This window comes from Pseudomonas sp. zfem002 (genome assembly GCF_032621685.1).
Lineage (GTDB): Bacteria > Pseudomonadota > Gammaproteobacteria > Pseudomonadales > Pseudomonadaceae > Aquipseudomonas > Aquipseudomonas japonica.
Genome location: NZ_JAVYJH010000008.1, coordinates 1 through 55630, shown reverse-complemented (window position 1 = coordinate 55630; position 55630 = coordinate 1). Strand labels below are relative to the sequence as shown.

The 55630-nt window shown below is 65.7% G+C and carries 57 protein-coding genes (1 of these 57 cut by a window edge); 28 read left to right on the top strand and 29 right to left on the bottom strand.

The window, feature by feature from the left end; genetic code table 11:
- The 3 genes in view from RTI28_RS11510 to RTI28_RS11500 are tightly spaced (at most 9 nt apart) and all read right to left on the bottom strand, a layout consistent with a single transcriptional unit that may run on beyond the window.
- Positions 1-23, bottom strand: the beginning of a protein-coding gene (locus tag RTI28_RS11510) for an LON peptidase substrate-binding domain-containing protein (RefSeq protein WP_316920565.1). 568 nt of this gene lie to the left of the window's left edge; only the first 23 of its 591 coding nucleotides appear in the window; it begins with the start codon at positions 21-23; its stop codon lies off the left edge, out of view.
- Positions 24-32: 9 nt separating this feature from the next.
- Entirely contained in the window at positions 33-749 is a 717-nt protein-coding gene (locus RTI28_RS11505) for an LrgB family protein (RefSeq protein WP_316920564.1), read from the bottom strand.
- Positions 746-1108 (bottom strand): CidA/LrgA family protein, encoded by a 363-nt coding sequence (locus RTI28_RS11500; protein ID WP_042123700.1) that lies wholly within the window; start codon positions 1106-1108, stop codon positions 746-748. Before RTI28_RS11500 ends, RTI28_RS11505 begins: the two co-directional genes overlap by 4 nt.
- A 171-nt stretch (positions 1109-1279) precedes the next feature.
- On the opposite strand from RTI28_RS11500, the gene RTI28_RS11495 reads away from it, so the two are divergent.
- From RTI28_RS11495 to RTI28_RS11485, 3 genes are all read left to right on the top strand, one after another.
- On the top strand, positions 1280-1735 hold the full coding sequence (locus RTI28_RS11495; protein WP_316920563.1) for a MaoC family dehydratase: 456 nt from the start codon (positions 1280-1282) through the stop codon (positions 1733-1735).
- 88 nt (positions 1736-1823) lie between these two features.
- Positions 1824-3545 (top strand): C13 family peptidase, encoded by a 1722-nt coding sequence (locus RTI28_RS11490; protein WP_316920562.1) that lies wholly within the window; start codon positions 1824-1826, stop codon positions 3543-3545.
- A gap of 27 nt (positions 3546-3572) precedes the next feature.
- Positions 3573-4214 (top strand): oxidoreductase, encoded by a 642-nt coding sequence (locus tag RTI28_RS11485; protein WP_316920561.1) that lies wholly within the window; start codon positions 3573-3575, stop codon positions 4212-4214.
- A 29-nt stretch (positions 4215-4243) separates the two neighbouring features.
- On the opposite strand, the gene RTI28_RS11480 is transcribed toward RTI28_RS11485, so the two are convergent.
- The 4 genes from RTI28_RS11480 to RTI28_RS11465 form a co-directional block, all read right to left on the bottom strand.
- Positions 4244-4507 (bottom strand): YceK/YidQ family lipoprotein, encoded by a 264-nt coding sequence (locus tag RTI28_RS11480; protein ID WP_401253039.1) that lies wholly within the window; start codon positions 4505-4507, stop codon positions 4244-4246.
- A 23-nt stretch (positions 4508-4530) separates the two neighbouring features.
- Entirely contained in the window at positions 4531-5160 is a 630-nt protein-coding gene (ubiX, locus tag RTI28_RS11475) for a flavin prenyltransferase UbiX (RefSeq protein WP_042123689.1), read from the bottom strand.
- Positions 5157-6509, bottom strand: a complete 1353-nt coding sequence (gene mpl / locus RTI28_RS11470) for a UDP-N-acetylmuramate:L-alanyl-gamma-D-glutamyl-meso-diaminopimelate ligase (protein ID WP_316920560.1) — start codon at positions 6507-6509, stop codon at positions 5157-5159. The genes ubiX and mpl overlap by 4 nt, the downstream gene beginning before the upstream one ends.
- Before the next feature lie 66 nt (positions 6510-6575).
- Positions 6576-8501, bottom strand: a complete 1926-nt coding sequence (locus tag RTI28_RS11465; protein WP_316920559.1) for a sigma-54-dependent Fis family transcriptional regulator — start codon at positions 8499-8501, stop codon at positions 6576-6578.
- 267 nt (positions 8502-8768) lie between these two features.
- Between RTI28_RS11465 and RTI28_RS11460 the strand changes: the two genes are divergently transcribed.
- The 11 genes from RTI28_RS11460 (at position 8769) to RTI28_RS11410 (ending at position 20794) form a co-directional block, all read left to right on the top strand.
- Positions 8769-10289 (top strand): aldehyde dehydrogenase family protein, encoded by a 1521-nt coding sequence (locus RTI28_RS11460; RefSeq protein WP_316920558.1) that lies wholly within the window; start codon positions 8769-8771, stop codon positions 10287-10289.
- Between the two features lie 184 nt (positions 10290-10473).
- Entirely contained in the window at positions 10474-11922 is a 1449-nt protein-coding gene (gene eat, locus RTI28_RS11455) for an ethanolamine permease (protein ID WP_316920557.1), read from the top strand.
- A gap of 49 nt (positions 11923-11971) precedes the next feature.
- On the top strand, positions 11972-13366 hold the full coding sequence (locus RTI28_RS11450; protein WP_316920556.1) for an ethanolamine ammonia-lyase subunit EutB: 1395 nt from the start codon (positions 11972-11974) through the stop codon (positions 13364-13366).
- Positions 13367-13378: 12 nt separating this feature from the next.
- Entirely contained in the window at positions 13379-14197 is an 819-nt protein-coding gene (gene eutC / locus RTI28_RS11445) for an ethanolamine ammonia-lyase subunit EutC (protein ID WP_316920555.1), read from the top strand.
- A gap of 109 nt (positions 14198-14306) precedes the next feature.
- Positions 14307-14759: a GNAT family N-acetyltransferase gene (locus tag RTI28_RS11440; RefSeq protein ID WP_316920554.1), complete on the top strand. Its 453-nt coding sequence runs from the start codon at positions 14307-14309 to the stop codon at positions 14757-14759.
- Between the two features lie 264 nt (positions 14760-15023).
- On the top strand, positions 15024-15674 hold the full coding sequence (locus RTI28_RS11435) for a DedA family protein (protein ID WP_316920553.1): 651 nt from the start codon (positions 15024-15026) through the stop codon (positions 15672-15674).
- A 9-nt stretch (positions 15675-15683) separates the two neighbouring features.
- Positions 15684-16499 carry a zinc-dependent peptidase gene (locus RTI28_RS11430; RefSeq protein ID WP_316920552.1) on the top strand — a complete coding sequence of 272 codons (816 nt, stop codon included), beginning with the start codon at positions 15684-15686 and terminating at the stop codon, positions 16497-16499.
- A gap of 91 nt (positions 16500-16590) precedes the next feature.
- The gene (gene ppa, locus RTI28_RS11425; protein WP_009397414.1) at positions 16591-17118 is read left to right on the top strand and encodes an inorganic diphosphatase; all 528 of its coding nucleotides are present in this window, start codon (positions 16591-16593) and stop codon (positions 17116-17118) included.
- A gap of 209 nt (positions 17119-17327) precedes the next feature.
- A complete protein-coding gene (locus tag RTI28_RS11420) occupies positions 17328-18041 on the top strand; it encodes a helix-turn-helix transcriptional regulator (RefSeq protein WP_316920551.1) in 714 nt (237 codons plus the stop codon).
- A 559-nt stretch (positions 18042-18600) separates the two neighbouring features.
- Positions 18601-19431 (top strand): hypothetical protein, encoded by an 831-nt coding sequence (locus RTI28_RS11415; protein WP_316920550.1) that lies wholly within the window; start codon positions 18601-18603, stop codon positions 19429-19431.
- A 211-nt stretch (positions 19432-19642) separates the two neighbouring features.
- Positions 19643-20794 (top strand): helix-turn-helix transcriptional regulator, encoded by a 1152-nt coding sequence (locus RTI28_RS11410; RefSeq protein WP_316920549.1) that lies wholly within the window; start codon positions 19643-19645, stop codon positions 20792-20794.
- A gap of 56 nt (positions 20795-20850) precedes the next feature.
- Here RTI28_RS11410 and RTI28_RS11405 read toward each other — a convergent pair whose 3' ends face one another.
- The 5 genes from RTI28_RS11405 to RTI28_RS11385 all read right to left on the bottom strand — a co-directional run bounded on the left by RTI28_RS11405 (position 20851) and on the right by RTI28_RS11385 (position 25693).
- Positions 20851-22365: an amidase gene (locus RTI28_RS11405; RefSeq protein ID WP_316920548.1), complete on the bottom strand. Its 1515-nt coding sequence runs from the start codon at positions 22363-22365 to the stop codon at positions 20851-20853.
- A gap of 66 nt (positions 22366-22431) precedes the next feature.
- Positions 22432-23139: a nitrile hydratase subunit beta gene (nthB, locus tag RTI28_RS11400; RefSeq protein ID WP_316920547.1), complete on the bottom strand. Its 708-nt coding sequence runs from the start codon at positions 23137-23139 to the stop codon at positions 22432-22434.
- A 1-nt stretch (position 23140) separates the two neighbouring features.
- Complete coding sequence (nthA, locus tag RTI28_RS11395; protein ID WP_316920546.1) at positions 23141-23767, bottom strand: nitrile hydratase subunit alpha; 627 nt, start codon at positions 23765-23767, stop codon at positions 23141-23143.
- Positions 23768-23791: 24 nt separating this feature from the next.
- Positions 23792-24832: a phenylacetaldoxime dehydratase family protein gene (locus RTI28_RS11390; RefSeq protein ID WP_316920545.1), complete on the bottom strand. Its 1041-nt coding sequence runs from the start codon at positions 24830-24832 to the stop codon at positions 23792-23794.
- A gap of 48 nt (positions 24833-24880) precedes the next feature.
- On the bottom strand, positions 24881-25693 hold the full coding sequence (locus RTI28_RS11385) for a transporter (protein ID WP_316920660.1): 813 nt from the start codon (positions 25691-25693) through the stop codon (positions 24881-24883).
- Positions 25694-26148: 455 nt separating this feature from the next.
- Between RTI28_RS11385 and RTI28_RS11380 the strand changes: the two genes are divergently transcribed.
- Positions 26149-27153: a helix-turn-helix domain-containing protein gene (locus RTI28_RS11380; RefSeq protein ID WP_316920544.1), complete on the top strand. Its 1005-nt coding sequence runs from the start codon at positions 26149-26151 to the stop codon at positions 27151-27153.
- Between the two features lie 104 nt (positions 27154-27257).
- On the opposite strand, the gene RTI28_RS11375 is transcribed toward RTI28_RS11380, so the two are convergent.
- Together RTI28_RS11375 and RTI28_RS11370 are read right to left on the bottom strand one after the other, a co-directional pair.
- On the bottom strand, positions 27258-28157 hold the full coding sequence (locus RTI28_RS11375) for a proline iminopeptidase-family hydrolase (protein WP_316920543.1): 900 nt from the start codon (positions 28155-28157) through the stop codon (positions 27258-27260).
- Between the two features lie 97 nt (positions 28158-28254).
- Complete coding sequence (locus RTI28_RS11370) at positions 28255-29016, bottom strand: LuxR family transcriptional regulator (RefSeq protein WP_316920542.1); 762 nt, start codon at positions 29014-29016, stop codon at positions 28255-28257.
- Positions 29017-29195: 179 nt separating this feature from the next.
- Between RTI28_RS11370 and RTI28_RS11365 the strand changes: the two genes are divergently transcribed.
- From RTI28_RS11365 to RTI28_RS11340, 6 genes are read left to right on the top strand one after another with little or no spacing between them, the layout of a single operon-like run.
- Positions 29196-30083 (top strand): proline iminopeptidase-family hydrolase, encoded by an 888-nt coding sequence (locus RTI28_RS11365; protein WP_316920541.1) that lies wholly within the window; start codon positions 29196-29198, stop codon positions 30081-30083.
- 3 nt (positions 30084-30086) lie between these two features.
- Entirely contained in the window at positions 30087-31034 is a 948-nt protein-coding gene (locus tag RTI28_RS11360; RefSeq protein ID WP_316920540.1) for an ABC transporter permease, read from the top strand.
- Positions 31031-31888, top strand: coding sequence for an ABC transporter permease (locus RTI28_RS11355; RefSeq protein WP_316920539.1), 858 nt, complete (start codon positions 31031-31033; stop codon positions 31886-31888). The genes RTI28_RS11360 and RTI28_RS11355 overlap by 4 nt, the downstream gene beginning before the upstream one ends.
- Positions 31885-32871 carry an ABC transporter ATP-binding protein gene (locus RTI28_RS11350; RefSeq protein ID WP_316920538.1) on the top strand — a complete coding sequence of 329 codons (987 nt, stop codon included), beginning with the start codon at positions 31885-31887 and terminating at the stop codon, positions 32869-32871. The genes RTI28_RS11355 and RTI28_RS11350 overlap by 4 nt, the downstream gene beginning before the upstream one ends.
- Positions 32868-33842: an ABC transporter ATP-binding protein gene (locus RTI28_RS11345; protein ID WP_316920537.1), complete on the top strand. Its 975-nt coding sequence runs from the start codon at positions 32868-32870 to the stop codon at positions 33840-33842. The genes RTI28_RS11350 and RTI28_RS11345 overlap by 4 nt, the downstream gene beginning before the upstream one ends.
- A 30-nt stretch (positions 33843-33872) precedes the next feature.
- The gene (locus RTI28_RS11340; protein WP_316920536.1) at positions 33873-35414 is read left to right on the top strand and encodes an ABC transporter substrate-binding protein; all 1542 of its coding nucleotides are present in this window, start codon (positions 33873-33875) and stop codon (positions 35412-35414) included.
- A gap of 110 nt (positions 35415-35524) precedes the next feature.
- On the opposite strand, the gene RTI28_RS11335 is transcribed toward RTI28_RS11340, so the two are convergent.
- From RTI28_RS11335 to RTI28_RS11325, 3 genes are read right to left on the bottom strand one after another with little or no spacing between them, the layout of a single operon-like run.
- Positions 35525-36673, bottom strand: coding sequence for an SGNH/GDSL hydrolase family protein (locus tag RTI28_RS11335; RefSeq protein WP_316920535.1), 1149 nt, complete (start codon positions 36671-36673; stop codon positions 35525-35527).
- Position 36674: 1 nt separating this feature from the next.
- On the bottom strand, positions 36675-37814 hold the full coding sequence (locus tag RTI28_RS11330) for an SGNH family hydrolase (RefSeq protein ID WP_316920534.1): 1140 nt from the start codon (positions 37812-37814) through the stop codon (positions 36675-36677).
- Complete coding sequence (locus tag RTI28_RS11325) at positions 37801-39186, bottom strand: MBOAT family O-acyltransferase (RefSeq protein WP_316920533.1); 1386 nt, start codon at positions 39184-39186, stop codon at positions 37801-37803. Before RTI28_RS11325 ends, RTI28_RS11330 begins: the two co-directional genes overlap by 14 nt.
- Before the next feature lie 185 nt (positions 39187-39371).
- On the opposite strand from RTI28_RS11325, the gene RTI28_RS11320 reads away from it, so the two are divergent.
- The 4 genes from RTI28_RS11320 to RTI28_RS11305 all read left to right on the top strand — a co-directional run bounded on the left by RTI28_RS11320 (position 39372) and on the right by RTI28_RS11305 (position 44678).
- Positions 39372-39614 carry an exodeoxyribonuclease VII small subunit gene (locus RTI28_RS11320; protein ID WP_316920532.1) on the top strand — a complete coding sequence of 81 codons (243 nt, stop codon included), beginning with the start codon at positions 39372-39374 and terminating at the stop codon, positions 39612-39614.
- Positions 39611-40498, top strand: a complete 888-nt coding sequence (ispA, locus tag RTI28_RS11315; protein ID WP_316920531.1) for a (2E,6E)-farnesyl diphosphate synthase — start codon at positions 39611-39613, stop codon at positions 40496-40498. Before RTI28_RS11320 ends, ispA begins: the two co-directional genes overlap by 4 nt.
- 210 nt (positions 40499-40708) lie before the next feature.
- The gene (gene dxs, locus RTI28_RS11310) at positions 40709-42607 is read left to right on the top strand and encodes a 1-deoxy-D-xylulose-5-phosphate synthase (protein WP_316920530.1); all 1899 of its coding nucleotides are present in this window, start codon (positions 40709-40711) and stop codon (positions 42605-42607) included.
- Positions 42608-42800: 193 nt separating this feature from the next.
- Positions 42801-44678: a TonB-dependent receptor domain-containing protein gene (locus tag RTI28_RS11305; protein WP_316920529.1), complete on the top strand. Its 1878-nt coding sequence runs from the start codon at positions 42801-42803 to the stop codon at positions 44676-44678.
- On the opposite strand, the gene RTI28_RS11300 is transcribed toward RTI28_RS11305, so the two are convergent.
- From RTI28_RS11300 to nrdR, 12 genes are all read right to left on the bottom strand, one after another.
- The gene (locus RTI28_RS11300) at positions 44656-45462 is read right to left on the bottom strand and encodes a cobalamin-binding protein (protein WP_316920528.1); all 807 of its coding nucleotides are present in this window, start codon (positions 45460-45462) and stop codon (positions 44656-44658) included. The genes RTI28_RS11305 and RTI28_RS11300 overlap by 23 nt on opposite strands.
- The gene (locus tag RTI28_RS11295) at positions 45462-45881 is read right to left on the bottom strand and encodes an MFS transporter (RefSeq protein ID WP_316920527.1); all 420 of its coding nucleotides are present in this window, start codon (positions 45879-45881) and stop codon (positions 45462-45464) included. Before RTI28_RS11295 ends, RTI28_RS11300 begins: the two co-directional genes overlap by 1 nt.
- Positions 45878-46495 (bottom strand): GTP cyclohydrolase II, encoded by a 618-nt coding sequence (ribA, locus tag RTI28_RS11290; RefSeq protein ID WP_042123618.1) that lies wholly within the window; start codon positions 46493-46495, stop codon positions 45878-45880. The genes RTI28_RS11295 and ribA overlap by 4 nt, the downstream gene beginning before the upstream one ends.
- Before the next feature lie 115 nt (positions 46496-46610).
- On the bottom strand, positions 46611-47318 hold the full coding sequence (locus RTI28_RS11285) for a substrate-binding periplasmic protein (RefSeq protein ID WP_401253185.1): 708 nt from the start codon (positions 47316-47318) through the stop codon (positions 46611-46613).
- A 49-nt stretch (positions 47319-47367) separates the two neighbouring features.
- A complete protein-coding gene (locus tag RTI28_RS11280) occupies positions 47368-47871 on the bottom strand; it encodes a phosphatidylglycerophosphatase A (protein WP_042123613.1) in 504 nt (167 codons plus the stop codon).
- Positions 47868-48833 carry a thiamine-phosphate kinase gene (thiL, locus tag RTI28_RS11275; protein WP_316920525.1) on the bottom strand — a complete coding sequence of 322 codons (966 nt, stop codon included), beginning with the start codon at positions 48831-48833 and terminating at the stop codon, positions 47868-47870. The genes RTI28_RS11280 and thiL overlap by 4 nt, the downstream gene beginning before the upstream one ends.
- Positions 48834-48851: 18 nt before the next feature.
- Complete coding sequence (gene nusB, locus RTI28_RS11270; RefSeq protein ID WP_316920524.1) at positions 48852-49352, bottom strand: transcription antitermination factor NusB; 501 nt, start codon at positions 49350-49352, stop codon at positions 48852-48854.
- Positions 49349-49825, bottom strand: a complete 477-nt coding sequence (gene ribE / locus RTI28_RS11265; protein WP_316920523.1) for a 6,7-dimethyl-8-ribityllumazine synthase — start codon at positions 49823-49825, stop codon at positions 49349-49351. Before ribE ends, nusB begins: the two co-directional genes overlap by 4 nt.
- A 90-nt stretch (positions 49826-49915) precedes the next feature.
- On the bottom strand, positions 49916-51007 hold the full coding sequence (gene ribBA / locus RTI28_RS11260; RefSeq protein ID WP_316920522.1) for a bifunctional 3,4-dihydroxy-2-butanone-4-phosphate synthase/GTP cyclohydrolase II: 1092 nt from the start codon (positions 51005-51007) through the stop codon (positions 49916-49918).
- 19 nt (positions 51008-51026) lie between these two features.
- Positions 51027-51692, bottom strand: coding sequence for a riboflavin synthase (locus RTI28_RS11255; RefSeq protein WP_042123606.1), 666 nt, complete (start codon positions 51690-51692; stop codon positions 51027-51029).
- A 44-nt stretch (positions 51693-51736) separates the two neighbouring features.
- Positions 51737-52867: a bifunctional diaminohydroxyphosphoribosylaminopyrimidine deaminase/5-amino-6-(5-phosphoribosylamino)uracil reductase RibD gene (gene ribD, locus RTI28_RS11250; RefSeq protein ID WP_316920521.1), complete on the bottom strand. Its 1131-nt coding sequence runs from the start codon at positions 52865-52867 to the stop codon at positions 51737-51739.
- 2 nt (positions 52868-52869) lie between these two features.
- Entirely contained in the window at positions 52870-53334 is a 465-nt protein-coding gene (gene nrdR, locus RTI28_RS11245; protein ID WP_316920520.1) for a transcriptional regulator NrdR, read from the bottom strand.
- Positions 53335-53443: 109 nt separating this feature from the next.
- On the opposite strand from nrdR, the gene RTI28_RS11240 reads away from it, so the two are divergent.
- From RTI28_RS11240 to trxA, 3 genes are read left to right on the top strand one after another with little or no spacing between them, the layout of a single operon-like run.
- Positions 53444-53893, top strand: a complete 450-nt coding sequence (locus RTI28_RS11240; protein WP_316920519.1) for a YbaY family lipoprotein — start codon at positions 53444-53446, stop codon at positions 53891-53893.
- On the top strand, positions 53893-54552 hold the full coding sequence (locus RTI28_RS11235; protein ID WP_316920518.1) for a class I SAM-dependent methyltransferase: 660 nt from the start codon (positions 53893-53895) through the stop codon (positions 54550-54552). The genes RTI28_RS11240 and RTI28_RS11235 overlap by 1 nt, the downstream gene beginning before the upstream one ends.
- 31 nt (positions 54553-54583) lie before the next feature.
- Positions 54584-55456: a thioredoxin gene (trxA, locus tag RTI28_RS11230; protein WP_316920517.1), complete on the top strand. Its 873-nt coding sequence runs from the start codon at positions 54584-54586 to the stop codon at positions 55454-55456.
- Positions 55457-55630 lie beyond the last annotated feature (174 nt).

Genomic DNA, 55630 nt, shown 5'->3' with positions numbered 1-55630 from the left:
AGGGCAAACAGGGGCAAACTCATTGAGGCTCCTCAAGCAACCAGACTGACCGCCAGCGGCAGGAATACCGCGGTAGCCACACCCATAAGGCTCATCGCCAGGGCCGCGAAAGCCCCGCACTCTTCACTTTCCTGCAAGGCCACCGATGTCCCCACCGCGTGGGCGGTCAGGCCCAGCGCCATGCCCCGGGCCTCGGGACTGCGCACGCCGAGACGGGTCAGCAGCGCCGGACCGAAGATCGCCCCGATCACCCCGGTGATCAGCACGAACACCGCGGCCAGGGCGGCCACACCACCGATCTGCTCGGCCACCAGCATGGCGATCGGCGAGGTCACCGACTTCGGTGCCAGGGTCATCAGGATCATGTGCTCGGCGCCGAACCACCAGCCCAGCAGCAGGCAGATACCCGTGGCGAACACGCCTCCGACTACCAGCGTAGTAAATGTCGGCCAGAACAGTTGGCGGATGCGCCGCAGATTGAGGTAGAGCGGTACGGCCAGGGCGACGGTGGCCGGGCCGAGGAGGATGTTCATGATTTCCGTGCTCTTGCGGTACTCGGCGTAGGTCAGGCCGCAGCCGAGCAGCACGCCGACCACCACCAGCATCGAGACGAGCACGGGCTGGAGGAAGATCCAGCGGGTCTTTTCGTAGGCGGCGATGACGATCTGGTAGGCCGCCAGGGTAACGCCGATGCCGAACAGCGGATGGTGGATCACCGCCTGCGTCGCGCCATGCCAGTCGAGCATCATGGGCGCTCCTCGCGGTGCTTGCCGCGGTTGATCAGCTTCTGCATCAGCACGCCGCAGAAGGCCATGGCCAGCACCAGCGAGAGCACCAGGGCGCCGGCGATGGCCCAGAAGTCGGCGACGATATCGGCGGCATAGACCATCACCCCCACCGCCGGCGGCACCAGCAGCAACGGCAGATAGCGCAGCAGGCTGGAAGACGCCTCGCTCAGCGGCGCCCCGACCTCGCCACGCAGCATGAGGAAGATCAGCAACAGCACCAGGCCGATGATCGGCCCGGGCAGGATCGGCACCAGCAGGTGATTGATCGCCGTTCCGAGCAACTGGAACAGCACGAGCCAGGTCAAACCGCGCAACAACATCGCATACCTCCCGTCGAAACCGGCGACCATTATAAGCATGCTATCGACCGCTCTATACCCCGACATTCGCCCCAGCCATGGGCACTTGACCGAGCCATCTGCGCGTGCTGATCTTAGGCACTCGTATCTTTGTTGGTCACAAATAATTCAAAGAAACTCAGGAGAGTCGCGATGCCCTATGTACCCGTTGCAGAGCTGTCGCAGTACGTTGGTAAGGAACTTGGACGTTCCGAATGGCTGAAGATCGACCAAGAGCGTATCAACCTGTTCGCCGAGGCCACCGGCGACTTCCAGTTCATTCATGTGGACCCGGCGAAGGCGGCAAAAACGCCATTTGGCAGCACCATCGCCCACGGTTTTCTCAGCCTTTCGCTGATTCCCAAACTGATGGAAGACATCCTGGTCCTGCCCGAAGGACTGAAGATGGTGGTCAACTATGGCCTGGACAGCGTGCGCTTCATCCAGCCGGTGAAGGTCGACTCGCGGGTGCGCCTGGCGGTCAGCCTCAGTGAAGTCACCGAGAAGAAACCCGGCCAGTGGCTGCTCAAGGCCACCGCCACCCTGGAAATCGAAGGTGAAGAAAAGCCCGCCTATATCGCCGAACCGCTCTCCCTCGCTTTCGTCTGACCCCGCCTTACCGAAGCGGCCTACGGGCCGTTTCGCCATATCCCACGTTGTGCGGCATACTCGGGGCTTCAACCGCCCGGACCCTGTCATGCGCTCACTCGTTCCATTCGCCCTGATTCTGCTGCTCGCCGCCTGTGGCGACGGTGAGTCGCTGTCGCCACCCGATGCCCGCCTGCCCGATGGTGGACGCTACCGGGGCGAGGTGGTCGACGGCCTGCTGCAGGGCGAGGGACGCATCGACTACCCCAACGGCAGCTGGTACGCCGGCCATTTCAAGAACGGCCAGTGGGATGGCGACGGCGAGTGGCACGGCAGCAACGGCGAACTCTATGTCGGCCAGTTCCAGCAGGGTCTGTTCCACGGCCAGGGCAAGCTGACCACGGCCACCAGCAACTACAGTGGCGGCTTCAAGCTTGGTCGCCGCGACGGTGAAGGCATCCTGCGCGACAGCAGCGGGCATTACCGCGGCCAGTTCAAGGACGACCAGTACAACGGCGCCGGGCAGCTGGTGCTGGCCGATGGCAGTCAGTACCAGGGCCAGTTCGCCAAGGGCAAGCCGAATGGCGAAGGTGTGCGCAGCGACAGCAGTGGCAACCAGTTCAGCGGCAAGTTCGTCGATGGCGAGCTGAATGGCACCGGCACCTTCAGCAGCGCCGAGGGCGACCAGTACATCGGCGAGTTCAAGGCCAACCATCTTGAAGGTCGCGGGCGTTATGAAAACGCCGACGGCGACGTGTGGATCGGCGAGTTCAAGGACGGCTCGCTGACCGGCGCGGGCGAACTCTTCGCCGTCGATGGCAGCCATTACAAGGGCGGCTTCCGCGAATGGCGCTTCGCCGGCAAGGGCCGCCTGCAACTGGCGGACGGCAGCGTGTACACCGGCGGTTTCGACAACGACGCCTACCAGGGCAGCGGGCGCCTGGTGCTGAGCGATGGCAAGGTCGAGGCCGGGCACTGGATCAACGGCCTGCGGGTCCGTGACGAACAGGGCCAGTTGTTGTCCGACCCGCTGGAAGAAGCCCTGCTCAACCAGGGCGCCCTGCTCGAAGGCGAACTGGCGCAGGTGCCCGTCTCCTCCGCCGAGATCGAGCTGTACAGCCTGGTCCTGGCCGGCGACGGCAACCAGAGCGTGTTCCTGCGCGAAGCCGACTACGTCAGCGAGATGCTCAAGACCCGCTTCGGCGCGATCGGCCAGATCACCCTGGTCAACCACCGCGACCACCTCGCCGACCGCACCATGGCCACCCGCGAGAATCTGGCCCGCGCCGCTCGGCGCCTGGCCGAACGCAGCGGCCCGGAAGACCTGGTGTTCGTCTACCTGACCAGTCACGGCAGTCACGAGCACGAACTGGTACTGGACCAGCCGCGCCTGCAACTGGCCGACCTGCCCGCCGACGAACTGGCCGCCGCCCTCGCCCCGCTCAAGGAGCGCGACAAGGTAATCGTCATCTCCGCCTGCTATTCCGGAGGCTACATCGAACCGCTCAAGGACGAACGCACCCTGATCATGACGGCCTCGCGCGCCGACCGGGTGTCCTTCGGCTGCTCCGAGGAAGCGGACTTCACCTATTTCGGCGATGCCCTGTTCGCCCAGGCCCTGAACCAGACCGACGATCTGCAACAGGCCTTCGAACTTGCCAGGACCCGTGTGGCCCAACGGGAACAGGCTGAAGACTTCGAAGCGTCCGAGCCGCAGTTATGGGCGCCGAAAGGGGTACTGGCACATTGGCAGAAACTGCGCCAGCAACAAGCCCGCAAAGCCTTGCAAAGTACCGCCGCGCCCAAGGAAAAAAGCGTCACCAGCCACTAAGCTGATGTGTATCAAGGGAGAAACATTATGTACTTGACGCCGCAGCACATTCTGCTTGCCGGAGCTACCGGCCTCACTGGCGAACACCTGCTCGATCGCCTGCTCAACGAGCCGACCATCAGCCGCGTGCTTGCTCCCACCCGCCGGCCGCTGGCCGAACACCCGCACCTGGAAAACCCGGTCGGCGACCCGGCGGTGTTTTTGCCGCAATTGAGTGGCCGGGTCGATATCGCCTTCTGCTGCCTGGGCACCACGATCAAGCAGGCCGGCTCGGAAAATGCCTTCAGGGCTGTCGACCTGGACATGGTCGTGGCCTTCAGCAAACGCGCCCGGGAGATGGGCGCGCGGCACCTGCTGGTAGTCAGCGCGATTGGCGCCGACGCGAAATCGGCGGTGTTCTACAACCGGGTCAAGGGCGAGATGGAAGAAGCGCTGAAGGCCCAGGACTGGCCGCAACTGACCATCGCCCGGCCTTCGCTGCTGCTGGGCGAGCGCGCCGAGCCGAGGCTGGCGGAGAAGGTGGCGGGGAGTCTGTCGCGGCTGATTCCGGGCAAGTACCACGGCATCGAGGCCTGCCAACTGGCGCGGGCACTGTGGCGCCTGGCGCTGGAAGAGCAAGACGGGATCCGGATCGTCGAGTCCGATGAATTGAGGAAATTGGGGAAATAGCTTTGGGGCCGCGTTGCGGTCCCAAAACCTCAGAGCCCACCGGAAGCCTGGAACCCCACACCCAACGCAGTCAACACCGACAACGGCAACAGCAGCGTATCCAGCAGCGCACTCCCCGGCAGGTCCAACCCCGGATACGCCGGTGCTTCAGCGCCGAAGCGATCCTGCGCGCAACACCCGCCCTGCAACGCATACAGGTCCAGCCGCGTCCCGGAGTAGACCACCGGCGCCCCCGGCTTGGCCGCGTCGAGGGTCCGTACCGTGGCGCAACCACTGAGAGCCAGTAGCCCCATCAGCAGCGCCAGCGGCGCAATCTTCACTCCTCGCCACCGAGGTGATGCTCGCCCCAGCGCGGCAGCATGTCCTGGGGAATGTTCAGCAGGTTGAGAATCCGCGCGACGACGAAGTCCACCAGGTCATCGATCGTTTGCGGCTGGTGGTAGAACCCGGGAGCGGCCGGCAGGATCACCGCGCCCATCTGCGACAGCTTGAGCATGTTCTCCAGATGGATGGTGGAGAACGGCGCCTCCCGCGGCACCAGGATCAGTTGCCGACGCTCCTTGAGGGTCACGTCCGCCGCCCGCTCGATCAGGTTGTTGCAGGCGCCGCAGGCGATAGCCGAGAGGGTCCCGGTGGAACAGGGCACCACCACCATCGCCGCCGGCGCGCCGGAGCCGGAGGCCACCGGCGACATCCAGTCTTCCTTGCCATAGACGCGAATCTGCCCGGCACTGGCGCCGGTGTATTCGGTGAGGAACGCTTGCATCGCCTGGGGCTTGGCCGGCAGCACCACGTCGGTCTCGGTGGACATCACCAGTTGCGCCGCCTTGGAAATCAGGAAGTGCACCTCACGGTCTTCCCGTACCAGGCAATCCAGCAGACGCAGGCCATACTGCGCCCCGGAGGCGCCGGTCATGGCCAGGGTGATGCGCTCCGGCCCGCTCATCCGCGCAGCGCCTCGGCCAGCTTGCCGTGCAGGCCACCGAAGCCGCCGTTGCTCATGATCACCACCTGGGTGCCGGCACGGGCCTGGCCCTTGACCCGCTCGATGATGGCTTCGAGGCTGTCGGCGACGACCGCCGGCACCGCACACTGCGCCGCGGTGGCGGCAAGGTCCCAGCCGAGGTTCGGCGGGGCGTACCAGATCACCTGGTCGGCGTGCTTGACACTTTCCGGCAGGCCATCACGGTGGGCGCCCAGCTTCATGGAGTTCGAGCGCGGCTCGATCACGGCGATCACCGGCGCGTCGCCGACACGCTTGCGCAGGCCGTCGAGGGTGGTGGCGATGGCCGTCGGGTGGTGGGCGAAGTCGTCGTAGATGGTGATGCCGTGCACCTCGGCGACCTTTTCCATGCGCCGCTTGACGCTCTTGAACGCGCTCAGCGCGGCAATCCCCATGGCCGGGACCACGCCGACATGACGCGCCGCCGCCAGGGTCGCCAGGGCGTTGGCGACGTTGTGCTGGCCGGTCAGCTCCCACTCGACCACGCCCTGCACTTCGCCCTCGAAGCTGACCTCGAAGCGCGAACCATCGGCGCTGAGCAGGCGCACCTGCCACTGGCCACCGGCACCGGTCGTCTGCACCGGGGTCCAGCAGCCCATCTCGATGACGCGCTGGAGGGCCGGCTCGGTGGTCGGGTGGATCACCAGCCCTTCGCTCGGGATGGTCCGCACCAGGTGATGGAACTGCCGCTCGATCGCCGCTAGATCAGGGAAGATGTCCGCGTGATCGAATTCCAGGTTGTTGAGGATCGCGGTGCGCGGACGGTAGTGGACGAATTTCGAGCGTTTGTCGAAGAAGGCGCTGTCGTACTCATCCGCCTCGACCACGAAGAACGGCGTAGCACCCAGGCGCGCCGACACCGAGAAATTCTGCGGCACGCCACCGATAAGGAAACCCGGGCTCATCCCGGCATGCTCCAGGACCCAGGCCAGCATGCTGCTGGTGGTGGTCTTGCCATGGGTGCCGGCCACCGCCAGGACCCAGCGCCCCTGCAGCACATGGTCGGCCAGCCACTGCGGGCCGGAGACGTAGGGCAAGCCCTTGTTCAGTACATATTCCACCGCCGGGTTGCCCCGCGACAGCGCGTTGCCGATCACCACCAGGTCGGGCGCCGGGTCCAGTTGCGCCGGGTCGTAGCCCTGGGTCAACTCGATGCCCTGGGCTTCGAGCTGGGTGCTCATGGGCGGGTAGACGTTGGCATCGGAGCCGGTGACATGGTGGCCGAGCTCCTTGGCCAGTACCGCCAGCGAGCCCATGAAAGTGCCACAGATACCAAGAATATGAATGTGCATGGTCAACCTCGGAAAACGTGCAGGCAGGGTAGCCCAGGGTGGGAAAAATCTCACCCTGTGTTTCGCTCAGACGCCCCGGGAAAGACCGTGTTTACGCAGCTTCCGATACAAGGTGTTACGACTCACCCCGAGTTGCGCCGCCACCGCCGTCATGTGCCAGCGCTTTTGCTCCAGCGCCGCCAGCAATGCCTGGCGCTCGGCATCATCCAGGGGGTGCGAGGGGTTATCCACAGGCACGACAGGTTCGGCCTTGATCGACGGCGCATTGCGGATCAGGGCCGGCAAATCCGGCACGCCGATGCGCCCGTCCTCGCACAGCGCCACCAGGGTGCGCAGCACGGTGCGCAGTTGGCGCACGTTGCCCGGCCAACTGAAGTCCAGCAGCAGGCGGCGCGCCGCCGGATCGAGCTGGACCGGCTGCCTGCCGGCTTCCTCGGCGAGGAGAAAGTCCAGCAACGGCCCCTTGTCGCTGCGCTCGCGCAGGGCCGGCAGGGCCACCTCCAGACCGTTGAGCCGGTAATAGAGGTCTTCACGGAAACTGCCGTCCTCGACCCGCTCCAGCAGGTTGCGGTGCGTGGCACTGATGATGCGCACATCGACGTCCTGCGGCTCGCCGCCGATCGGCACCACCCGGCGCTCTTCCAGCACCCGCAGCAGGCGGGTCTGCAGGGCCAGCGGCATATCGCCGATCTCGTCCAGCAACAGGGTGCCGCCATCGGCCTGCTGCAGCTTGCCGCGCATGCCTTCCTTGCGCGCGCCGGTGAAGCTGCCGCCGCGATAACCGAACAGCTCGCTTTCGATCAGGCTTTCCGGGATCGAGGCGCAGTTGAGGGCGACGAACGGCTTGCTGGCGCGCTGGCTGGCGTGGTGCACGGCCTTGGCGAAGGCCTCCTTGCCGGAACCGGTCTCGCCGTTGAGCAGCAACGGCACGTCGCGTTCGAACACCCGCAGCGCACGGCGGAAATCGTTTTGCAGGGCGGGATCGAGCAGGCAGATTTCCGCGCTCTTCGCCGCGACAGGCGCGCTGACCACCGGGGCGATCGGCTGCGCCAGCGCGCGGGTCTGCCCACGCAGGCTGGCGAACAGCAGGCGACCGTCGCGGGTACGCAGCGGCCAACTGGTACTGGCCATGGCGGTGGCGCGACCGAAGAGATCGTCGAGGCGGCAATCGAAGAACATTTCCACCGGCTGCCCGAGCAAGCCCCCGCGGCCGTTGCCGAGCAGGTTCAGGGCACTCTGGTTGACCGCGCAGATGCGCCCTTCTCCGTCGAACGCCAGCAGGCCCTCGCTGAACAGGCCGACGGACTCGGCCTGCAAATGGAAGCGCAGCAGCCAGTGATTCTCGAAACAGCGCAGGAAATAGCAGCTCTCGATCATCTTCGCCGAGAGGTTGACCAGGGCCATGGTGTGGAACTGGCTCTGCCGCGAGGCATCGGCCCGCGCCGAGGACACGTCGAGCACCGCCAGCAGCTCGCCATGGGGATCGAACACCGGACTCGCCGAGCAGGTCAGCCCGGTGTGGCGGCCGCGGAAATGTTCCTCCTGGTGGATCGTGACCGCCTGGCGCTCGACCAGGCAGGTGCCGATCCCGTTGGTGCCTTCCCGCGCCTCGCTCCAGTCGGCGCCCAGCCACAGCCCGGCGCGCTCGAAGATGCGCCGTTCGGTGGGCGCGGTGACGCAATTGAGGATCACCCCGCGGGCATCGGTCAGCAGCACGGCATGCCCGGCGCCGGAGAGTTGCTGGTGCAGGCTGGTCATCTCGCCATCGGCGATCTGCAGCACCTGGCGCAGGCGCTCGCGGCTTTCCAGCACGCGCTCGTGTTCGAGCACGGTGGGCGCCACGGCCAGGGCCGGGTCGAGGTGGTAGTCCTCCAGGCAGCGCAGCCAGGAGCGGGCGATGGAAGGATCGCTGCCGGGCCCCTGCAGGCCGCCCTTGCCCTGGGTGACCGTGAGCACTTGCCGGGCATGCCGGCTGAGATGATTACCCTGCACTTTTTATTGTTCTCCGCGGGTCAGAGAAAACCAGCATCCTCCAGGCGCTGGCGCTTTGCAATGCCAGCTTGACCGCCGGGTCACCGGCTGTACCGCAAGCGGTACAGAGTGTCACCCAGCGCGTACCGAACACGTCGCAGAGCGCGCCGAAAACACCGGGAAAACTGCGCCAAGTCATTGATCCAGCGCCCTCCCCCGGCGCTGGCCCGACCTTTGCTCTACGCTTGCAATCCTCCCCAACAAAACTCATAAGCTAGGAGAGACACCATGCGTTACGCACATCCGGGTACCGAAGGCGCAAAGGTTTCGTTCAAGAGTCGCTACGGTAACTACATCAATGGCGAGTTCGTGGCGCCGGTGAAGGGCGAGTACTTCACCAATACCTCGCCGGTCAACGGCCAGCCGATCGCCGAATTCCCCCGCTCCACTGCCGAAGATATCGACAAGGCCCTGGATGCCGCCCATGCCGCCGCCGACGCCTGGGGCCGCACCTCGGTGCAGGACCGCTCCAACGTGCTGCTGAAGATCGCCGACCGCATCGAGCAGAACCTCGAAGTCCTCGCCATCACCGAAACCTGGGACAACGGCAAGGCCGTGCGCGAGACGCTCAACGCCGACATCCCGCTGGCGGTCGATCACTTCCGCTACTTCGCCGGCTGCATCCGCGCCCAGGAAGGCGGCGCCGCCGAGATCAACGAAGGCACCGTGGCCTATCACATCCACGAACCGCTGGGCGTGGTCGGGCAGATCATCCCGTGGAACTTCCCGATCCTGATGGCCGCGTGGAAACTCGCCCCGGCCCTCGCCGCCGGCAACTGCGTGGTACTCAAGCCGGCCGAACAGACCCCGCTGGGCATCACCGTGCTGGTGGAACTGGTCGGCGACCTGCTGCCGCCGGGCGTGCTCAACATCGTCCAGGGCTACGGCCGCGAAGCCGGTGAAGCGCTGGCCACCAGCAAGCGCATCGCCAAGATCGCCTTCACCGGCTCGACCCCGGTCGGCTCGCACATCATGAAGGCCGCCGCCGAGAACATCATCCCGTCCACCGTCGAGCTGGGCGGCAAGTCGCCGAACATCTACTTCGAAGACATCATGAAGGCCGAGCCGTCCTTCATCGAGAAGGCCGCCGAAGGCTTGGTCCTGGCCTTCTTCAACCAGGGCGAGGTGTGCACCTGCCCGTCCCGCGCCCTGGTGCAGGAATCCATCTACGACGAGTTCATGAGCGTGGTGATGGACAAGGTCAAGAAGATCAAGCGCGGCGACCCGCTGGACACCGACACCATGGTCGGCGCCCAGGCCTCGCAGCAGCAGTTCGACAAGATCCTTTCCTACCTGGAGATCGCCGAGAAGGAAGGCGCCCAGCTGCTCACCGGCGGCCAGGTGGAAAAACTCGAAGGCAGCCTGTCCACCGGCTACTACATCCAGCCGACCCTGCTCAAGGGCAACAACCGCATGCGCGTGTTCCAGGAAGAAATCTTCGGCCCGGTGGTCAGCGTCACCACCTTCAAGGACGAAGCGGAGGCCCTGGCCATCGCCAACGACACCGAGTTCGGCCTGGGTGCCGGCGTCTGGACCCGCGACATCAACCGCGCCTACCGCATGGGCCGTGGCATCAAGGCTGGCCGTGTGTGGACCAACTGCTACCACCTGTACCCGGCGCATGCCGCGTTCGGTGGCTACAAGAAGTCCGGCGTCGGCCGTGAAACCCACAAGATGATGCTCGACCACTATCAGCAGACCAAGAACCTGCTGGTGAGCTACGACATCAATCCGCTCGGGTTCTTCTAACCCCCATCGGGGCCGCTTTGCGGCCCTTTCGCGGGTAAGCCACGCGCCTACGGAAGCACACCGTCCCCGGTAGGAGCTGGCTTGCCTGCGAAGGACCGCAAAGCGGTCCCCAAATCCAGAGCCAACCGCTCTGGCTCGCTTCCTGCAAAACAATCACCGCTTAACAACAACTACAGGTGACTCCATGCCAAGCGATCATTCCGCCGGTGCGCCGGCAGGCTCTTCCGTAGATTTCGAAAAGGTCGGCTCCGACTATTTCCAGCAACGTGAACTGAAAAAAGGCGCGGCAGGCTGGGTGCTGCTGGTCGGCCTCGGTGTCGCCTACGTGATTTCCGGCGACTACGCCGGCTGGAACTTCGGCCTGGCCCAGGGCGGCTGGGGCGGGATGTTCCTCGCCACGTTGCTGATGGCCACCATGTACCTGTGCATGTGCTTTTCCCTGGCCGAGCTGTCCTCGATGATCCCCACCGCCGGCGGCGGCTACGGCTTCGCCCGCAGCGCGTTCGGCCCCTGGGGCGGCTTTCTCACCGGCACCGCGATCCTTATCGAATACGCCATCGCGCCCGCGGCGATCGCGGTGTTCATCGGCGCCTACTGCCAGTCGCTGTTCGGTATCGGCGGCTGGATGATCTACCTGGCGTTCTACATCGTCTTCATCGGCATCCACATCTTCGGCGTCGGTGAAGCGCTGAAACTGATGTTCATCATCACCGCGGTGGCGGCCATCGCCCTGGCGGTGTTCCTGCTGGCGATGGTGCCCCATTTCGATGCGAAGAACCTGTTCGACATCGTGCCGACCGAGGCCGTCGGCGCCAGCAGCTTCCTGCCGTTCGGCTATGTCGGCGTGTGGGCGGCGATTCCCTACGCGATCTGGTTCTTCCTCGCCGTCGAAGGCGTGCCACTGGCCGCCGAAGAAACCAAGAACCCCAAGCGCGACCTGCCCCGCGGCCTGATCGGCGCCATGCTGGTGCTGCTCGCCTTCGCCCTGCTGATCCTGGTGGTCGGCCCTGGCGGCGCCGGCGCCGAAGCGCTGAAAAGCTCCGGCAACCCGCTGGTCGAAGCCCTGGCCAAGGCCTACGGCGGCTCCACCTGGATGGGCGGCTTCGTCAACCTGGTCGGCCTGGCCGGGCTGATCGCCAGCTTCTTCTCGATCATCTACGCCTATTCCCGGCAGATCTTCGCCCTGTCCCGCGCCGGCTACCTGCCACGGGCACTGTCGCAGACCAACAAGAGCAAGGCCCCGGTGCTGGCCCTGGTGATCCCCGGGATCATCGGTTTCGCCCTGTCGCTGACCGGCCAGGGCGACCTGCTGATCCTGGTGGCGGTGTTCGGCGCTACGCTGTCCTATGTACTGATGATGGCCGCGCACATCACCCTGCGCATTCGTCGTCCGAAAATGGAGCGTCCGTACCGCACCCCGGGCGGCATCTTCACCTCCGGCGTGGCCCTGGTGCTGGCCTGCCTGGCGGTGGTGGCCGGCTTCCTGGTGGACCCGCGGGTGGTGATCGGCGCCGCCATCATCTACGGCGTGCTGATCGCCTACTTCGCCCTGTACAGCCGCCATCACCTGGTGGCCGGCACGCCGGAAGAAGAGTTCGCCGCGATCCAGAAGGCCGAAGAGGCCCTGCACTGACCGTCACACCGCGCCGCCGGCCAGTCCGGCGGCGCCCTGGAGATTGCGTATGGCAAGTTTCGTACACACGGCGGGTAACCAGACCTACCGCTTCGACAGCCTCAAGGAGGTCATGGCCAAGGCCAGCCCGGCCCGCTCCGGCGACTTCCTCGCCGGGGTCGCGGCCAGCAACGACGGCGAACGGGTCGCCGCGCAGATGGCCCTGGCCGACATCCCCCTCAGCCATTTCCTCAACGAAGCGCTGATTCCCTACGAACAGGACGAAGTCACCCGGCTGATCATCGACAGTCACGACAAGCTGGCCTTCGCCCCGGTCAGCCACCTGACCGTCGGCGGCCTGCGCGACTGGCTGCTCGGCGACCAGGCCGACGAAGCCAGTCTGCGTGCCCTGGCCCCGGGCCTGACCCCGGAAATGGCCGCGGCGGTATCGAAGATCATGCGCGTGCAGGACCTGATCCTGGTGGCGCAGAAGATCCGTGTGGTCACCCGTTTTCGCGGCACCATGGGCCTGCGCGGGCGCCTGTCGACCCGCCTGCAGCCCAACCACCCCACCGACGAGCCGGCGGGCATCGCCGCGAGCATTCTCGACGGCCTGCTCTACGGCAACGGCGATGCCATGATCGGCATCAACCCGGCCACCGACAGCATCGCCTCGATCTGCGCGCTGCTGGAAATGCTCGACGCCATCATCCAGCGCTACGACATCCCGACCCAGGCCTGCGTGCTGACCCACGTCACCACCTCGATCGAAGCGATCAACCGTGGCGTGCCGCTCGACCTGGTGTTCCAGTCCATCGCCGGTACCGAGGCGGCCAACGCCAGCTTCGGCATCAACCTCAATGTCCTGCAGGAAGGCTACGAAGCCGGGCTCAGCCTCAAGCGCGGCACCCTCGGGCAGAACCTGATGTACTTCGAGACCGGCCAGGGCAGCGCGCTGTCGGCCAACGCCAACTTCGGCGTCGACCAGCAGACCTGCGAAACCCGCGCCTACGCCGTGGCCCGGCATTTCAAGCCGTTCCTGGTCAATACCGTGGTCGGCTTCATCGGCCCCGAATACCTGTACAACGGCAAGCAGATCATCCGCGCCGGCCTCGAGGACCACTTCTGCGGCAAGCTGCTCGGCGTGCCCATGGGCTGCGACATCTGCTACACCAACCACGCCGAAGCCGACCAGGACGACATGGACACCCTGCTGACCCTGCTCGGGGTCGCCGGGATCAACTTCATCATGGGCATCCCCGGCTCCGACGACATCATGCTCAACTACCAGACCACTTCGTTCCACGACGCCCTCTACGCGCGCCAGACCCTGGGCCTGAAGCCGGCCCCGGAATTCGAGGCATGGCTGGCGCGCACCGGCATCTTCACCCAGGCCGACGGCCGGGTGCGTTTCGGCGACAACCTGCCGCCGGCCTTCCGCCAGGCCCTGGCGCAACTGGGATAAGCGAGCGATTTCATGGACAAGCAACCCACGCCCAGCGACAACCCCTGGCTGGAACTGCGCCGCCTGACCCCGGCGCGGATCGCCCTGGGTCGCACCGGCACCAGCCTGCCGACCCAGGCGCAGCTGGACTTCCAGTTCGCCCATGCCCAGGCCCGCGACGCGGTGCACCTGCCTTTCGATCACGCTGGTCTGCGCGAGCAGCTGCAGCAGCGTGACCGCGACAGCTTGCTGCTGCGCAGTGCCGCCCAGGATCGTCATCAGTACCTGCAGCGCCCGGACCTGGGCCGACGCCTGCACGAGGACTCCGCCGAACGCCTGCGCGAGCATGCCCGCGACAATCCGGGCGGGGTCGACCTGGCCATCGTGGTCGCCGATGGCCTGTCCGCCCTGGCCGTGCACCGCCACACCCTGCCGTTTCTCACCCGCCTGGAAGAGCAGATCGCCGGCGACGGCTGGTCGACCGCGCCGATCCTGCTGGTGGAACAGGGCCGCGTGGCGGTCGCCGACGAGATCGGTGAACTGCTCGGCGCGCGGATGACCGTGATTCTCATCGGCGAACGCCCCGGCCTCAGCTCGCCGGACAGCCTCGGCCTGTATTTCACCTGGAACCCGAAAGTCGGCCTCACCGACGCCTACCGCAACTGCATCTCCAACGTCCGCCTCGAAGGCCTGAGCTATGGCATGGCGGCACACCGCCTGGTCTACCTGATGCGAGAGGCCTGTCGCAGACAGCTTTCGGGGGTGAATCTGAAGGATGAAGCGCAGGTACAAACACTGGAAACGGAAACAAGCGCGCAACAAAGCGGAAACTTCCTACTTGGAAAGTCCTGAGTAACCGCTACTTTTTCGCCGATTGCGCTTTTTTTCCGCTTTAGGCAGCATCTGGGGCGACGGCTGCCCGAGATTCGCCGCCATTCCCAACGAAACACGAGGCCTGCTTATGCGAATCATCCAAGCAACCCTTGAGCACCTGGACCTGCTCGCCCCGCTGTTCGTCAAGTACCGCGAGTTCTATGGGCAACTGCCCTATCCGGACAGCTCCCGCGCTTTCCTGCAGAAGCGCCTGGAACGCGGCGAGTCGGTCATCTATCTGGCCCTGCCGGACGACGATGACAGCAAACTGATGGGGTTCTGCCAGCTGTATCCGAGTTTTTCCTCGCTATCGCTGAAGCGGGTGTGGATCCTCAACGACATCTACGTCGCCGAAGACTCGCGGCGCATGCTGGTGGCCGACCACCTGATGCGCGAAGCCAAGCGCATGGCCAAGGACACCAACGCCGTGCGCATGCGCGTATCGACCAGCAGCGACAACGAGGTGGCGATGCGTACCTACGAGTCGATCGGTTTCCGCGAAGACACCGAGTTCAAGAGCTACGTTCTGCCGATCAACTGAGACTAACGATCCGGGACCGCTGAGCGGCCCTTCACGACGGTTCGGGGCGCCGAACCGTCGTGAAGGCCTGCAAAGCAGGCCCAGACCATCCCCACATGTCCCGCACATTCAGCTACAAACTGCGTAAGCAGAATCCCCTCGTAGCCGTATAATGATTCCCTTCGCCCTGTGTGAATTTTTACCTCCCCTGCAGGTAGCGCTCACGCCCTCGCACTGCCAGCCATCGCACGCCCGCAAGACCGGGTTCTGAACAAGGTGCTGTACATGGATTTCAACCCGCTGGACCTCATTCTGCATCTCGATGCCTACCTCGACTTGCTGGTCAACAACTATGGTCCCTGGATCTACGCGATCCTGTTCATGGTGATCTTCTGTGAAACCGGCCTGGTGGTGATGCCGTTCCTGCCGGGCGACTCCCTGCTGTTCATCGCCGGCGCCGTGGCCGCGGGCGGCGGCATGGACCCGGTGCTGCTGGGCGGCCTGCTGATGCTGGCGGCGATCCTCGGTGACAGTACCAACTACGTGATCGGACGAACCGCGGGCGAACGCCTGTTCCGCAACCCCAACTCGAAGATCTTCCGCCGCGATTACCTGCAGCAGACCCATGACTTCTACGAGCGCCACGGCGGCAAGACCGTGACCCTGGCGCGCTTCCTGCCGATCCTGCGCACCTTCGCGCCGTTCGTCGCCGGTGTGGCGAAGATGCCCTACCCGCGCTTCTTCGGCTTCAGCGTCGCCGGCACCGTGCTCTGGGTCGGCGGCCTGGTGACCCTCGGCTACTTCTTCGGCAACGTCCCGTTCATCAAGCAGAACCTGTCGCTGATGATCGTTGCCATTATCCTGCTGTCGCTGCTGCCGGTGATCATCGGCGTGGTCCGCGGCCGCATGAACCGTGGCGCGGCCAAGGCGCACTGACCGACCACCATGTGGAGTTTCAGCGCCTGGCGACGGCGCCGGACGATCGCGCGACATCCGATCGACCCAGAGAGATGGCAGCAGGTGCGCGAGCGCCTGCCGATCCTCGACGGCCTCAGCGAGGCCGAGGACCTGTGGCTGCGCGAGGCCTGCGTGCTGTTTCTCGCCGACAAGCACCTGACCTGCCTGCCCGGCGTCGAACTGGACGACACAGAGCGCCTGTTCCTCGCCGCCCAGGCCCAGTTGCCGCTACTGCACCTGGGCGAGTTGAACTGGTACCAGGGCTTCCACGAACTGATCCTCTATCCCGACGATTTCCTCAGTCCGCAGCGCTATCGCGACAGCAGCGGCATCGAGCACGAGTGGGACGCCGAACACAGCGGCGAGGCCTGGCAACAGGGGCCGGTGATCATGGCCTGGCCCGGCGTGCTGGCCAGTGGCGGCTGGGAAGGCTACAACCTGGTGATCCACGAACTGGCGCACAAGCTGGACATGCTCAACGGCGGCGCCAATGGCCTGCCGCCGCTGCACGGTGACATGCGCGTCAGCGACTGGGCCGAGGCCATGCAACAGGCCTATGACGACCTCGACCGCCAGCTCGAGCGCAACCCCGACGCCGAGACCGCCATCGATCCCTACGCGGCGGAAAACCCGGCGGAATTCTTCGCCGTCACCAGCGAATACTTCTTCAGCGCCCCCGACCTGCTGATGCAGGCCTACCCCGCGGTCTACGCGCAATTGCGCCATTTCTATCGCCAGGATCCGCTGGCGCGCCTGCAACATCTGCAGGCCAGCCATCCGCTCTACAAAGATGCGCTGGAGTGAAACGGTCAAGCATCGGGGCGGGCGTGGCAAGCACTGGCGAATGTGCCTATAATCGCGGCCAATTTTTGGTCAAACACGGGGGCAACGCCCAATGAGCTACAGCAAGATCCCGGCTGGCAAAGACCTGCCGAACGACATCTACGTCGCCATCGAGATCCCGGCCAACCACGCGCCGATCAAGTACGAGATCGACAAGGACAGCGACTGCCTGTTCGTTGACCGCTTCATGGCCACCCCGATGTTCTATCCGGCCAACTACGGCTTCATCCCGAACACCCTGGCCGACGACGGTGATCCGCTGGACGTGCTGGTCGTGACCCCGTACCCGGTCGCTCCAGGTTCGGTGATCCGCGCCCGTCCGGTTGGCGTGCTGAACATGACCGACGACGGCGGCGGCGACGCCAAGATCATCGCCGTACCGCACGACAAGCTGTCGCAGCTGTACGTCGACGTGAAGGAATACACCGACCTGCCAGCCCTGCTGCTGGAACAGATCAAGCACTTCTTCGAGAACTACAAGGATCTCGAGAAAGGCAAATGGGTCAAGATCGATGGCTGGGGCAACGCTGACGCTGCCCGCGCCGAGATCAGCAAGTCGGTCGCAGCCTACAAGGGCTGAGTCTCCTTGCCACGAAAGAGCCCCGCATTCGCGGGGCTTTTTTGTTGGCGCGGGCGACAGATCCATCCGAACACAGTGAACGCAGCATAAATAGAGAAACGTCCTACAAACTTGTCGGCATCTACTGTAATCACACCCTAAAAATACCCGGCAAACCCTCAACCGAATGTTTATAGGAAGCCTTGCCCCGGGCCTCTAGAATCGAGCGCATGAATACATCCGGTGATCGATTGAAGGCCCTGCTGAGCGAGTGCAACCTGAGTGCTTCGGACTTCGCGGCGCAGCGCAAGGTAACCCCCCAGCATGTGAACAACTGGTTCCATCGTGGCGTGCCCCAGGCCCGGCTCGATGAAATCGCCGAACTGCTGTGCGTACGCAGCAAGTGGCTGCGCACCGGCGAAGGCCCCAAGCACAGCACACCCCTGCCGCGGATCAATCGCGGCGATGCCGGCCAGTGCCGAAGCGAGGCACCGGATCACAGCGCACTCTTCGCCTACGGCGAGAACGACGTCCAGGTGCCATTCCACTACCTGCGCGGTTGCCAGCTTGAAGCGGTGGAGGCGCGCTACCTGAGCCTGCCGCGGCATGTCCTCGACCGCCTGGGTGTCGACCCGGCCCAGGCCGTCGGCCTGAGCATGCCCGACTACAACATGACCCCGCTGATTCCCTACGGCGCGCCGCTGGCCATCGACCGCGGCCTGACCCGTGTGGTCGACGGCGAGCTCTACGCCGTGCTGCACAACGGCCACCTGCGCATCAACAGCCTGAGCAAGCGCAGTAACGGCACCTTGCGCCTGCACAGCCATGACAGCGAGGGATTTCCCTGCGAGAACTACAGCATCGGCCAGTCGCGCAGCCAACAGCTGGAAATCCTCGGCTGGGTGTTCTGGTGGGCGCAGTTTCGTGGCGAACGTCCGGACTAGCGCATTTTTCTCTGGGCATTGCGAGTCGTTCCCAGTATGCTACGCGCCACCTCCAGCCCCTGACTGCCGCTTGCACGTCACGGGCCGGGCGCGGCCTCACACAGCCCGCGCCCTACGACATCCCAGTGTGTCGTCCAACGATTTGAAGGCGGTTGCGGCTTGCCAAAAGCCAGCCAAGACTGTCCCCGAGAAGCCGGCCACAAGCCGGCTTTTTAATTTCTGCAGCCCGTACTTTGCGGGGCGTCCTCCAGTCAGCAGCGCAAGCCCAACATATCCTGCGGTAGCTGCGCCCAGCCAAATCGGCTCATCCCTGCGCAACATCACCACCGCAACCCGCGTTCTTATCCTTGAACGCACTCATGGCGCCGTGGTGCAAAAAAATCCTGCCTATCATCAATTTTGATGATGCGGGGCGCTGGCTTCGGCATTGCAATGTCCGAAGGCCCGGCACAGCTTTTCAGCACGACATCTTGCGTCTGGAGCGGGCTTTCTGGTCTGCCATCGAACTGCTTGACGGGTGAGGCACATTGAAATGAGAAAACATGCGAAAGGATTTTCCTTGAGTTTCAAACCATTGATCAGCCAGCTGTTTCCCTGTCTGCTGCTGTGCATACCTGTCTACGCTCAGGCCGGTGCGGACAGTTGTGGATCGATGGCGGGAAATCTGAATATACCGGCATTGCAATCAAAGCAGTTCACCCGCCAGAGCCTGCAGGGATACCTCGACAGCTTGTATGTCGAACTTCGCAAAGCCAAGGCAAGTATGGCCAGCGGGGTTGGCTACATGGAGAATTACGACTTCAGCGCTCGACCCGAGTGGGAGAAGATGGCAGGCAATGACTTGCTCATGCTTGATTCCGGCTTTGACAATATAAGCCCTCGAATTCGCTTGTATGAGTGCCATAAGAATGCAGGCTGGCCAACTGCGACTGATGCCGTTGTCGCGAGCGAAAGCAGCAAGCCGTCCAAGGATCCCAAGTCCGCTCAGGCGCGAACGGCATCCGCGGGCAACGCAAATGGCAAGGTATACAGCCAACTCATGAACACGAGTTGCCTCCATGTCGGACCGCGCACTCTTGTTCAGAACACCCATTCCAGAATCATCAATAATTGCGGATTCACCGTGACGGTTGCCGTTTGCTACAAGAAACGACCTGGCTCGGACAGCAGTTCCTGTTCCTTTGCCATTTCCAACGGGGGACAACCGGCCACTATCAAGCCAGAGGGGAAAGATCCCGGAGCGACGGGTATGACTCTGGACCCTACCCAGCCCTATGCGTTGATTGCGTGCAAGCATGAGCAAGGCAAATATTTCTATTATCCCCAGTTCACTGGCGGCAGTTCCTCCAAGCCCTCGGGCCGATGCGAAGCCAACACCGGTGGAAAATAAACACTATTCATTCCACTGATTGACCAGAATGCTCGAGCGCCACTGCCAGGTGGCGCCTGGCACCGCTCGCTTATTCCTTGCAAGGCCGGGTCCGCACTGGACACGGCTTACCACGCGACACTTCCAAACCCCTTCATCGACTATGCTTTTGGTCTGTACTTTGTACAGCTCGTTATTCTTTCATGTTAAAGCTTGATGCCTGGGGTTTTTAATGAAAGAGGGAGAATACGATTTACTGGTTGGCGAAATCTACGAGGCCGCCTGGTCATTCGAGCGCTGGCCGCGCGCCCTGGAGTTGATTGCCAAAGCGGCCGGAGCAGATATTGCGCAGCTCTACCTGGTCGACATTCGGGAAAGAGCCATTCTGGTTTCGATGGCCGGAGGAGATGCCGATCGTATTCTCGCGGCAACGCCGTCCTACCTGGAATATTACGGAGGCATCGATCCCCGCGGTGCGAAAAGCGCTGCCGCCAGACCTGGGGAGTGGATCTTGTGCCATGAACACTTTGACGCTACCTACGCCAGCCAGAGTGAGTTCTATCAGGATTTTCTCTTGCCCCATGGCATGCGCTACGGGATAGGCACCAGCCTGAGCACCCAGAACGGTGTATCGACCTTGCTCGGCCTGATCCACGAAGACCGGCCATTCAGTCGAGGGCATCATCTGCCCTGGCTTCAACGGCTGACGCCCCATCTTCAACGAAGCCTGGCCCTCAATCGCAGGCTTCAACAGGGGGCGTGGGCCGCGGCGACCGGCCAGCAGTTTCTGGAGCGTCTGGCTCATCCCGCAGTCGTTTGCCAGGAGGGAGCGATCGTTGTTCAGTTAAACCAGAAGGCCGTGCAACTGCTGCAAAAAAATCCAGGCATGAAGCTGGAGTCGAGCAGACTGGTATGCAAGTCCACGAAAACCCACAGTGCGCTGCTGGAGCTCATTCGCAATGCCTGCAACGTACGCCGAGGAGTGCTGGAGCTGGACGGTACTCTCTGCTCGGGAGAGCCTGGGGTACTCAAGCTGCAGCAGGGTGACTCCACCGGCATGGTGTGCGTGATACCGCTGTCGGCCTCCAGCTGTCTGGGAGAGGCTGTAACTGCCGAGGGAAGTGCGCTGCTGTTATTCAACAATCCTCACCTCGACACCGAGAGTACCGTCAGGTGGCTGAAGGACTTCTACAGTTGTACGGCCGCCGAAGCGAGAGTGGCCGTTCAACTGCTTCATGGTCGTTCGCCTGCCGAGGCCGCACTGAGCCTTTCGGTAAAACTTCCAACCGTGCGTACCCATATTTCCCGGTTGCTGGAAAAAACAAACAGTCGGCGGATAAGCGACCTCATCCACTTGTTGCTTTCGTTACCGGCCTTTCACTAGTTGTGCATGACGGGCGCCTGGCTCCGATGGTCTCCGGCGGAGCCAGCGCTTCCCACCTATTCAGCCAGGCCGGCACTCTGTTCGAAGGCATACGCCGCCCGATAGATATCGCCCTCGCCAAAGTACCGCCCGACCAGTTGCAAGCCGATCGGCAAGCCGTCACTCGCCCCGCACGGGATCGACATTGCCGGATGACCACTGGCGTCGAAACCGCAGGTGTTGCCGATCATCTCGAAGGCCCGGCCCAGCGTCTCCTCCAGCCCGGCATCGCTGGCCGGCAACGGCGTCGCACGCAGCGGCACGGTCGGCAACAGCAGCAGGTCGAATTCCTCGAACAGCTCGTCGTAGGCCGCCCGCAACGCCCGGGCGAGATTCTGCGCCTTGCCGTACAGGCTCCCCTGGTACTGGCGGTTGATGTATTCGCCGAGGATCAGGGTGGTCTTGACCGTGTCCGGCAGTTCGTCGGCCCGTTCGCGCCAGCGGGCGTGGTGGCCGATCATGCCGCCGAGGTACAGACCGCGCCAGTTGAAACCGTGGCTGTTGCCTTTCATCATCTGCTGCGTCGCACCCTCGGCGGCGATCGCCAGCCAGATGGCCGGGCCGGCACTGTGCATCGGCAGCGATACCTCCTGCACGCTGGCCCCCAGCTCGCGGAACAGTCCCGCCGCCCGGCGCACGGCCTCGTCCACTTCCGGCTCGGAATTGGCATGACCGAAGCCCTCGCGCAGCATACCGATGCGCAACCCGGCCACACCGCGGGACAGCGCTTCGACATAGCCCCCCACCTGGCCGACGAACGCCTGGCGCGGATCGAGACCATCGACACCGGCCATCGCCTCCAGCATCAGCGCGTTGTCACGCACCGTGGCGGTGATCGGCCCCAGGTGATCGAGGGTGGTTTCGATCGGCATGGCACCGGTATAGGGCACCAGTCCGTGGGTTGGTTTCATGCCGTACACGCCGCAATAGGCCGCCGGAATACGCACCGAGCCACCCTGGTCGCTGCCCACCGCCATGTCCACGTCGCCCGCCGCCACCAGCGCCGCCGAACCGGACGACGAGCCCCCCGTGGAATAGCCATGGCGCCGCGGGTTGTGCACCGGACCGCTGGCCGAGGTGTGCGAGCCACCGGAGAAGCACAGCGCCTCGCACACGGACTTGCCGGTGATGGTGGCGCCAGCGTCGAGCAGACGGGTGACCACCGTGGCGTCCACTTCCGGCTCGTAGCCGTCGAGGGTGAAGGTGCCGTTGAGCATCGGCACGCCGGCGACGGCGATGTTGTCCTTGATCGCCACCCGCTTGCCTGCCAGCGGACCGGTGGGCCGGCCGTGGATCAGCGTCCGGCACTGCCAGGCGCCCAGCCGATTCTCGTCGGCGTCGGGCTGGTACACGGCTTTGCGCGGATAGCGCACCGCCGGAAGAAAATCGGGCAGCGCATCGAGTTGGTCGTAAGCGTCGAAATTGGCCTGCAGGACTGCGTGATAGGCAGCCAGTTGCGCGGCGCTGAGGGTGATGCCGAAGTCGGCGGCGATACCGTCGAGTTCGCTGGGATCAGGTCTGCGAATGGTCATGAAATCTCTCGCTGAAAAGGAGTGAACGGTATGGCAGGCGCTGCCTGCCATACGGGGAACCGGTGTTCAACGGGCCTGAGTGCTGCGCGAAGGCGACTCGTACGACTCCAGGTAGCCACCGAACAGGCTGCGCGGCGGCGGCTCGCACCGCTCCAGGTAGCCACCGAACAGATCGACCACCACCGTGCCCTCGTCCGCGGCATCGCCCCACAGCTCGCGGGTGGTGAACAGCACGTGGTAGGTGGGCTCGCTGGGGCTCGACCCGCCATGCCCCACGGCATCGGGAAACGGCCAGGCGTGAGTGGTGCGGTGCAGCACCACCCCGTGCTTGCCGCGCACATAGCCAGGCATGCGGATATGGCCGCTGACGAACTCGTCGCGCACCCGCACGTCATCGCCCACCACGAACGGCTCGCGCGGCGGCCGCGCCTCGCGCCCGGGGCCGAGCGGCAAGGCCAGTGGATAGGCCCCACCCGCCAGCTGCTCCAGGCGTTCCCGCTGCAATGCGCCCTTTTCGACGAACAGCGAGGCCGTACCGACGATGATCCGGTCGTAGTAACTGGACGCCAGGTACTGCTGCGGCGCCATGCGCTCGATGGCGTGGCGCAGCTCGTCGACGTTGAACAAGGCCAGCTCGCCGGCACCGAGGAACAACAGGCTGTAGCCCAGATGCTCCCAGTCTTGGTGGAACACCGGTCTGTAGCTCAGGGAGTTGGCGGTGTGCGCCACCGGGCCGAAGCCCTGGACACCGCCCAGGTCATGAATGCCATCCATCTCAATGCCCTCCCGCACTGTGATCGACCCGCACACCCACCTCGGCCCGGGCGATGCCGATCAGCACGTCCTTGGTCACCAGGCTGGCGAGATCGGCCTCGCTCCAGCCGTCGGTACCTGCCGGACGCATCGGCAGCACCATGTAGCGCGTCTCGGCGGTGGTATCCCAGACCCGGATCGCCACGTCCTGCGGCAGGTCCAGGCCCATTTCCCGCAGTACCGTGCGCGACTCGCGGACCACCCGCGCCCGGTACTCGAAGCTCTTGTACCAGTCCGGCGGCAGGCCCAGCACCGGCCAGGCCGTGCAGGAACACAGGGTGCAGACGATGACGTTGTGCAGGGCCGGGGTGTTTTCCAGGGCAACGATGTATTCGCCCTGCACGCCGGTGTAGCCGAACTGGTCGCAGGCGGCGGTGCCGTCGCGCAGCAGCAGTTCGCGATAGGCCGGATCGACCCAGGCGCGGGCCACCACGCGGGCACCGTTGGCCGGGTCGAAGTCGTTTTCCATCACCTCGGTGAAATGCTCGACATAGCCCTCGGGCACCAGGCCCTTCTCTTCCAGCGCCTGTTTCAAGGCGAAGGCGCGCTCGGCCGCGGACGCCGGCGCAACACTGTTGTGATCGCTCATGGTGTTCTCCTTGCGCGGGCGGCTTCAGACGCCACGCAACAGGCCGGTGCCGGCATGGCAGTTGATGTATTCGTAGTGCTGGTCCTCGGCACGCAGCACGCTGACTTCGTGATAGCCCTTCCATTTCAGCTCGCCCTGCAGGCTTTGCACCATGCGCAGGAAGGTGCCGAAGATCTCGATGTGGGTCGGGTGCGATTCGGACCAGCGCTCCAGGTGCGACATGGACCGCCAGTGGCTCACCGAAAAACTCTTCTCCTCGCGCTGGCCGCGGGCATCGATGTGCTGCATGTAGCGGTTGCTGTAGCAGCCCACCGGCAGGCCGTCGTCGCGCAGGAAATCCATGCCGGCACGCAGCACCGGCTCCATCTCGCCAAGGTAGAGGTCGCGCTCCTTGTCCACGGTCTCGCTCCAGTCCTGGCCGGAGCGGATGATCACCAGGTTCTCGTGACCGCCGACCCTGACCCGGCCGGGCGCGCGGCTGGCGCTCAGCTCACCGGACGGCTGCATGGCGTCGGTCTGCGACAGCGGAATGCGATCGCGCATCGAACCCCAGTAGCCGTGCTCCTGGATCTCGCCGCTGCGCTCGCCCATCGCCAGGCCTATGCCTTCCATGCCTTCGGGCATGGCGTAGAGGGTTTCGAAGCGCTCCACACCGGGACTGGCGATCTCACGGAAGTAACCCAGCCCGTCGCCGCCGCGCTGTTCACCGTTCCACCAGCCGTCCACCCGCGAGTCCGCTTGCCAGCGGGCAAAGCTCGCCGGGTTTTCCCAGTAGGCGATGGCGACCATGTTGTCGTAGCCGGCGGCATCGACGTAATGGGCCATGTCGTAGTGCTGCGGGCCGTTGTCCAGGCCCAGCTGGCCGACGATCTGGCGCAGCGCGCCGCACACCGCGCTCAACTGGCTTTCGCCCTTGCCCTGCACGCCCAGGTAGGCCATGACGTACTGGGTGATATGGCTGCCGGCGCGACCGACCCAGGCCGGGAATGGCGGGGTGTAGTCATCGTCGACGCGGCGCGCACGCAGGCGCGGACAAATCAGGTGCTTGTCGATTGCGGATTCCATCTGGCTGACCTCGTTTTGTTGTTGTAAGGGGCAGGTACGGGGGATCACTTAGAAGATGTGGGCGTAGCGCAGGTTGAGGCGGAAGTCCTCACGCGGACCGTTCTCCACCGCCAGGTCGCGGCCAAGCTGCAACTGCAGCTGATCCTTGGGGGTGAAGAAGCGCGTGGCGCTGAAGCGGACGTTGGTGGTGCGCTGGCGGTTGTCCTGGTCGACCCCGTCGACCTCGCTCTCGCCGCCCCACAGCTGGCCGACGCCCACCGCCAGCGCCGTGGCCGGATCGGGCATGTAGCGGCCCATCAGTTGCGCGCCGTAGGAGACTTTCTGCTTGAGGGTCATGGAGGCCGGGCCATAGTCATCGTTGTCGCCATACCAGATGGCATCGCCGATCAGGTCGACCGCCCACTTGTCACCGAAATGCTTGATGTAGGCGCCCTGGAAATCCACTTTCCAGCGGTTCTCGCCGAGGTTGAGGGCGTCGTCCTTGTCGTAGCTGCCGCTGGGCACGTAGAGGTAGGCGTTGACGCTGAGGGTGTCGCGGGCGCTGTTGAGCAGCAGCTTGATCGGCGCGGTGAGGATCAGGTCACCGACGCCGCTGGTGCTGCCCAGCGCCGAGGCGTCGGCACCACCGGAGACATGGCCGAAGGGCAGCAGGAACTGCGGATCGACGGTGACCTTGTCGTTGACCTGGATGACGTGGAGCAGACGCAGGATGCCGATGTCGGAGGTGAGGTTGAAGTCGGAGCTGGCCGAATGGCCGTCGACGCGCAGGGCGTCGGTGCTGGCGTGCTGGTAATAGACCACGCCGATGGTGGCGCCCGCGGGGTACTGCTCGTAGTCGCCCGGGGCCACCTCCACCGCCATGCTGGAGAACGACACACCGATCAGCAACAGACCACAGATCACGGAACGCTTCAGATCGCAAAACGAAAGGCTTGTTGTTTTCATGATTTTTGCCTTGAGTCAGGGCCCTCGCAGGGGCATTCGAATTGCCGGCTGTCCTGGCCAGGTTCCTGCTGGAAAACAGGACCGGCGACCCTCCCCGCCGGTGACTCAAGGATGAGAGTCCACGCCCTTTGCTTCTTGGCTGAAACGGAACAAAAGCTGTGCTGGGTCGGCCCTTGCGTCCGATGCAGTAGCGGGTGGGGGTTGCCTGGTGTATCAATGATCCTGCAGCGATCGGCGGGCGATGGGGCTGCTGTATGCGCCCCACCACCCGCCGCACCGGGCCTGACAGGCGCGGACGCCACCACGGAACGGGGGACGGCGGGCTGAAGATTCATCCTGAGAAAAAAACCGATAACTGGGGTGTTTCGTCGATGATCAAGCAATCAACCGGGGGCCAGCCGTACCCCGCCAACTGGGCGAGCGACAGCATCGAGCTGGCGACCCTGAGCAACAACGTCAATGATCGGGTGGACTACTGGCGCGAAATGATCCTGCGCCTGTTCGCCGATGTGGAAATCGGCGCCCTGCCCAATCCAGCCTTCTACGGCAAGGTGCGCTCGCAGAAATGCGAGCTGCTGCGGGTCAGCGATGTCGGCGCGGCGGCCCAGGCGGTCAACCGCCGCCACCTGCAGCCGCGTTGTCGCGACGAAGACAAGTACTTCGCCGTGCTGATGCTCGAAGGCCAGGAATGCCTCGAGCAAGGCAGCAACCGCGCGCGCATCGGTCCCGGCGAGTTTTCCATCTACGACGCCACCCGCCCCCACCACCTGGTGTTCGACCACGACTGGCGGCAGATCATCATCAGCGTGCCGCGCGCCAGCCTCAACCAGTTGGTGGTGGACATGGACTCGCGCACCGCCACCCGCGTATCCCTCGATACCCCCACCGGCCGGGTGCTGCGTGCGTTTCTCGAAACCCTGTCGACCCAGATTGGCCAGTTCACGCCCGCCGAAATGGCGCGGCTTTCGGAGTCGGCCACCCACCTCATCGCGCTGACCCTGGGCAACCTGCAGCCCAGCGACCGCGAGCACACCCGGACCCAGGCTCTGACCCTGACCCGGGTCAAGCTGTACATCAACGACCACCTGCGCGACCCGGCGCTCAATGCCCAGCAGGTCGCCTGTGCCACCGGCCTGTCGAGCCGCTACATCGGCAAGCTGTTCGAACGCGAAGGCAGTTCGCTGATGCGCTACGTGCTGCGCAGGCGCCTGGAACGATGCGGCGCCGAACTGGGCAACCCGCTCAACGGCGGCATACGCATCTCTGAACTGGCGTTCGCCTGGGGCTTCAACGACCTGTCGCATTTCAGCCGGGTATTTCGCGAGTTCTACGGGGTGTCGCCGAAGGAATGGCGGGAGGCGGCTTGCGTGGGCTGATGCCGAGGTTGCAGGCGCCACAAAGAACTCAGGCCCACCGGGCGAAACGCCACGACAGGCCTGAGCAAGGGAAAAAAACTGGCCGCCAGGCGGCCAAAGGGAAATCAGAGATTCTCGTCGAGGAAGGTCACCACGGTGCCCATGCACGCCACCCGTTCTTCGACGTGCGGCATGTGGCTGGAGTTCTCGAACAACGCCCAGCGGATCCCCGGGATGATGTCGATGAACGGCTTGACCACCAGCGGGGTCGCTTCGTCGTAGCGCCCGGAAATCAGCAGGCACGGCACGTCGATCTTGCCCAGGCAGTCGAGGACGCTCAGGTCCTTGGTGTTGCCGATGATGTGGAACTCGTTCGGGCCAGCCATGGCGCGGTACACGGTCGGATCGGCATCGACCTGCTCGAAGGTCCGCACCACCTCGTCCGGCCAGGGGTCCAGGCGGCAGACGTGACGGTCGTAGAACACCCGGGTCGCGGCAAGGTATTCCGGAGCACTGAAGTCGCCCGTGGCTTCGTGGCGCAGCAGGGTTTCCTGGACTTGCGGCGGCAGCTCGGCACGCAGGCGGTTGGCTTCCTCGACCCAGACACGCATGTCCACCGGCGAGTTGGCGATCACGAAGCAGCGCAGGCCCGCCGGACGGCGTGCCGCGTGCAGGCTGCCGAGCATGCCGCCCCACGACTGGCCGAGAACCGCATAGCGCTCCTGGATGCCCAGGTGTTCGAGCAGGTTGTCCAGCTCGTCGAGGAACAACTGCGGCGTCCAGAACGACGACGGCTTGTCCGGCAGGTGGGTCGAGCGGCCGTTGCCCAGCTGGTCGTAGTGGATGACGGGATAGCCACCGGCGGCGACATCCTTGTAGGCATCGACGTAGTCATGGGTGCAGCCCGGCCCGCCATGCAGGATGACCAGCGGCGTGCGTCCGCACTCCAGGTCACCGGTGATGCGGTACCAGGTCTGGTAGCTGCCGAAAGGGGCAAAACCTTCACGCGATTTGATGAGTTCCATTTCATCGGGCTCCGTGTGAACTGTAGGACACACGATAGCCGCCAGCGCGTCAGTGCATAACTAGAGAATTCTCTAGGTTTTCGCGATTTTTCCGTCGTCAGATATCAAGAAGCCGGTAATGCACGGCACGGGCTACCGCTTGCACGCGATTTCTTGCACCAAGTTTGTGCATGGCCGACGTCAGGTGCAGGGAGATGGTTGCCAGCGAGCGGTTCAGCTGTTCGGCGATCTGCGCCGCGGTCAGGCCCTCGGCGGCCCAGCGCAGGCATTCCAGTTCGCGCCGGGTGAGGCGGATGGCCTTGTTCGCGCCTTCCTTCAATAGCAGCGGATAGGCGGCCTCCTGCAGGGAATGGGCGAGCAGACTGAAGTCGGCGAGAAAATGACGGGCTTCGGCCAGGTCGCGCTCGCTGGTGTGGGCGCGCAACCCTGTCAGGGTGGCGAGGCCGCCCCGGGGCAGGTGGATGGGCACGGTGACACCGCAGCCCAGCTGGGCATCCTGCAGGTAGCCGCTGACGGGGGCATGACGGTGGTCGAGGTGGCGTTGCAGGACGGTCTCGTCCTCGGGCCGGTAGGACCAGACGAATGGCGCAATGGAGGTGATCGCCAGGTGCTGCACCGGGTCTATCTGGTAGTAGCCCTCGGAACACCAGAGGTCTTCCCAGTCCTCGGGGGTATTGCGCACGCTGACCACGGTGGGTGTGAGCACTTCGCCCACAGGGTCCAGCGGGACCGCCGTGTAGTCGTAGGACAGGGCGTCGAAGCCCAGTTCCGCCGCCAGCTCCGCGGCGGCGTCCATCTGTTCGTCCAGGCTCCTGCCAGACAACAGACGGGCATTGAGGTCAGCCAGCTTGGCCCGCATTCCTTGCACTCCCTGTGTGTGTGTACCCCGGCCGGATTTCCATCTTGAAGTCCGCCAAGTAGAATGCCACGGCTCGGCGCGGGACTGCCAGACGAAACCTATAGGAAATACTAGCTTGTAGGCGAAGCAATCTCCTGCGCAGGGTATAGCCGAATACCATTGCCGACAGGAGAGTAGCGATGTGGCGTGAGATCCAACCCGACCAGCAGTTCGACGTTTCGGTCGATGGCCATAATCTCGTGGCCTACAGCTACGGCGAAGGCGACGAGGTGCTGCTGCTCCTCAACGGCGGACCCGGCCTGCCCTGCGACTACCTGCGCGATGCCCATGCCTGGCTCAAGGACAAGGGCTACCGGGTGGTCACCTTCGACCAGCTCGGCACCGGCGCCTCCGACCGCCCCGACGACACCGCCCTGTGGAACATCACCCGCTATGTCGCCGAGGTGGAAACCCTGCGCCAGGCCCTCGACCTCGGCCGCGTCCACCTGCTCGGGCATTCCTGGGGCGGCTGGCTGGCCATCGAGTACGCCATCCATCACCCGCAGGCGTTGAAAAGCCTGATCCTGGAAAACACCGCCGCCGACATCCCGCACCTCTCCAGCGAGCTCGACCGCCTGCGCGGCGCCCTCGGCAGCGAGACGGTGGCGATGATGCAGCGCTTCGAAGCCCTCGGCCAGCTCGACCACCCGCAGTACCAGGCCGCCATCACCCTGCTCAACTACCGCCATGTCTGCCGCCTCGACGAGTGGCCGGCGCCGGTCCGGCGCTCCCTGGATGACTGGAACATGGGCCCGTACTGCACCATGCAGGGCCCCAACGAGTTCCTCTATACCGGCAACCTGAAGGACTGGAACCGGCTCAAGGAGATGGGCGACTTGCGCATGCCGGTGCTGATCACCACCGGCCAGCACGACGAGCTCACCCCGGCCTGCGCCATGCGCATGAAGCTGGCGCTACAGGACGCACAGCTGCAGGTGTTCCCCAACAGCAGCCACATGCCGTTCTACGAGGAGCCCACGGCCTACTTCCCGGTGTTGCTGGACTTCCTCCAACGCAACCGGGGCTGATCGATGAACCTGGCGCGCTACCGCTTCGTTCTCACCCGCCCGCTGCAACTGCTGCCGGTGCTGTTCGGCATCAGCGTCATCACCTTCGTCCTGGTCCGCTCGATTCCCGGCGACCCGGCGCGGGTGCTGCTCGGCTCGCGCAGCACGCCAGACGCGATCCAGAAGATCCGCGCCCAGTTCGGCCTCGACGAGCCGATCTGGGTGCAGTACCTGTACTTCCTGAAGAACCTGCTCAACGGCGATCTCGGCCAGTCCCTGCTGTACCGGGTCGATGCCTTGAAGCTGATCTCGACACGGATCGAGCCGACCCTGATGCTGGTGGCCGGCAGCGTGCTCCTCGCGTTGCTGATCGCCGTGCCGCTGGCCACCGTCGCCGCACGCAACAAGGGCGGCTGGGCCGACAACCTGATCCGCCTGTTCACCACCGCCGGCCTCGGCCTGCCGGCGTTCTGGCTGGGGCTGATGCTGATCCTGCTGTTCAGCGTGCACTGGGGGCTGTTCCCGGTGTCCGGCTATGGCCGCGAGTGGCCGGACAAACTCCACCACCTGGTGCTGCCCTGCCTGACCATCGCCCTGGCCCTCTCGGCGGTGCTGGTCCGCAACCTGCGCGCCAGCATGCTCCTCGAACTGCAGGCCGACCACGTCACCGCCGCCCGCGCCCGCGGCCTCTCGGAGAACGCCGTGTTCCGGCGCCACGTGCTGCCCAACTCGATGGTGCCGACGGTCAACCTGCTGGCAGTGAACATCGGCTGGCTGATCAGCGGCACGGTGGTGATCGAGAGCCTGTTTTCCCTGCCCGGCATCGGCCAGTTGCTGGTGCGCGGGATCTTCACCCGCGACTACATGGTGGTCCAGGGCGTGGCCATGGTCCTGGCCTGCGCCACCGTGGCGGTGAACTTCATCGCCGACGTGGTGACCACCGCCATCGACCCGCGGGTGAAGATCCAATGAGCAACCCGAGCGTCGCCCTGCCCACACGCTGGCGCCTGCGCTGGAACCTCGGCGATGGCCGCCTGACCCTGTATTGCGGTCTCGCCATCGTCCTCGGCTGGGGCCTGCTGGCGCTGTTCGCGCCCTGGGTCGCGCCCTACGATCCACTGCAGCAGAACGGCGACCTGCGCCTGCTCGCACCGACCCTCGCGCACCCCTTCGGCACCGACAACTTCGGTCGCGACATCCTCTCGCGGGTGATCTGGGGCGCCCGCATCGACCTGCAGATGGCCCTGATCGGCGTGATCTTCCCGTTCCTCCTCGGCACCTGCATCGGGGCGATTTCCGGCTACATCGGCGGGCGCTTCGACGCGCTGTGCATGCGCCTGATCGATATCGTCCTGGCCTTCCCCTTCCTGGTCCTGATGCTGGCGATCATGGCCATCCTCGGCCCCGGCCTGGGCAGTTTCTACATCGCCATGGCCCTGGTCGGCTGGGTGTCCTACGCCCGGCTGATCCGCGCGCAGATCCTCGTGCTCAAGGAAAGCGATTTCGCCCTGGCCGCGAAGAGCCTCGGTTTCAGCCACCGGCGCATCCTCTTCGGCCACCTGCTGCCCAACGCCCTGTTCAGCTCGGTGGTGTTCTGCATGTCCGACGCCGTGCTGGTCCTGCTCAACGGCGCCGCGGTCAGCTACCTCGGCCTCGGCGTGCAGCCGCCCACCGCCGAATGGGGCACGATGGTTGCAGAAGGTCAGAGCCTCATCACCAGCGCCTGGTGGATCTGCACCTTCCCCGGCCTGGCCGTGGTGACCCTGGCGATGGGTTTCAGCCTGCTCGCCGATGGCGTCGCCGAACGCCTGGGAGACCGTTCATGAGCACCGCCCTGCTGCGCGTCGAAGATCTCAGCGTGATCGCCCGTATCGACGGGCGCGACATCGCGGTGGTCGATCGCCTGTCGTTCAGCCTTGGCCAAGGCGAGATCCTCGGCCTGGTGGGCGAATCCGGCTCGGGCAAGACCATGGCCTGCCGCGCGCTGATGCGCCTGCTGCCCTCGCCCAGCCTGCGGGTCGAGGGCACGGCGGTAGAGTTGGCCGGGAAGAACCTGCTGCAGCTGGACGAGGCCGGCATGCGCCAGATGCGCGGGCGTGAACTGGGGATGATCTTCCAGAACCCGAGCAGCCACCTCGATCCGCTGATGCGCATCGGCGAACAGATTGCCGAGGGCATCCGCCTGCACCAGGGCGCCTCGCGCCGCGAAGCGCGGGCCGAAGCCATCGAAGTGCTGCGCCAGGTGGGGATTCCCGATCCGCGGTCGCGGGTCGACAACTACCCCCACGAGTTTTCCGGCGGCATGCGCCAGCGGGCGATGATCGCCGTGGCCCTGGGCTGCAGCCCCAGGGTGCTGATCGCCGACGAACCGACCACGGCGCTGGACGTCACCGTGCAGGCGCAGATCCTGCGCCTGCTGCTCGACCTGCGCGACCGCCGCGGCCTGTCGATCATCCTCATCAGCCACGACCTCGGCGTGGTCGCGCAGAGTTGCGACAGCATCGCCGTGATGTACGCCGGGCGCCTCTGCGAGCACGGCAGCAAGACGCAGGTGCTGGCCCGGCCGCAACACCCGTACAGCGCCGGCCTGCTCGCCTGCCACCCGGCGGCGGACAGTGGCCAGCGCCTGATGAACACCATCGGCGGGCAACCGCCGCTGCTGGGCGACATGCCTCCCGGCTGCCGCTTCGGTCCGCGTTGCGCGCAGGCCTCGACGCGCTGCCGCGAGCACCTGCCGGAACTGCGCGAGAGCGAACCCGGCCATCGCCTGGCCTGCCACACGCCGCTGCTCGCCGGAGGCTGGTCATGACCACGCTGTTGCAGGTCAAGGACCTGCGGGTGCAGTTCCCCGCCGCCGGCGAAGGCCTGTTCAGCCTGCGCCCGCGCAAGGTCAGCGCGGTCAACGGCGCCTCGCTGCACCTGGCCGCCGGGGAAACCCTCGGCCTGGTCGGCGAGTCCGGCTGCGGCAAGAGCACCCTGGCCCGGGCCATCCTTCACCTGGCCCCGGTGGCCGACGGGCAGATCCTCTTCGACGGCATCGACATGGCCCACGGCAGCAAGGCCGATATCGCCCGCCTGCGCCGTGAAACCGCGATGATCTTCCAGGACCCGTACAGCGCCCTGAACCCGCGCCAGCGCGTCGGCGAGATCCTTGCCGAAGTGCTGCGGGTGCAGCGCAAGGTGGCGGACGACCAGGTCGCCGCGCGGGTCGCGCAACTGCTCGAACGGGTTGGCCTGCGCCCCGAACTGGCCGAACGCAAGCCGCGCGCCCTCAGCGGCGGCCAGTGCCAGCGGGTCGGCATCGCCCGCGCCCTGGCCATCGAGCCGCGGCTGATCATCGCCGACGAATGCGTTGCCGCCCTCGACGTGTCGATCCAGGGCCAGATCATCAACCTGCTGCTGGAGCTGCGCGAACGCATGGACCTCGCGCTGCTGTTCATCACCCACGACCTCACCGTGGTGCGCCGCCTGTGCGACCGCGTGGCAGTGATGTACCTGGGGCGGATCGTCGAGGAAGGCCCGGTGCGCGAGGTTTTCGAGTCTCCGCGCCACCCGTACACCGCCGCCCTGATCCAGTCCATCGCCGACATCGACCCGGCCCGCCGCCTGCCCGAGCAACCGCTGCCGGGCGAACCGCCGAGCCCGCTGCACCTGCCGACCGGTTGCGCCTTCCATCCCCGCTGCCGGCATGCCCTGCCGGCCTGTCGGCAAAGCGCACCGCCGACCCATTCGCTGGGCGCGCGGCAATACGCCTGCGTCCATACGGAGCCGCTGTTCTGATCCAACCACATCATCAAATGGAGCTTGAGCATGAAACCCGGAGCATTGAAGTTACTCACCGCCGCCCTGCTGGCTGCCAGCGCCGTGACCAGCGGCGTGGCCCAGGCCGCCGGCGTACTGACCATCGGTTGCCGTGAGGAAAGCACCACCTTCGACCCGATCAAGAGTGCGCAGAACCGCGACAGCTGGGTGTTCGGCAACGTCTACGACGTGCTGGTCCGGGTCGACAACAGCGGCACCAGGCTGGTGCCTGGCCTGGCGGAAAGCTGGACGGTCTCCGACGACGGCCTGACCTACACCTTCAAGATGCGCAACGCCAAGTTCTCCGACGGCTCGCCGATCACCGCCGAGGATGGCGCCTTCACCCTCCTGCGTATCCGCGACAACCCGGGCTCCATGTGGTCCGACGCCTACAAGGACATCGCCGACGCCAAGGCGGTCGACGACCGCACCCTGGTGGTGACCCTGAAGAGCAAGTCGGTGCCGTTCCTCTCGCAATTGAGCACCGCCAACCTGTCGATCGTGTCGAAGAAGGCCATGGAACGCATGGGCGAGGACGCCTACGCCCAGGAGCCGGTGACCTCGGGTGCCTTCCGGGTCAAGGAATGGGTGCATGGCGACCGGGTGATCCTGGAGAAGGATCCCAACTTCTGGGAAGCCGACAAGGTCAGCCTGGATGGCGTCGAGTGGATCTCCATTCCCGACGACAACACGCGCATGCTCAAGGTCCGCGCCGGCGAGCTGGACACGGCGATCTTCGTGCCGTTCTCCCAGGTCGACGAGTTGAAGAAAGACCCGAGCCTGACCATCCACAGCGACCCATCCACCCGCGAAGACCACCTGCTGATCAACCACGCCAAGGGCCTGCTGGGCAAGCAGGAAGTGCGCGAGGCAATCGACCTGGCAATCGACAAGAAGGCGCTGGTCGACACCGTCACCTTCGGTCACGGCGAAGTCGCCTACTCGTACATTCCGAAGGGTGCGCTGTACCACAAGGCCGACAACCTGCAGCGTCCGTTCGACCCGGCCAAGGCCCGCGAACTGCTGAAGAAGGCCGGCGCCGAAGGCCTCAAGCTCAACTACGTGGTCAACGCCGGCAACGAGGCCGACGAGCAGATCGCCGTGCTGGTGCAGAAGCAACTGAAGGACGTCGGCATCACCGCCAACCTGCAGAAGGTCGACCCCACCGCGAGCTGGCAGATGCTGGTGGACGGCGACTACGACCTGTCGGTGATGTACTGGACCAACGACATCCTCGACCCGGACCAGAAGACCACCTTCGTGCTCGGGCATGACTCCAACCAGAACTACATGACCCGTTACAAGAACGACAAGGTCAAGGACCTGGTCGCCGCGGCGCGGGTGGAGACCGATCCGGTCAAGCGCGGACAGATGTACCAGGAACTGCAGAAACTGGCGAAGCAGGACGTGAACTGGATCGACCTGTACTACAGCCCGTACATCAATATCTCGCGTAGCAATATCCAGAACTTCACGCAGAACCCGCTGGGGCGCTTCACCCTGGAGGAGACGGTGAAGCTGGAGCCTGGCGTCAAGACCGCGAAGAACTGACAGGTATTCGCGGGCAAGCCTCGCGCCTACGGGAAGACGCCGATCCCTCGTAGGAGCGAGGCTTGTCGTGTGACGAACCACCGCGAAGGGCCGCAACGCGGCCCCCGAACTCAGCGCAACCCCAACGCCTTGCGCAAGAACCCATAGAACCCACCCGCACTCCTGCGATAGCCCTCCGCCGTCAGGTGAATCAGGTCCCCCCGCGCCAGCCCGTTAGCCTGCCACTGCTCGATCGAGCACGGCCCGCCCATGAACCCCTGCCAGTCCCAGAACAGCGCGCCGTTCGCCTGCGCCACCTCGCGCTGCGCCTCGATGATCCCGGCCAACCCCTGCGGCACCCGCGCCGCGCAGCCCTGGGCAGTGCGCTGCCTGATCGAGTCCGGCGGCCCGAGCAGGACGATCAGCGCACGGGGCAACTGGCGGCGCAGGTCGCCCACGATGCGGGTCAGTTGCTCGCGGTACTGCTGCGGGTCGAAGCGCGGATCGAAGGCTTCATTGGTCCCGTACTCCAAAATCAGCAGGTCCGGGCGCAACGCCCTGAGGGTTTCCTGCCAGCCCGCCTGCCACTTGTCCGTCACCGTCAGTTGCGCGCCATTGATGCCCAGCGCGGAAAGGGTCACCCCGGCATTCTGCTGCCCCTGGACATACCAGCCGCCCAGCGCCAGCCCCGCCGGCGCCTCCACCGACAACTGCAGCGGCAGGCGTGCGTTGTTCAGCAGCGGACTGAAACGCCACTGCCCGCCGCTGGCGGCCAGCATCACCCGGCGATCCGGGTTCTGCCCGTCGCGGGCCTCCAGGCTGGCGTGCTGCTGCGCCTGGTACAGCGCGGAAACCCGATAGCGCTGCTCATCCGCCTGGCGCGCCTCGATGCGCACCGTGGCCTTTTCCACCTGCGGCAGCGCCAGGTAGCCGCCCAGCGGGAACTGTTCGCTGTGCTGGTTGCGTGCCGACACCAGTTGCCATTGCGCTTCGGCCGCCTTGAGCACGACCTGTTCGTAGCGGGTGCCCGGGACCGGCACGGCCGAGATCAGGCCGATACCGCCGTCGCCATGGTCCTGCTGCAACAGCCGGCGCAGTTCGGCGCTGAACAGGTCGGCGGCGGTATGCGAATCGCCAAGCTGGACCACGTTCACCGGCGCCCGGGCCGCCATGCGCAGCTTGCCGGCGAACAGCCCGAGGTTGCCGTCGCGACCTGTCGCCTGGGCACCGCCCACGGGCAGCAGGCAGACGAGCAGCAGCAGGGAAAGCAATCGACGCATCTCAATGCCCCGTCACGTCAGGTCCGGGAAAGGCGATCAGGGCCAACACCTGGTTGGCGATCAGCTTCTGCCCGGGAATGGTGAAATGGATGCCGTCGTCGGCGCGGGTACGCAACTGCCCACCCTGGCCGTTGTGAACGGTAGAAGAAAACTCGTCGGCCTTGTAGCCGAGCACGACGTTGGCCGACACATAGTGCTGGCCATGGCGCTGCGCCTGTTCGCGGTACAGTTCGCTGAGATAGGCCATGGCAGTCGACAGCCGCGGCTGGCGCATGTTCGGCGGCCCGACCCAGATCACCTGCACACCCCGCTCGCGAGCCTGGTCGAGGATGGTATCGATGCGCTGGCGATAGGTCAGTTCCCAGGCCGGGGTCTTGAAGCGCAGGAACGGCTTGCCCTTGCCCTGGGGCATGTCCCAGGGGTCGTTGGGACCGAGGAAGACCACCATCAGACGCACCCTGGGGTGCTCGCGCAGCGTCCGGGCGACGGTCTGCGGCCAGTTGAAAAAGCCCGGATAGGCCAGCCCGGTGCTCTGTCGGCTGAGGTTGATGCTGCGAATGCCGTAGCGCTTGAGCAAGGTGTTGGCCAGGTGCGGCGCGACACCCTGCATCATCGAGTCACCGACCAGGAAGACTTCGTCGCTGGCACGCAGGGTGACCCGCGGCGAACGCACGATGTCCGGCAGCGCTTGGGTAATCGGCGGTTTGCCTGGCGCAGCGGCAGCGGGAGCAGCCACCGGCTTCGGTTTGACCGGTTGCGGCCTGGCTGGCGCAGGCTTGGCCGAAGGCCCGTCGAGGCTGACCGTCACTACCGGGATGTTGGGCGCCAGGTCCACCGTCACCGGTGCCGGCGGTAGCGGCGCCGCAGGCGGTGGCGTTTCGCTGCGCTGCGCGCTGAGGCTGTCGAAGAAGCGCTCGCGGGCATCCACCAGGGCCTGGTCGAGATTGCCGCCCAGGCGCCACAGCGGGCTCTGTCCCAGCAGCGGCAACTCGCAGCTCTGGTGATACTGCTGCTGGCAGTACAGGGCCAGCGACTGCTGGTTCAGCCAGGCCAGCAGCACAGCGCTGATCAGCAAGGCATACAGCACCCGCGCCGCGCCCAGTTGCGTGCGCAACAGCTGGCGGTTGTCAGAAACCGGCATAGATGAAACCCGGTACGCCAGACGGCGCGGCGAAGATGACCAGCGCCAGGAACAGCGCGAACGGCAGCGGGTAGAACGCCCAGGGCAAGCGGGTACTGGCGACGAAGCCACCGCGCAGCAGCGCCAGGGTCGAGGGATAGATGGCCAGGAGCAGCGCGCAGGCCAGCACCAGCAGGCCACTGTCGCCGAGCAGATCGGCGGCCGACAGTCCGTTCAGCATGTCCAGCGCGCCCTCCAGGCTGCTGCTGCGGAAGAACACCCAGGCGAAGGCCACGTAGTGGAAAGTCAGCACCCGTGCGGGCCAGGCCGCTCCGGTCGCCGTCGGCAACAGGCGCGCACAGAGCTTGTACAGCGCCAGGCCGACGCCATGCAGCGCGCCCCAGATCAGGAAGTTCAGGCTGGCGCCATGCCAGAGCCCGGACACCAGCATCGCCAGGAACATGTACAGCGTCGCCAGCCAGGCGCCATGGCGATTGCCGCCCAGGGGGATGTACACGTAGTCGCGGATGAAGCTGGACAGGCTGATATGCCAGCGCGTCCAGAACTCGCGCAGATTGCGCGCGACATAGGGCGCGTCGAAATTGCGCGGCAGACGATAGCCCAGCAGCAGCGCGAGCCCGCTGACCAGGTGGGTGTAGCCGCTGAAGTTGAAGTAGATCTGCAGGCTGTAGCCGTACACCGCCAGGAGCACCTGCGCCGGGGTGAAGTTGCCCGGCGTCTCGAACACCGGATCGACCCACTCGCTGCCCAGCCAGCCACTGAGCAGGAACACCTTGACCACCGCCAGGGCGATCAGCCCCAGCGCCCGCTGCGGCTCCAGCACCTGGCGCAGTTGCCCGACACGGATCTGCGGCAGCAGGTGCGTGGCGCGATTGACCGGACCGGCGATCAGGCAGGGGAAGAACGCCAGGTACAGGGCCAGGTCCAGCGGCGGCACCGGCGCCAGCTCGCCGCGGTTGATCGAGACCACGTAGCTGACGGAATGAAAGGCATAGAAGGAAAAGCCGATCGGCACCAGCACCTGCAGCACCGGCAACGACAGCGTCAGGCCCAGCCCGGCCAGCGCGGCCTGGACGCCGCCGACCAGCAGTTCCTGGTACTTGAACAGGTAGAAACAGCCGAGCACCAGCACCAGCAGGGCCAGGTCACTGAACCAGCGCCCCGGACAGCGCGCCGCCAGCAGCCCGAGGCCGTACACCGCCAGGGTGTAGGCGAACAGCACATACAGGGCGAAGGGGCTGAAGCTGGCCGCCAGACCGTAACTGGCGGCCAGCAGCACGACGTTCTGCAGCCGCGTGCTCCAGCACAGGCTCCAGTACAGGACGAAGAAGACAATGAAGCACAGAGCGGATTCGATCGACAGGAGGCTCACAACGTGGTCCATCACGCAACGGCGGAAGGGATGCTCTGGACGCCGAGCGGGCGCGATTATGGCAGAGAGCCATGAGCGCTCACAACGCGAGCGCCGCAATGCCCCCTCAAGACCACCACCGATTTGCCCCGAATGCCCTGCTCTGCTAGTGTCGCGCCGTTCCAACCGCCACCGAGACAGACGCCATGGCCCGAAAAAAAGCCGCCATCGATTTCGAGCAATCCCTCGCCGACCTGCAAGCCCTGGTCGAGCGCCTGGAGAACGGCGAACTGTCGCTGGAAGACTCGCTGACCGCCTTCGAGCAAGGCATTCGCCTGACCCGTGACTGCCAGGGTGCCCTGACCCAGGCCGAGCAGAAGGTGCAGATCCTCCTGGAGCGCGACGGCGAACTGGCCGCCGAGCCCTTCGACGCGGACCCGGCGGAATGATCGGCAACTATCAGGCGCAATCCCAGGCGCGCGTCGATGCCGCCCTGGAACCCCTGTTCCAGGCCCCTTCGGTGGAACTCGAACGGCTTTACCAGGCCATGCGCTACAGCGTGATGAACGGTGGCAAGCGCGTTCGCCCGCTGCTCGCCTACGCCGCCTGCGAGGCGCTGGGTGGCCGTGCCGAACAGGCCAATGGCGCCGCCTGCGCGGTGGAGCTGATCCATGCCTACTCGCTGGTCCACGACGACCTGCCGGCGATGGACGACGACGACCTGCGCCGCGGCCAGCCGACCACCCACAAAGCCTTCGACGAAGCCTGCGCGATCCTCGCCGGCGACGGCCTGCAGAGCATGGCCTTCGACGCCCTGCTCGATCCGCGCCTGAGCACCCTGAACGACGCCACGCGCCTGGCCATGGTGCGTACCCTGGCCAGGGCGGCGGGCCCGGCGGGCATGGTCGGCGGCCAGGCCATCGACCTCGGCTCGGTGGGCCTCAAGCTCGACCAGAAGGCCCTGGAGTTCATGCACCGGCACAAGACCGGCGCACTGATCGAAGCCAGCGTGCGCCTCGGTGCCCTGGCCAGCGAGCGTGCCGGGGACGCCGAACTCGATGCCCTGCAACAGTACGCCCAGGCCATCGGCCTGGCGTTCCAGGTGCAGGACGACATCCTCGACGTGGAAAGCGATACCGCGACCCTGGGCAAGCGCCAGGGCGCCGACATCGCCCGCGACAAGCCGACCTACCCGGCCCTGCTCGGCCTCGACGCGGCCAAGGCCTATGCCCTCGAGCTGCGCGACCAGGCCCTGGACGCGCTGCGGCCGTTTGACGCAGCGGCAGAGCCGCTGCGGGCGCTGGCGCGGTATATCGTCGAACGGCGCAACTGATCCCGGCACGCCCCCATTACCCCTGTAGGAGCTGGCTTGCCTGCGAAGGACCGCGCAGCGGTCCCTATCGCGGTGAGGTCTGGGACCGCTGCCGCGGTCCTTCGCAGGCAAGCCAGCTCCTACAGCGGAATGGCCAGCACCCCATTGAATGGGCAGCCTCTCCCCAATGGGGTAAACTGCCGCGTCTTCAAACCTATAACGACTCGCCTGATGCCCACGACGTTTCAAGAGATCCCCCGCGAACGCCCGGTCACGCCGCTGCTCGACCGTGCCGATACGCCAGCCGGCCTGCGTCGTCTGGCCGAAGCCGACCTGGAGAACCTGGCTGACGAACTGCGTCAGGAACTGCTCTATACCGTCGGGCAGACCGGCGGGCACTTCGGTGCCGGCCTGGGCGTCATCGAGCTGACGGTCGCCCTGCACTACGTCTTCGACACCCCGGACGACCGTCTGGTGTGGGACGTCGGGCACCAGGCCTATCCGCACAAGATCCTCACCGGTCGCCGCCAGCGCATGAACACCCTGCGCCAGAAGGACGGCATCGCCGCCTTCCCGCGGCGCAGCGAGAGCGAATACGACACCTTCGGCGTCGGCCACTCCAGCACCTCGATCAGCGCCGCACTGGGCATGGCCATCGCCGCCCGCCTGCGCAACGAGTCGCGCAAGTCCATCGCGGTGATCGGCGACGGCGCCCTCACGGCCGGCATGGCCTTCGAGGCGTTGAACCACGCCCAGGAAGTCAACGCCGACATGCTGGTGATCCTCAACGACAACGACATGTCGATCTCGCGCAACGTCGGCGGCCTGTCCAACTACCTGGCCAAGATCCTCTCCAGCCGCACCTACGCGAGCATGCGCGAGGGCAGCAAGAAGGTCCTCTCGCGCCTGCCCGGCGCCTGGGAAATCGCCCGCCGCACCGAAGAGTACGCCAAGGGCATGCTGGTCCCCGGCACCCTGTTCGAGGAGCTGGGCTGGAACTACATCGGCCCCATCGACGGCCATGACCTGCCGACCCTGATCGCCACCCTGCGCAACATGCGCGACCTCAAGGGCCCGCAGTTCCTGCATGTGGTGACCAAGAAGGGCAAGGGCTTCGCCCCGGCCGAGGTCGACCCGATCGGCTACCACGCGATCACCAAGCTGGAGCCGGTGGACAAGCCGGCCGCCGCGCCGAAGAAGGCCGGCGGACCGAAGTATTCCGCGGTGTTCGGCCAGTGGCTGTGCGACATGGCCGCCGCCGACGAGCGCCTGGTCGGCATCACCCCGGCGATGAAGGAAGGCTCCGACCTGGTGGCGTTCAGCGAACGTTATCCACAGCGCTACTTCGACGTCGCGATCGCCGAACAGCACGCCGTGACCCTGGCCGCCGGCATGGCCTGCGAAGGTTCCAAGCCGGTGGTGGCGATCTACTCGACCTTCCTCCAGCGTGCCTACGACCAGTTGATCCATGACGTCGCGGTGCAGAACCTCGACGTGCTGTTCGCCATCGACCGCGCCGGCCTGGTGGGCGAGGACGGCCCGACCCATGCCGGCAGCTTCGACCTCTCCTACCTGCGCTGCATCCCCGGCATGCTGGTGATGACTCCGAGCGACGAGAACGAACTGCGCCGCATGCTCAGCACCGGTCACCTGTACGACGGTCCGGCGGCGGTGCGCTACCCGCGCGGCAGTGGTCCGAACGCGACCATCGAGAACACCCTGGAACCGCTGGAAATCGGCAAGGGCGTGATTCGCCGCCAGGGCAGCAAGGTCGCCCTGCTGGTGTTCGGCGTACAGCTGGCCGAGGCCATGAAGGTCGCGGAAAAGCTCGACGCCACGGTGGTCGACATGCGTTTCGTCAAGCCGCTGGATGAAGCCCTGGTGCTGGAACTGGCCGGCAGCCACGAACTGCTGGCGACCCTCGAAGAGAACGCCATCATGGGTGGCGCCGGTGCCGCGGTCAGCGAGTTCCTGGCCCGCGAAGCGCTGCTCAAGCCGGTGCTGCACCTGGGTCTGCCGGACGTCTACGTCGAGCATGCCAAGCCGGCGCAGATGCTCGCCGAGTGCGGGCTGGATGCCGCCGGTATCGAGGATTCGGTGCGCCAGCGCATGAATCTGCTGGGCCTCTAACGCCCGACCCGCGCGGTCTTTGTAGGAGCTGGCTTGCCTGCGAAGGCTCTGTAGGAGCTGGCTTGCCTGCGAAGGACCGCACTAGCGGTCCCAGATAGCAGTGAGTTCTGGGACCGCTAGTGCGGTCCTTCGCAGGCAAGCCAGCTCCTACAGAGCAAACCACGCTCCCACAACAACCAGACTCTTCAATTTCATGAATCTCCCCCGCCTCGCCCCGCTCCTGCTCTGCCTCCCCACCCCGCTCCTCGCCGAACCCCTGGACCGCGACGCCGCCCTGAAGCTCCCCGACGTGGTGATCAGCGCCAACCGCCAGGTCGAGGACCGTAACCAGTCCAGCGCCGCCACCACGGTCTTCACCCGCGACGACATCGAGCGCCTGCAGCCGGACAACATCACCGACCTGCTGACCCGCGTCCCCGGCGTACAGGTCGCGCGCACCGGCGGCCGCGGCAGCCTGCCGGGGATCTTCGTGCGCGGTACCAAGGCCGCGCAGACCCTGGTACTGGTCGACGGCCAGCGCATCGCCAACACCTCGTCCGGCGACAGCGCCCTGCAGTACCTGGATGTCCAGCAGATCGAGCGGGTGGAAGTGCTGCGCGGCTCGCGCTCGGCGATCTACGGCAGCGATGCCATGGGCGGGGTGATCCAGATCTTCACCCGACGTGGAACGGACCAGGGCCTGCAGGGGCGCGTGCGCCTGGCCGCCGGCAGCCAGCAGACCTTCCAGCGCAGCCTCGGCCTGTCCGGTGGCGACGGCCGCACCCGCTTCAGCCTGGGTGCCAGCCTGGACGAAAGCGCGGGCATCGATGACACCCGCCAGTCCTTCTCCAGCGACAAGGACCATGATGCCTATCGCAACCGGTCGCTGAGCCTGAACCTGGCGCATGCGTTGAGCGACGACGTGGAGGTCGGCGCGAGCGTGCTGGATAGCCGCGGTCGGCGGGAGTTCGACAGCCCCTACGGGCTCTACGTCATCGACACCGGCGAGATCCGCCCGCAGGCGCCCTACACCGATTTCACCGTCAGCAGCGTCAACACCTGGCTCGCCGCGCAGGTCAACGAGCGCTGGCATACCCGCCTGGAACTGGGCCACAGCGAGAACCGCGACCGCAGCCGCGACAAGCTCAACCCGGTCAACGACGTGTACAACACCTACCGCGACTCGCTGACCTGGCAGAACGACCTGACGCTGAACGACCAGCACAGCCTGCTGCTCGGCGGCGACACCTGGGTCGACCGCCTGCACGCCAGCACCGATTTCACCGAGGACAGCCGCTGGAACCGTGGGGTCTTCGTCCAGCATCGCTTCCAGGGCGAACACTTCTCCACCGAACTGGGCCTGCGCCGCGATCGCAACCAGCAGTTCGGCGGACAGAACACCTGGAGCGGCAGCCTGACCCTGCCGCTGAACCTGGACAACGACCTGTTGCTGTCCTACAGCGAAGGCTTTCGCGCACCGACCTTCAACGACCTGTACTACCCCTTCGCCGCCAACCCGAACCTCAAGCCCGAGCACTCGAAGAGTTATGAAGTGCAGTGGCGCAGCCAGCTGAGCGAGGACAGCCGCCTGGAAACCTCGCTGTACCGCACCGACCTGCGCGACGCCATCGTCTTCCGCGATACCGCGCCGTACAACGTCAGCAAGGCGCGCATCATCGGTTTCGAGACGACCCTGAAGCAGCAGTGGTTCGGCTGGCAGAGCCAGTTGGGCCTGGCCCTGATGGACCCGCGCGATCGGGAAAACGGCCGTACCCTGGAACGTCGCGCGCGTCGCACCCTGAGCCTTGACCTGGATCGCCAGTTCGATCGCCTGGGGCTCGGCGCGTCCTGGCAGGCCGTGAGCGGCAGCTACGCCGATGCCGCCAACCAGCGCAGTCTCGGCGGCTATGGCCTGCTCGGCGCCCGCGCGAGCTGGACGCTGAGCCCGGAGCTGCGCCTGGACCTGAAGGTCGAGAACCTGCTGGACAAGGACTACGCCCGCAGCCAGTACAACTTCGGCGGCAGCTACTACGGCTACCGCGAGGAAGGCCGCGGCTGGATGCTCGCCATCAACTGGACGCCGGAGCTCTAGCCAGCGCCTCGCACAGCCTGGCGGTGGCCTCGATCATCTGCCCGCTGGGGCGCTCCAGGCCCTTGTCCGGCACCACCAGCAACCGGCCGTCGCGCACCGCGCTGACCTGCGGCCAGTTCGTCCAGCCCTTCAACTGCGCCGGGTCGCCCACCACGATGACCTGCGGATCGCGCAGCAGCACGCTCTCGATGCTGACCTGCGGCGCGGGCAGCTTGAGGTCGTCGAACAGGTTGCGCGCGCCGCAGACCTTCAGGGCATCGCTGATGATCTGCCCGCCACCGACTGTGTACAGCGGCTTGTCCCACACCTGGTAGAACACCCGCCGTGGCTGCTCGCGGTGATAGTGCTGGCGCAGCTCGTCGAGCCGCGCCCGCAGTTCGGCGGCGCGCTGCCGCCCTGCTTCGGCACGACCGAGACGCTCGCCGATGCTGGCAATCTGCTCGACCAGGCTGTCGAGGTCATGGGGTTCGGCGCTGTACAGCGCGATGCCGAGGCGCTCCAGCTGTGCGCGCTGGGCTGGTGGCACGCTGGCCGGCCAGAGCAGGATCAGGTCGGGCTTGAGGCTGAGCAGGCGCTCCAGATCGAGTTGCCCGTAGCGCCCCACCGAGGGCACCTGCGCCAGCGCCGCCGGACGCTCCCCGGCATCCAGTACGCCCACCAGCAAATCGGCGGCCTGCAGTTCGATCACGATTTCGGTCAGCGAGGGCGCCAGGCTGACTACCCGTGGCGCCGCCGCCAGCGCGCCGGCGCACGCCAGCAGCACCAGCAGGAGAACGCCGCGCATCAGGCCAGCTGACGCGGGATACGGTAGAGGTAGAGGATCACCACGCTGGAGATCGCCAGGAGAATCTGCGGCACCGCCTCCAGACCGACGAACACCGACAGCGCGGCGACCCAGGCCGGCAGGCAGGCGAACAGCATGCCCAGGCGGCGCGCTCGCGCCAGTTCGATCCAGGCCGCCGGTTCGGCGTCGCTGTCCAGGGCCTTGCCGGTGGCGATCAGCGCATGCTTGTAGGCACCGAAGCGCGGCAGGGTAAGAAACATCGACGCCACGCCAGCGATGAACATCGGCATGGCCAGGATCGGAATGACCGGCTCACCGCCACCGAAGGCCCAGGCGAACACCAGCAAGGGTGCCAGCGCCACCGCCAGGTACTGCCACCAGGCGAGGGTCAGGCGGGCGCGAACCTGGCTGCGGGTCACGCCCGGCCGACCTCACCCTGGTGCTCGTTGCCCATCATGTGGCCGAGCTTGCCGGCCTTGGTCGCCAGGTAGTGCTTGTTGTGCGGGTTGTGTCCGGTGTGCAGCGGCACGCGCTCGGCGACGACGATGCCCATGTCGGTCAGCGCCTTGACCTTGCGCGGGTTGTTGGTCATCAGGCGCAGCGCGCTGACGCCCAGGTGCTCCAGCATCGGCCGGCACATGGCGTAGTCACGCTGATCGGCGGCGAAGCCCAGGCGCTCGTTGGCCTCGACGGTGTCGGCACCGCCGTCCTGCAACTCGTATGCGCGGATCTTGTTGAGCAGACCGATGCCACGGCCTTCCTGGCGCAGATAGAGAAGAACGCCACGCCCTTCCCGGGCGATGGCTTGCAGGGCTGCCTCGAGCTGCGAACCGCAATCGCAGCGCTGGCTGAACAGGGCGTCGCCCGTCAGGCACTCGGAATGCAGGCGACCCAGCACCGGCTGGCCGTCATCGACCGCGCCAAGGCTGAGCACGACGTGCTCGCGGCCCGTGGCTTCGTCGAGAAAACCGTGCATGGTGAAAGTCGCGAAAGGAGTAGGCAGCTTGGAAGCGGCAACGAAAACGACGGGCACCTTGTGCTCCTGATATGCATGAAAATTGACGTGGGCCGATTGTAACAGCAGCTTGGCGTGGCTGCTTATGCTGAATTTGCGGGGAAAAATATCGAAAAGTTCGATAATGCGTTGGCTATCGGCCCGCCGGTTCGAACGGGTAAGGCTGCTTCCATTGCTGGAAAATCGGCTTGAGCGCGCCACTGTGCACCAACTCGTCCATGCGCCTGTCGAACAGGTCGCGCAACGCCTTGCCCTGCGGCGTATTGCCGAATGCCAGATACAACGGCAGTTCCGCCACATGGGTGCTGCGGAATTTCTCCGGATGCTCGGCCTGGGCATGCACGTCATTCACTTCGGTCTGGGCATCGATGTAGAAGTCGACCCGCTCGCGCTCGAGCATTGGCAGGATGCCATCGCGGCGCTGCACCTCGCGGTAGTAACCGACATTCGGCAGGTAGTGCTGGTAGTCATAGCCGCGCACCCAGGACAGGCGGAACTGGCCGATGTTGTCCGGGGTCGGCAGCGGCTTGCTGACCAGGCCCAGGGCGTAGATATGGTCGGAATCGAAGTTCCAGCGCGGGTAGAGGTTGTCGCTGTTCTCCTCGTGGTAGGAGCCGACCCAGGCATCCGCCTCGCCGCGCTTCACCAGGCCGATGGCCCGGGTGTAGGGCGCGCTGAGCACGCGGACCTTGACCCCGGCCGGCTCGAAGACCTGGCGCAGGACGTCCCAGGCCAGGCCCGTACCGTCGGCATTGGTGTAGTCCTGCCAGTTTTCACTGGCCAGGCGGACCTCCGACGGAAGATCCTCGGCCCGAGCGATTCCCAGCATCCCAGCCAGCATGGCCACCAGCAGCAGCCATTGTCGCCACTTGCGCATGACGCGCCTCCCTTTAGATCAGACTCCACACCAGCACTTGCATGGCCAGCCAGGCGAACACGCCGGCCAGCACGTCGTCGAGCATGATGCCCACCCCGCCATGCACATGCCGGTCGACCCAGCGGATCGGCCACGGCTTGAGAATGTCGAAGAAGCGGAACATCAGGAACCCGGCAAGCAACCATAGCCACCCCTCCGGCACCAGCCAGAGGGTAATCCACATGCCGACCATTTCGTCCCAGACGATGCCTTCGTGGTCATGCACACCGAGGTCGTCGGCGACCTTGCCGCACAGCCAGAAGCCGAACAGCATGGTCAGCCCGAGCATCAGCCAGTAGCCCCAGTCGGGCAGCATCTGCCACAGCGGCACGAACGGCAGCGCCACCAGCGAGCCCCAGGTACCCGGAGCCTTGGGCAGGGTGCCGGAACCGAAGCCGAAGGCGAGGAAATGCCAGGGGTTGCGCCAGACCGAGGGCGGAACGTTTTCCGCTGGCACCTGATTGGGGTGGTCGGTCACGGTGTCTCCCTGAAATGTTGATAGCCGCGAACGGCGGGGGTGATGTCACGGCCTGCGGCATCGTGCAGGCTGACGCCGCTGCCCGCCTCGACCCGACCGACCACATGCACCGGCCAACCGGCGGCACGCAGGCCGTCCAGCTCGGCGGGCGGCAGGGTGAAGGCGATGACGTAGTCGTCCCCACCCGCCAGTGCCGCCTGGTGCGCCGCGTCGAGGCCGAGGAACGCGGTCAGCGCCGCGCTCAGCGGCAGGCGTTCCAGCTCCACGCGCAAGGCGACACGGGACGCCTTGGCAATATGCCCGCAATCGGCCAGCAGACCGTCGGAAATGTCCAACGCCGCCGTGGCCTTGCCGCGCAGGGCCTGGCCCAGGGCGATCTGCGGCGACGGCGACCAGTAATGGGACAACAGCGGCGCGGCCAGGGTTGCATCGGCTTGCCGCTCGCCCAGGACCAGCGGCAAGGCGCCAGCGGCATTGCCCAGCTCGCCACCGACACAGAGCAGATCACCAACCCGTGCGCCGCTGCGGGTCAGCGCCTGCCCGACCGGCACGCGACCGAACACGGTCATGGTCAGGCTCAACGGGCCGCGAGTGGTGTCGCCGCCGACCAGGGTCAGGCCACATTGAGTGGCCATCTGGCTCAGGCCGCGGGCATAGTCGCGCAGCCAATCCGGATCGGTATCGGCGAGGGTCAGGGCAAGGGTGAAGGCAAGGGGCGTGGCGCCCATGGCAGCCAGATCACTGGCTGCGACCGCCAGCGAGCGCTGGCCGAGCAGGAAAGGGTCGCTGACGGCGGGGAAATGCACCCCGGCCACCAGCGTGTCGGTGGAGATTGCCAGCTGTTCGCCGGGAGCCGGCGCCAGCAACGCGCAATCGTCACCGATGCCGAGGGCGATGCCTTCGCCACCCTGCGCGCAGGGCGCGGCGGCGAAGAACTGGCGGATCAGCTCGAACTCACCCATGGACAGACAGCGCCGCGATCAGCGCTTGTACGCCTTCACTTCGGCTTCGCGAAGCACGGGTGCGAGCTTGTCGAGAACGCCGTTGACGAACTTGTGGCCATCGGTGGAACCGAAGACCTTGGCCAGCTCGATACCCTCGTTGATCACCACGCGATACGGCACGTCGTGGCGCACCAGCAGTTCCCAGCCGGACAGGCGCAGGACGGACAGCTCGACCGGGTCGAGTTCTTCCAGGGCCATGTCCAGGCAAGGCTTGAGGGCGTTGTCGATTTCGTTCTTCTTCGCCGGGACCCCGTGAAGGATCTCGCGGAAGTAGGCGCCATCGACATCGCTGAAATCGTTGTCGACCCGGAACTGCGCTTCGATCTCGTTCAGCGAATGCTGAGCCATGTGCCATTGATACAGGGCCTGGGTCGCGAGCTTGCGGGCTTCGCGGCGCTTGGCGCTCTTCGATGGCTTGCCCGCATCGGCGGGTTTCGGATCACGCGGGTTGAAACGATCGCTTTCGTCGCTAATCACTTGGCCTCCAGCTGCGCCAGCAGACTGACCATTTCCAGAGCGGACAGGGCGGCTTCGGCGCCTTTGTTGCCGGCCTTGGTGCCGGAACGCTCGATGGCCTGTTCGATCGAGTCGACGGTCAGGACACCGAACGCGACCGGGATGCCGAACTCCATGGATACCTGGGCCAGGCCCTTGGTGCACTCGCCCGCAACGTATTCGAAGTGCGGAGTACCGCCACGAATCACCGCACCCAGGGCGATGATCGCGGAGTAATCACCCTGTTGGGCGACCTTCTGCGTGACCAGCGGGATTTCGAACGCGCCAGGCGCACGGATGATGGTGATGTCGCTTTCGCTCACGCCATGACGAACCAGGGCGTCAACGGCACCGCTCACCAGGCTTTCGACGACGAAGCTGTTGAAGCGGCCAACCACCAAAGCATAGCGACCTTTGGGGGCAATGAAGGTACCTTCGATGGTCTTCAGGGACATTGCGGGATTCTCATCTTAAAGAGCCAGGCCGCAAGAACGCGGCCTGTGGGAGTTTTGGTCACGAATGGACGGCGGTCAAACGCCATCGGGTCATTCGGAGGGCACGTATTCTACAACTTCCAGATCGAATCCGGATATCGCGTTGAACTTCATCGGCGAACTCATCAGGCGCATCTTGCGCACACCGAGGTCACGCAGGATCTGCGAACCGGCACCGACGGTGCTGTAGGTGGTCGGCGCCTTGGTCGGCGCATCGCCCGCGCTCTCGCGGATATGCGCCAGCAGCACGTCGCCGTCCAGCGGATGGCCGAGCAGCAGGACCACGCCGCTGCCGGCGTCGGCCACGGCGCTCATCGCCGCGCGCAGGCTCCAGCGCCCCGGTTGCTTGACCATCAGCAGGTCGCGCAGCGGGTCCATGTTGTGCACGCGGACCAGGGTCGGTTCGTCGGAGCAGATCTTGCCGAGGGTCAGGGCCATGTGCACGTCGCCTTCCACGGAGTCGCGGTAGGTGACCAGGTTGAAGTGACCCAGCTCGCTGTCCAGTGGCTGCTCGGCGATGCGCTGGATGGTGCGCTCGTGGATCATGCGGTAGTGGATCAGGTCGGCGATGGTGCCGATCTTGATGCCGTGCTCGGCGGCGAACACTTCCAGCTCCGCACGACGCGACATGGTGCCGTCGTCGTTCATCACCTCGCAGATGACCCCGCTCGGCTCGAAACCGGCCATGCGCGCCAGGTCGCAGGCAGCCTCGGTGTGGCCGGCGCGGGCCAGGGTGCCGCCCGGCTGGGCCATCAGCGGGAAGATGTGACCCGGGCTGACGATGTCCTCGGCCTTGGCGTCCTTGGCCGCGGCGGCCTGCACGGTACGCGCGCGGTCGGCGGCGGAGATGCCGGTGGTGACGCCCTCGGCGGCCTCGATCGATACGGTGAACTTGGTGCCGAAGCCGGAACCGTTGCGCGGCGCCATCAGCGGCAGCTTCAGGGTCTCGCAGCGCTCGCGGGTCATCGGCATGCAGATCAGGCCGCGGGCGTGCTTGGCCATGAAGTTGATGTGCTCAGGCAGGCAGCATTCCGCTGCCATGATGATGTCGCCTTCGTTCTCGCGGTCTTCGTCATCCATCAGGATGACCATTTTGCCCTGGCGGATGTCTTCGACCAGTTCTTCGATGGTGTTGAGCGCCACGCGGCACCCCCTTCTCAATTCAGGATTTCAGGTAGCCGTTGGCGGCCAGGAAACTTTCGGTGATACCGCTGCCTTTGCTCGGCTCGGCGGCCTTGTCGCCCAGGAGCAGGCGCTCCAGATAACGCGCCAGCAGGTCGACCTCGAGGTTGACCCGGCGGCCGGGGCGGTAGTCGGCCATGATGGTCTCGGCCAGGGTATGCGGGACGATGGTCAGCTCGAACTCGGCGCCATCGACGTCGTTGACCGTCAGGCTGGTGCCGTCGACGGTGATCGAGCCCTTGTGGGCGATGTACTTCGCCAGTTCCTTCGGTGCGCGCACGCGGAACTGGATGGCGCGGGCGTTATCGGCACGGGAGACGATCTCGCCGACACCGTCGACGTGACCGCTGACCAGGTGGCCGCCCAGGCGGGTGGTCGGGGTCAGGGCCTTTTCCAGGTTGACCCGGCTGCCGCTCTTCAGGTCGGAGAAGGCGGTGCAGTCCAGGGTCTCCCGGCTGACGTCGGCCCAGAAGCCATCGCCCGGCAATTCCACGGCGGTCAGGCAGACGCCGTTGACCGCGATGCTGTCGCCCAGCTTGACGTCGCCCAGGTCGAGCTTGCCGGTTTCGACATGCACGCGCACGTCACCGCCTTTCGGGGTGATGCTGCGGATGCTGCCGATGGATTCGATGATGCCGGTGAACATGAGGTCCTCCTCGAGAACAGGCCGCGCCTAGCGCAAGCCGCGAATTATACGCCCGGAGCGGGCACGGGGATTGCCGTGACTCGCCAGTCATCGCCAATCGCGCGCATTTCGGTGATTTTCAGTGACGGCGCCTCGCTCATCCGCGCCAGCGGCCAGTCCAGCAGCGGACGCGCACTCGAGCCAAGGAACTTGCCGGCGATGAACAGCTGGTATTCGTCCACCAGGCCGAGCTGGGCGAAGGCGCCGGCAAGACCTGGGCCGGCCTCCACCAGCACTTCGCTGATGTCGCGGCGGGCCAGTTCGACCAGCAGCTTGCGCAGATCGACCCGGCCATCTTCGCCGGCGATGCGCAGCAACTGGTGGCCGGCGGCGGCGTAGCGTGGATCGTCTTCGGCGGCGGTAACCACCAGGGCCGGACCGGCCTGGAAGAACGCGGCCTGCAGCGGCAGGCGCAGACGCCCGTCGATCAGTACCCGCAGTGGCGGACGCGCCAGCGCCAGGGCTGTGGTCTCGGCGTCCAGGCCCAGTTCCTCGCCGCGCACGGTCATCCGCGCGTTGTCCGCCAGCACGCTGCTGGCGCTGCTCAGCACCACGCTGGAACGGGCGCGCAGGCGCTGCACCGCGGAGCGCGCCGCGGCGCCGGTGATCCACTGGCTTTCGCCGCTGGCCATGGCGGTGCGCCCGTCCAGGCTCATCGCCAGCTTGACCCGGACGAACGGCAGGCCGTGTTCCATACGCTTGAGGAATCCGGGGTTGAGTGCCCGGGCTTCGCCTTCGAGCACGCCGCTGGCGACTTCGATACCGGCCTCGGCCAGGCGTTTGAGGCCATTGCCGGCGACCTGGGGGTTGGGGTCGCGCATGGCCGCGACCACCCGGCTCACGCCGGCCTTGACCAGCGCATCGGCGCAGGGCGGCGTGCGCCCATGGTGGCTGCAGGGTTCCAGGGTGACGTAGGCGCAAGCACCGCGCGCCAGCTCGCCGGCCTCGTGCAGGGCATGGACCTCGGCGTGCGGCTCGCCGGCACGCACGTGCCAGCCCTCGCCGACGATGCGCCCGTCACGCACGATGACGCAGCCGACCCGCGGGTTCGGGTGCGTGGAATACAGGCCCTTGCGTGCCAGTTCCAGGGCACGGGCCATGTAGTGGGCATCGAGGACGGCGCGTTCTGTGGACATGTTCACTCTTTGGCAGGCTCGCGGGCCAGGCGGTCGATCTCTTCGCGGAACTCGTCGAGGTCCTGGAAACGCCGGTAGACCGAGGCGAAGCGGATATAGGCGACTTCGTCGAGCTTGCGCAGCTCGGCCATGACCAGCTCACCGACGACCAGCGACTTGACCTCGCGCTCGCCCTTGGCCCGCAGCTTGTGCTTGATATGCGCCAGCGCCGCTTCCAGGCGCTCGACGCTGACCGGGCGTTTTTCCAGGGCGCGCTGCATGCCGGCGCGCAGTTTGTCCTCGTCGAAGGGCTGGCGGGTGCCGTCCTGCTTGATCAGGCGCGGGAGGACCAGCTCGGCGGTCTCGAAGGTGGTGAAGCGCTCACCGCAGGCCACGCATTCGCGGCGACGGCGCACTTGCTCACCCTCGGCGACCAGGCGCGAGTCGATGACTTTGGTGTCGTTGGCACCGCAGAAGGGACAGTGCATGGTGGCAGGCAACAAAAAAAGGGAGGGCCATGGTAGCGCATCCGACTGGCAAGACAAGCCAAAGGGGTTACCATCCAGTGAGGAAATACGCCCCCCAAGGAAATTCACCATGTCGTTTCGAGCGCTCGCCGTGCTCGGCTTCGCTGGCCTGCTGGCAGCCTGCAGCAGCGAAGCCCCCAAACCCGTACCAGCGCCGGCACCGGCGAAGACCGTGGCCAAGCACGTTCATGTACCGACCCCGCTGCCCGCCCACCAGCGCGAGCTGAGCGGCAGCTTCACCAATATCCCCCGTGGCGCCGAAGTCGAGGTTGCCCTGCTGGTGATCGACGAACGCGGCCGCCCGCAACGCCTGCTGGCCAGCGACACCTTCGACGGCACCGGCCAGCCGCTGGCGTTCCAGCTGCGTTTCAATCCGGAAGTCTTCCCGGCCGGCGCCCGCGTCGAACTGCGCGCCCGCGCCAGCCAGTCCGGGCAACTGATCCTGCACCTCAGGCCACTCAGCGTGACCCGCGCCGACACCCAGGCCTTCGGCCCGCTGCAACTGGACAAGGCACCGTAATGGCGCCGGTTCACCTGCAAGCGGCCCTGAGCGAGTTGCTGGGCGATGCCCGCCTGGTGACCAGCGAACTGCCCGAGTGCACGCTGAAGCTCTGGCTGATCGACGCCGACAACATGGACCGCGCCTTCAGCCCCGAGGAAACCCGGCGCATTCTCGACGAGCCTCCGTACTGGAGCTTCTGCTGGGCCAGCGGCCTGGCCATGGCCCGCTACCTGGCCGAACGCCCGGAATGGGTGGCCGGCAAGCGCGTACTGGATTTCGGCGCAGGCTCCGGCATCGCCGGGATCGCCGCGGCGAAGGCCGGGGCCCTGGAAGTGGTGGCCTGCGACCTCGACCCGCTGGCGCTGCAGGCCAGCCGGGCCAACGCGGCGCTCAACGGCGTGGAGCTGAACTACTCCAGCGACTTCTTCGCCGAGGACGACCGCTTCGACCTGATCCTGGTCGCCGACGTGCTCTATGACCGCGCCAACCTGCCGTTGCTGGACGAATTCCTCAGCCGCGGCCAGCAGGCGCTGGTGGCCGATTCACGGGTTCGCGATTTTCGCCATCCGCTGTACCGCCAGCTCGACACCCTGCACGCCCTGACCCTGCCGGACCTCGCCGAACCCCACGAGTTTCGCCAGGTGAGCCTGTACCATGCCAGTCGCGGCGCCGTATAGTGGCGCCATTCATGCGTTCGCGAGAGTCGAGATGAGTCAGGACACCCCGTACATATTCGATACCACCGTCGCCAACTTCGACCAGGTGGTGGTCGCCAACTCGCACCACAAGCCGGTGCTGGTGGATTTCTGGGCCGACTGGTGCGCGCCGTGCAAGGCGCTGATGCCGATGCTGGCGAAGATCACCGAGGAGTATCAGGGCGAGCTGCTGCTGGCCAAGGTCAACTGCGACATCGAGCAGGACATCGTCGCCCGCTTCGGCATCCGCAGCCTGCCCACCGTGGTCCTGTTCAAGGACGGCCAGCCGGTCGACGGCTTCGCCGGTGCGCAGCCGGAATCGGCGATCCGCGCCATGCTCGAGCCCCATGTGCAGCAGCCGGCACCGGCCGCCGCCGATCCGCTGGAGCTGGCCCAGGCGCTGTTCAACGACGGCCGCTTCAGCGAGGCGGAAGCTACCCTCAAGGCGCTGCTGGCGGAAGACAACAGCAATGCCGGCGCACTGATCCTCTATGCCCGCTGCCTGGCCGAGCGGGGTGAACTGGGCGAGGCGCAGACCGTACTCGACGCGGTGAAGAGCGACGAGCACAAGGCCGCGCTGGCGGGTGCCAAGGCGCAACTGACCTTCCTCGCCCAGGCCAAGGCCCTGCCGGAAGTGGCCGATCTGAAAACCCGCCTGGCGCAGAATGCCGAGGATGACGAAGCGGCCTATCAACTGACCATCCAGCAGTTGTCGCGCCAGCAATACGAGGCGGCGCTGGAAGGTCTGCTGAAGCTGTTCAAGCGCAATCGCGGTTATGAAGGCGGGCTGCCGCACAAGACCCTGCTGCAGGTGTTCGAGTTGCTGGGCAACGATCATCCGCTGGTGGGGACCTATCGGCGCAAGTTGTTCGCTGCCTTGTACTGAATCAGTGATGGCCCTATCGCCGGCAACGCCGGCTTGTGTCTTCAGGACCTCTTAAAATCAAGGTGTGAGAGCGGTGGATGGCAGACTGGATGCCGGCGGTGCCCTAGAGCACGTGTGGGAGCATAGTCGCCATCCACCTCTCACTCTGACCCGAAGCCCGAACAGTTGAATGAG

Excerpts from the sequence above, each read along its gene's own strand:
- RTI28_RS11505 (WP_316920564.1), bottom strand. The coding sequence starts at position 749 with ATGATGCTCGACTGGCATGGCGCGACGCAGGCGGTGATCCACCATCCG.
- RTI28_RS11500 (WP_042123700.1), bottom strand. The coding sequence starts at position 1,108 with ATGTTGTTGCGCGGTTTGACCTGGCTCGTGCTGTTCCAGTTGCTCGGA.
- RTI28_RS11495 (WP_316920563.1), top strand. The coding sequence starts at position 1,280 with ATGCCCTATGTACCCGTTGCAGAGCTGTCGCAGTACGTTGGTAAGGAA.
- RTI28_RS11490 (WP_316920562.1), top strand. The coding sequence starts at position 1,824 with ATGCGCTCACTCGTTCCATTCGCCCTGATTCTGCTGCTCGCCGCCTGT.
- RTI28_RS11485 (WP_316920561.1), top strand. The coding sequence starts at position 3,573 with ATGTACTTGACGCCGCAGCACATTCTGCTTGCCGGAGCTACCGGCCTC.
- RTI28_RS11480 (WP_401253039.1), bottom strand. The coding sequence starts at position 4,507 with ATGGGGCTACTGGCTCTCAGTGGTTGCGCCACGGTACGGACCCTCGAC.
- ubiX (WP_042123689.1), bottom strand. The coding sequence starts at position 5,160 with ATGAGCGGGCCGGAGCGCATCACCCTGGCCATGACCGGCGCCTCCGGG.
- mpl (WP_316920560.1), bottom strand. The coding sequence starts at position 6,509 with ATGCACATTCATATTCTTGGTATCTGTGGCACTTTCATGGGCTCGCTG.
- RTI28_RS11460 (WP_316920558.1), top strand. The coding sequence starts at position 8,769 with ATGCGTTACGCACATCCGGGTACCGAAGGCGCAAAGGTTTCGTTCAAG.
- eat (WP_316920557.1), top strand. The coding sequence starts at position 10,474 with ATGCCAAGCGATCATTCCGCCGGTGCGCCGGCAGGCTCTTCCGTAGAT.
- RTI28_RS11450 (WP_316920556.1), top strand. The coding sequence starts at position 11,972 with ATGGCAAGTTTCGTACACACGGCGGGTAACCAGACCTACCGCTTCGAC.
- eutC (WP_316920555.1), top strand. The coding sequence starts at position 13,379 with ATGGACAAGCAACCCACGCCCAGCGACAACCCCTGGCTGGAACTGCGC.
- RTI28_RS11440 (WP_316920554.1), top strand. The coding sequence starts at position 14,307 with ATGCGAATCATCCAAGCAACCCTTGAGCACCTGGACCTGCTCGCCCCG.
- RTI28_RS11435 (WP_316920553.1), top strand. The coding sequence starts at position 15,024 with ATGGATTTCAACCCGCTGGACCTCATTCTGCATCTCGATGCCTACCTC.
- RTI28_RS11430 (WP_316920552.1), top strand. The coding sequence starts at position 15,684 with ATGTGGAGTTTCAGCGCCTGGCGACGGCGCCGGACGATCGCGCGACAT.
- ppa (WP_009397414.1), top strand. The coding sequence starts at position 16,591 with ATGAGCTACAGCAAGATCCCGGCTGGCAAAGACCTGCCGAACGACATC.
- RTI28_RS11420 (WP_316920551.1), top strand. The coding sequence starts at position 17,328 with ATGAATACATCCGGTGATCGATTGAAGGCCCTGCTGAGCGAGTGCAAC.
- RTI28_RS11410 (WP_316920549.1), top strand. The coding sequence starts at position 19,643 with ATGAAAGAGGGAGAATACGATTTACTGGTTGGCGAAATCTACGAGGCC.
- RTI28_RS11405 (WP_316920548.1), bottom strand. The coding sequence starts at position 22,365 with ATGACCATTCGCAGACCTGATCCCAGCGAACTCGACGGTATCGCCGCC.
- nthB (WP_316920547.1), bottom strand. The coding sequence starts at position 23,139 with ATGGATGGCATTCATGACCTGGGCGGTGTCCAGGGCTTCGGCCCGGTG.
- nthA (WP_316920546.1), bottom strand. The coding sequence starts at position 23,767 with ATGAGCGATCACAACAGTGTTGCGCCGGCGTCCGCGGCCGAGCGCGCC.
- RTI28_RS11390 (WP_316920545.1), bottom strand. The coding sequence starts at position 24,832 with ATGGAATCCGCAATCGACAAGCACCTGATTTGTCCGCGCCTGCGTGCG.
- RTI28_RS11385 (WP_316920660.1), bottom strand. The coding sequence starts at position 25,693 with ATGGCGGTGGAGGTGGCCCCGGGCGACTACGAGCAGTACCCCGCGGGC.
- RTI28_RS11380 (WP_316920544.1), top strand. The coding sequence starts at position 26,149 with ATGATCAAGCAATCAACCGGGGGCCAGCCGTACCCCGCCAACTGGGCG.
- RTI28_RS11375 (WP_316920543.1), bottom strand. The coding sequence starts at position 28,157 with ATGGAACTCATCAAATCGCGTGAAGGTTTTGCCCCTTTCGGCAGCTAC.
- RTI28_RS11370 (WP_316920542.1), bottom strand. The coding sequence starts at position 29,016 with ATGCGGGCCAAGCTGGCTGACCTCAATGCCCGTCTGTTGTCTGGCAGG.
- RTI28_RS11365 (WP_316920541.1), top strand. The coding sequence starts at position 29,196 with ATGTGGCGTGAGATCCAACCCGACCAGCAGTTCGACGTTTCGGTCGAT.
- RTI28_RS11360 (WP_316920540.1), top strand. The coding sequence starts at position 30,087 with ATGAACCTGGCGCGCTACCGCTTCGTTCTCACCCGCCCGCTGCAACTG.
- RTI28_RS11355 (WP_316920539.1), top strand. The coding sequence starts at position 31,031 with ATGAGCAACCCGAGCGTCGCCCTGCCCACACGCTGGCGCCTGCGCTGG.
- RTI28_RS11350 (WP_316920538.1), top strand. The coding sequence starts at position 31,885 with ATGAGCACCGCCCTGCTGCGCGTCGAAGATCTCAGCGTGATCGCCCGT.
- RTI28_RS11345 (WP_316920537.1), top strand. The coding sequence starts at position 32,868 with ATGACCACGCTGTTGCAGGTCAAGGACCTGCGGGTGCAGTTCCCCGCC.
- RTI28_RS11340 (WP_316920536.1), top strand. The coding sequence starts at position 33,873 with ATGAAACCCGGAGCATTGAAGTTACTCACCGCCGCCCTGCTGGCTGCC.
- RTI28_RS11335 (WP_316920535.1), bottom strand. The coding sequence starts at position 36,673 with ATGCGTCGATTGCTTTCCCTGCTGCTGCTCGTCTGCCTGCTGCCCGTG.
- RTI28_RS11330 (WP_316920534.1), bottom strand. The coding sequence starts at position 37,814 with ATGCCGGTTTCTGACAACCGCCAGCTGTTGCGCACGCAACTGGGCGCG.
- RTI28_RS11320 (WP_316920532.1), top strand. The coding sequence starts at position 39,372 with ATGGCCCGAAAAAAAGCCGCCATCGATTTCGAGCAATCCCTCGCCGAC.
- ispA (WP_316920531.1), top strand. The coding sequence starts at position 39,611 with ATGATCGGCAACTATCAGGCGCAATCCCAGGCGCGCGTCGATGCCGCC.
- dxs (WP_316920530.1), top strand. The coding sequence starts at position 40,709 with ATGCCCACGACGTTTCAAGAGATCCCCCGCGAACGCCCGGTCACGCCG.
- RTI28_RS11305 (WP_316920529.1), top strand. The coding sequence starts at position 42,801 with ATGAATCTCCCCCGCCTCGCCCCGCTCCTGCTCTGCCTCCCCACCCCG.
- RTI28_RS11300 (WP_316920528.1), bottom strand. The coding sequence starts at position 45,462 with ATGCGCGGCGTTCTCCTGCTGGTGCTGCTGGCGTGCGCCGGCGCGCTG.
- RTI28_RS11285 (WP_401253185.1), bottom strand. The coding sequence starts at position 47,318 with ATGCTGGCTGGGATGCTGGGAATCGCTCGGGCCGAGGATCTTCCGTCG.
- thiL (WP_316920525.1), bottom strand. The coding sequence starts at position 48,833 with ATGGGTGAGTTCGAGCTGATCCGCCAGTTCTTCGCCGCCGCGCCCTGC.
- ribE (WP_316920523.1), bottom strand. The coding sequence starts at position 49,825 with ATGTCCCTGAAGACCATCGAAGGTACCTTCATTGCCCCCAAAGGTCGC.
- RTI28_RS11255 (WP_042123606.1), bottom strand. The coding sequence starts at position 51,692 with ATGTTCACCGGCATCATCGAATCCATCGGCAGCATCCGCAGCATCACC.
- ribD (WP_316920521.1), bottom strand. The coding sequence starts at position 52,867 with ATGTCCACAGAACGCGCCGTCCTCGATGCCCACTACATGGCCCGTGCC.
- nrdR (WP_316920520.1), bottom strand. The coding sequence starts at position 53,334 with ATGCACTGTCCCTTCTGCGGTGCCAACGACACCAAAGTCATCGACTCG.
- RTI28_RS11240 (WP_316920519.1), top strand. The coding sequence starts at position 53,444 with ATGTCGTTTCGAGCGCTCGCCGTGCTCGGCTTCGCTGGCCTGCTGGCA.
- RTI28_RS11235 (WP_316920518.1), top strand. The coding sequence starts at position 53,893 with ATGGCGCCGGTTCACCTGCAAGCGGCCCTGAGCGAGTTGCTGGGCGAT.
- trxA (WP_316920517.1), top strand. The coding sequence starts at position 54,584 with ATGAGTCAGGACACCCCGTACATATTCGATACCACCGTCGCCAACTTC.